This is a genomic window from Salinimicrobium sp. TH3 (genome assembly GCF_026676115.1).
GTDB lineage: Bacteria > Bacteroidota > Bacteroidia > Flavobacteriales > Flavobacteriaceae > Salinimicrobium.
Map to the genome: position 1 here is coordinate 1 of NZ_JAPONB010000008.1, position 57,671 is coordinate 57,671.

Here is a 57,671-nt window from a genome sequence, read left to right on the forward strand (position 1 = left end):
TCCAAGGGAATTAGTGCCTTCAAAAAATTCCACCGAAACCACAGTACCATCAGTATCTGAAGCATCTGCTGTAATTAGAATATCAGCAGGAACTGTAAAGCTTGCGCCTTCCAAAGGTGAAGTTATAGCTACGGATGGTGCTACATTAGCAGGTGTAACTTCAATATTAACTGCTGCTGAAGTGGTACTCTCCTGCTTATCATCGGTCGCTACCGCAGTCAGAGCATAAGTTCCAGCTACTGCACCGGTCCAGGTGAGACTCCAGCCATCATTACCATCGCTGTCTATTCCAAGGGAATTAGTGCCTTCAAAAAATTCCACCGAAACCACAGTACCATCAGTATCTGAAGCATCTGCTGTAATTAGAATATCAGCAGGAGCTGTAAAGGTAGCAGCCTCCAATGGTGCAGTGATCGCAACTATTGGTGCTGTGTTAGCAGGTGTAACTTCAATATTAACTGCTGATGAAGTGGTACTCTCCTGCTTATCATCAGTCGCTACCGCAGTCAGAGCATAAGTTCCAGCTACTGCACCGGTCCAGGTGAGACTCCAGCCATCATTACCATCGCTGTCTATTCCAAGGGAATTAGTGCCTTCAAAAAATTCCACCGAAACCACAGTACCATCAGTATCTGAAGCATCTGCTGTAATTAGAATATCAGCAGGAGCTGTAAAGGTAGCAGCCTCCAATGGTGAAGTGATCGCCACAACGGGTGCCATATTCACTTTATTAAAAACAACATCAACCCAATAATTACTGGAAAGAAAGCTATTGAAAGGGAAAGTCGGTACAGCTGAATATCTATAAACCCCATTTGGTCCATCTTCTCCACTTCCCAGACCACGCAAAGGCCCATTTACAATGGCCTGTTCAAACCCTGAATCACTTACCGTATAATAGCCATCACTACTATGATAAGAAATAATATAGGTAGTTTCTGCAGTAATTTCTACGGGATCGGGAAAGTTCACTTGTTGCCATCCCGAATCACTTTCATTTGAAAAAGTTGCTTGTGCCAATACTACTCCTGCCGGATTATATAGTTGGCCAATGTGAATTCCGGGATCTCCAACTTGTTTATAAAACCTTACACCGGTCACAACTCCGTCAACATTTGACCGAAATTTCATACCCAACTGTATGGGGGTACCATCATTACTTAGGCCTGCTCCCGGTATATCTGTAGCCTGAAATACACTACAAGGACAATTTGAATTGTCACCATTTTTATTCACTGTTACATTTATAATATCAGAAACACCAACCGCCCCATCATTATCTGTAGCCCTGGCTGTTATTGTGTAAATACCTTCCAATATGTCATTCCATGATAATGAAAATGGACTGGTAAGATCTTCTCCAATTTTCACAGAACCATTGAAAAATTCTACCTTGCTGATAGTACCATCAACATCTGAAGCGGTAGCGGATATTAATATATCAGCCGGAGCTGTAAATACAGAAAAATCTGCAGGCTGAGATATGTCTACAACTGGTGAAGCATTGTTGAACGTATCTGATACTGTTAAGTTAATTATAACAGGCAAACTAAGATTTCCGGAATCGTCCAAACCTCTTGCTTGAATAGTCGTAGGACCTTCTACAGTGGGAGTCCAGGTATAGATCCAGTTGTCTTCGCCTTCAGCTACATTCCAGGTCAACCCTTCATCTGTAGATATTTCCACTGCCACCAAAGTATTCTCTTCTACTACTGATCCGGTAACAATTACCTCATTATTATTCGGAATAGTAGCTCCTTCCAAAGGTGCAGTAAAGCTGATTACGGGTGCCTCAAAATCTGAGGAAGGTGTTGTTTTAACAAGTTCAGACTGAATACTTCCAGGCTGAACTCCCATATCTGCAAATAAGTTTACCGTTGCCTGCTGCATATCACGGCTTGGTGCAGCATCACCTCTGTCATGGTTACTATCCAGTCCCCATGACCATTGAACCGTACCGGCCCCAAAAACTAATGCTCCACTGTTATGTTTGTAAAGGGAAATATTATGAATATCACCATCTATACTCGTTCTTGAAAGCAATATCCTTCCGTCAGGATAGAAAGATTTATACTCCTCCTGCTCGGCATTCCATTCATAACCTATTGTTCCATAGGTAAATGAAACCGATTGACCATCATTTAATGAGGCTACACTGGTATTGCGCCAAAAGCGAAGGTCCCGGAAGCTGCTAGAAACTGTCATTGCAGCATCTGATTCAGACCAACTGATTTGACCTGTCAAAGCATTCTCAGGCTGACAGGCATCGGAAGAAAATTCGCAGCCACTACGCCACAACCCTGTCCATTCTGGACTGGGATCACATTTACCACTACATGTATTTTCACCAGTTGAACCTTCCTTATAGCAAACTAAAGTTCTATGTGGAACTCCATTCCCGTCTATGCTGGTCTCCCATCTTGTTTTCCAGTAGACTTCATTTCCGCTAAAAAATGCCAGGTTTGTACCCTGATTTCTTGCAGCTTCAACATTTTGACGATGATTTCCTGACCAGTATTCATCGTGACCAACAGAAAGAAATATTTTATGGTTTTTGATCAAATGTCCCCTGCGGTCGCTATCGACATTTGTAGTATATGTAACATCATAGCCATTGGCCTCTATCCAGCGAATCATAGGATATTCAGCATTGAAAATCCAGTCTTCTTCTGCTCCACCACCGCCGCCGCCATTACGGGTCAAAAATGGTCTATTATAACTTACTTTAACTGCCTTACCTCCTAATCCTGTGTAGAGGCTTCGACCATTATTATTGTCACCATAGATATTATAAGCCTGCCATGTAGCATCTGAAGTCTGAAAAAGCAGATCGGACGTACTGGCATCATCCCTAACCACGAAAAGGACATGACTTGAACCCCCGGTGTCATTTCGGGTTAATTTAGCTAAATAAACACCAGAAACAGCTGCTGCAGGTATATTCCAGGATGCACTTTCTTCCCAATTACCACAGTCCAGTAAACCTGTTTCAGATTCTGTTATACATCTCGGCTGAGATTGCGGCAAATTTGCTGTAACAATCGCATCCCCCTGGAATCTTGCACCATTGCCCTGGTAGTATCCGAGTCGATAAATTTTTATGTCATAGTCCCTGGCATCTGTTTTGATTTTAAACCTTGCTGTTTCACCCTTGTTGTAACTTATATCTGTTGCAAATCCCTGGATTGAGAGATCTCCTGCACCATTAATATCCCATTCACTTTCCGGATTTCCCGGTAAATTATTTTCGTTAACTATTGAGGAAGAGAATGAAGGCTGAGATGTGACTGTGAAGCCCACTTCTGCCGAAGAGGAACCTCCAAGATCATCTGTAGCCTTTGCTGTGACAGTATATATACCGGCAGCTACATCATTCCAGGAGTAATTCCATCCATCCCTCCCATCAACATCCTCTCCTAATTTTAATTGCCCATTAAAAAACTCCATTTTCACAACCTCTCCGTCAGGATCTGATGCTGAAACACTCAGCAATATAGTTGCCGGGGCTTGGAAAAATTCTCCTTGAAGAGGGGAATCAATAGTCACAACCGGAATGCCATTATTAGAAGTTGGTTTCGTGTCGAATACTACATCAACCCAATAATTGGATGCCTGGAAATTTTGTGTAGGAAAAGTAGGTGAATTATTGATCGCATAGATCCCATTTGGTCCATCCTCTCCGTTTGCCAGTCCTTTTAACGGAAGATTATTTTTGGTCTCATTAAAGTAGGTGTCACTCGCAGAATAATATCCTTCACTGCTATGGTAAGATATAATATAAGTTGTATTACTGGATATAGCTACAGAAGAGCTAAAGGATACTTCCTGCCAACCCGATGACGTTTCATTAGAAAAAATAGCCTCAGCCAGTAATTCTCCACTAAGGCTATATAATTGACCTACATGATTTCCGGTATGGCCACTTTGTTTATAAAAACGTACCCCATTCACATAACCATCGACTTCAGATTGAAATTTCATTCCGAGCTGTATACCCTGATTCTCATTAAAAAGACTAACAGCGGATTCAGAAGGTTCAAAAACAGTACACGGACAATTGACATTATTAGGATCATATTGAACATTAATAAAAATACCTTCAGAAATGGAAATTGAACCTTTATTGTCTATAGCTTTCGCAAACAATGTATAACTGCCCTCCTCCAAACCATTCCAGTCAAAAGACCAGCCATCATTACTATCTGTATCTTCACCTAAATGGATGTTTTCATTATAAAATTCTACTCTTGCTATTTCCCCATCCGGATCTGACGCTTCTACCAAAATATTTACATTCTCGGAGGTTAAAAACGTAGAATTTTTGGTTGGGGAAATTATATTAACAACAGGAGGCTCATTAACATCATAAGTTGCATTAAATTGACCGGAGCTGGCGGTAAAAATCGCGTATTCCATCCCTTTTATCTTTTCTATTCTATAACTTATTGGAGCTCCCGAATATGTCAAGCCGGTAAGTCTCTTGTTATTCGTTTCCACAGGCAGCATAGCTTCCAGATTATTAGCAGCACCTGCAACTTCAATAGAAAAACTTATAGCACTCCCATTCCATACTATGTTGTTATAAAAAGAACTATTACGTGCATCCATCCAGTCCAGAAGCTGCTTGGCTGAAATAACCGGTACATTACGGGCCTGTGCAGCTGATATTATAGCATCCGAAGCTTCAGAAAAATCCTCATCTGTGTGAATATTGGCACAAAAAACACCATAATAAGCTTCTGCTCCCAAAGCTTTATCCAATAATTGATCTATTGTAAACGGATAGGTTTGCCCCGATTCGTCGGTCATCTGAGTAGCTAGTTGATAATTATCAATAGTATTGCCGTTCACGTCGGAAAAACGCATGGGAAAGCCAGATCCTGTAAAGAACCCGGGGTTGTTCTGCACCCAAGTATCCGGCCAGTAATAATAATTTGCATCCATTCTAATTCCAAAGGTAGATTCAGCCTTGGGTTGTGTATCCCAATCATTAAAAACAATACAATGTGTCCTGTTTGTTACAGGGTCTGATAAACTTGGGAACTTATTTTGGAACTCAGCCAATTGTGTACTAAGGAAGCCATCAATAGAAATTGCAGTGTAATTTCCACAGTTTGTATTGAGGTGGAGGGCTATTTCAAAACCTAAATCCTGAAAATATTTTGCATCAGTATCTGAAAGAGGGGTATTAGGATAAATATAACTACTGCCTCTTATTGCTTTCCAATCTGCAACTGCCTGGGGGGTATTTTCTTTACTTAGATCCAGATACTGAAAAAAACGAGCCCTTGTACCACCGTTCCCATGATCATCTCCAGTCATAACGACGGCTGCTTTAAGGCCACGGGGTAAATACCAGAACCGGGGCAGAGGCTTTTGGCTACTTTGTAGAATGATATTTGCCAACAGCCGCTGTTGTTCATCTGCCTGTGGTATAGCTATCTTATTTGAGTCCACCCAACTCGGGTAAAACATTTCAAAAGCTCTAATCGGCCCGGGCTGCCCATCCCTTTCCTGTCCCGCCCATTCCGGGTTTCCCTGACGAGTGTAAACAATCGAGCGAGCAAGGTCATAAGTAAAAGCAACTGCTTTACCACCTTTTTCTCCGATATTCCGGCTGGTCACTGCAGGATAGGACGTTGAAGTATTTGCGCTTGAATATAACGTGGCAAGGCTTATTGCACCGTCCAGAGTGTACAGATCTGCCTCGCTATGGAATTGGATTGTTTCACCTACCAGCCCCTCTCCGGGACCTGTTGCAGTGTTAATCAAAAGGTACTTGTCAGCTAATGTCCCACCCACAGCATTTAACCCCAGTAAAGATGCTAACTTAGGGTCGGGTCTAAAGCTTATTAGTGTACCACCGTTATTCACCCAATCACTCAGCATAACAACCTGAGCGTCTGTTAGAGAAATATGCCCCAGAATTATCACCCCGTAATTTGTTAGATCATTTGTGGTTACTCCTGATATATCTGCTGTATTATAACTATTAAGCCCTTCAGCCAGCAAAATTTCGGTCGTGTAACTACTAAAATAATTGGTAGATAATGTAAGCACCAGAATGGCCCCTTCATTATATCTGAAATTCTCAATTTCTGTTCCGAAAAAATTAGAATCCGTCTCCGGTTCAGATGAACCTGCAACTCCCAAAAAGAAAAAGGAAAGAAGGGTCACAAGCAAAGTTTGCCTTAACTGATTTTGTTGAAGTCTTTTCATTGGTTAAAAAGATAAGGATGAAGTCGAAAAATTTTATTGGACAGTAACTGTGTTCGGATGCACCGAACTTTTTTAAAACTGTGGTATACCATTCTATTCCTTTAGCAATTGCTCCTACAAATAGCTAGAAATAAGATTAATGTCAAAATTCATAATGGCACCGGGGAGCTTAAAGTCAAATGATTTTTGACCTTGAAGATGGATCCGCTTTCGAAGACCTGTAGAAAAGTTATTTCTTCACAATAATTTAAAATACAGGGTCTTGGGGGGCAGCTCTTTTGCTTAGGAAGTATCTTTTCTATTTCTTTTGTGTGATTCTCAGTTTAAGCCTCAACTTTTGGAAAACGGAATACTTTGGAAGCAGATGAAACCTGATTTATAATTCTTCTTTTTCTTTTAAGCTCCCTCATTTTTATCTGAACAAGAAACTCGTAATAAGACATATTAATACAGTAAATCAAACCCGGGACACCTTCAAGAAAACCCATATTTATAATATAAGCCTGAAGAAAACGCAGAAGTGGCCAGCCAGGAAGATCGCTTAACCAGGATTTTAAGGCCGGGTTACGCACACTAGTGTTTTTAGAAAAAATATTTTTTATTGGAGGTCTGTTATCAATACGTGCTATGGCTTCTAGCGTTGAATATTTGTTGTGCCTTGAAATCCATTGTGTCCACCCCTTAGAAAAACTGTAATGCAGGTAGGGTTCTTTTATATATCCTATTTTACCCGAAACATGGCCTTCTTTCTGCCCGTGGCCAAAATCGGTAAAGTTAGCTCTGCCTTTCTTGAGTAAGCGAAATTGCCATTTTGGAAAGTTGTCACAATATTTTAACCAGCGCTCCTCCAGCATCATTTTCCAGCAGCAGTAAAAACCGGCTGTTTCTGGTGGAGCCATTAGAACTGACTGTTTTACTTCCTGTTCAAATTGTGGAGTTACCACCTCATCGGCATCTAAAAACAAGATCCAGTCATTTTTGATGTGGAGATTTTCTAATGCAAAATTTCTTTGCTTACCAAAACTCTCAAAAGCATTGAAGCTTACATTAGCTCCAAAATTTTCTGCAATCTTTATTGTTTTATCTGTACTACCCGAATCCAGGACATGTACATCATCTGCCCACACCAGGGACTGGAGGCACTTTTCTAAATCCTTTTCTTCATTTTTGGTAAGGATAATTATAGAGATCATCAACCGTTGATTTAATAAAAGAGATTATAACAAAAAGGATTATTAGGAACTTATGCTTCTTTTCTTGATAAATTTTGCCGGATTACCGCCAACTATTGTCCACGGCTCCACTTCTTTAAAGACAGCTGCCCTTGCACCTACTACACTACCTTCTCCAAGCATTACCCCGGGACCAATAAAAGCATCTGCTGCTATCCAAACCTGATCCCCAATGTAAATTGGATGAAGAACGAGAGGGAAATTGGCAATAGTGTGGTCGTGAGTTGAAGCACACAAATAAGTCTTCTGAGAAATAACAGTATTACTCCCAACAGTTATTCCTCCCTGATTGTAACAGATTACCTGGGGTCCAATACTGGAAAAACTCCCCACCTCCAGGTTCCAGGGCGCCCAGATTTTCACACTTGCACAAATACTTGTTTTCTCCCCTATTCTGGCTCCGAACAGACGAAGTATGAAATTTCTCCAGCCTTTGAAGATATCAAGGTTGAATGGGCGATAAAAGAACCAGTAACAAATGTTCCATAGGAGTCGTCCCAATTTATTCCTGAGGCTGAAACTAAAATCATATTGAGCCAGATCGACATAATCTTTTTTTTGAGAATAAACAGCCATGTTATCAATTTATTAGATTATCTACTTGTTTCAGAGAACGTGTCACTAACCTACCTAGGTTGTGGTGATATCTATAAACCATCATTTCGAGCCTATGATGATAAGCTAGATGCAAGTGGACATTACTTGTATAACTTTTCTTAAAGAACTGACTTCTAAATCGCTTATCTCTTGAAAGTCTTCCTCCAAGCCGTGAATAGACTATCCAGTTGCGGCACTTAAAAAGTTCAAACTCATTCTTTACATCTTCAAAATGACCCGCTTCTTTTAAAATGCTTTCGGTGAGCTCTATAAAGGAATAAACATTTTCAACGAAAATAGTGTCTCGAGAGGAATTAGCACTGTTTTTATGAACTAAATAATTATAAACAGGAGTTTCCTCAACCGCAATCCTTACATCATTTTTCAATATAACAAGAAGGTTAGTTAAAAAATCTTCCTGAAGTAATTTGGTCGCCTCAAAATCTATTGAAGTTAATAGCTCCCGCCGGTATAGTCGCCCCCAAACATAACCTTTTAAGTCATTTTTAAAAAGGCTTTTCAATTGACTGGTCCTGCTTTGATCCTTTTGAATAAAATTAGTCACAGTTCGTTTTTTTCCGTTTTGAAGTTGAAAGTGGTTACCAATTACGAGATTGGCACGATCTTTCAACATTCTTTTAACTAACACCTCAATAGCAAACGGTTCCAAAAAATCATCAGCATCTGCATGAAAGATAGCTTCACCTATGGATCTTTTGACTCCCATTTTACGGGTAAGATAAGTACCACTGTTTTTTTTATTAATGACCTGTACTCTTTCATCCTGCTCAGTAATTTCAATAAGAAGTTGCAAGGTTTCATCTGTACTTCCATCATTAAGCACTATTATCTCAAGATCTTTATAAGTTTGAGCCATTACGCTTTGGATGCACCGACCAATCCATGCCTGCGCATTATAGGCTGGTATTATTACAGATACTTTCATTTTTACCGAATTACAGAGCAGGAATATTTTCTACTGTTTTAATCTGTCGCTCCAGAACCTGCAGCATTTGTTTTGCGGCTTCCTTGATCCTGTATTTTTTCAAAAAGAGGATTTTTGCGTTTTCACCCATTAACATCTTTTCTTCTGGTGCTAATTCATGATATTCTTTTAGTAAGGAAAATGTTTCAGATAAATTGTCATTTTTTATAAGACCTGCTTCTTCAATCTCAATCTCTTTATATATATTCACTTTGTTACTTATGAGTACAGGCTTTCCACACGCTAAAGCCTCGACAACGGCAATTCCAAAATTTTCTTGATGACTGGGCAAAACAAATGCATCTGCGTGCATAAAAGCCCCCCATTTAGCAGATCCATTAAGCATTCCGGGAAAATGGACTGGATAACCTTTTGCCAATTTCAGCAGGTTTTTCCCAAAGGAAGATTCCAGACCCGGCCCTGCAATAACAAGATCGGGAATACTCCCATCCTCATCCTTGAGCTTTACATAAGCCTTAATTAAATTGTCCACTCCTTTTTTTGGGTGTATTCTACTCAAGTATAGCCAAAATGCACTTCCTTTTACCTGGGGACAGGCTTTAAGAAAACCTTCTAAAAATCTGTCTTCTTTAAGAGGCGGTGATTTTATTCCATACCCCACATTAAATTCTGCCTTAGGACAATAAGGCTTAAAAGTATCCCGTGCCAATAAAAGCTCCTTCTGACAAGTAAATAATAACCCATCTGCACCATTTACCACTTTTCTTTCTATAAGCGTCCAAAAGATCCAGTTCCTTACAGCTTTAAACAGTCGTTGTCTGCTCTTTTGGAAATATGGATCCAACATGCCGTGAGGCATTACATAAAGTACAGGCATTTTTTGGCCTTTTATCTTCAGCTTTCGCCATACTCTTAGAGTAGCATAGCTGTTGTACAGCCAAAGTCCATGAATGATCACAACATCATACATTCCCAGATTCTTTTCGAGCCAGACACTCAGACCTGCACAATAAGCATAAGGACCTTTTGCCGGACCAAAAGCATAAATTTTGAAGGGTGCCTCCTTAATATATGCAGCATCAGGATCATCCAGGGAAGCAACCTCATTTAAGGCTCCCATTTGCTCCATAGCAGGAATACTATTCCGAATACCTTCACAAGGTCCTCCTGAAACCGGATCCATACTGGCTATAACACGAAGAATCCGCATAATTATTTTATTTTTAGAATTGCAATAGAATCTTAGAATTCTCATTTCCCCAATCGGCAGACTGGGCGAATTGGTTTTGCCGAATTAACCAATGTCCTAAAACGCTCCAATGCCAGATTCGTGTCCAATGAAGTTTTCCCTCTGTAAATTGGGACATTTGGACTACCGGCTCCTGACTTTTTAAATACTGTGCTACCACATGAATTCCCTCTTCTGCAAAATTTCTCAGGGGGCCATTTAACCATTCCTGCATGGGCAAAACAAAACCTTGTTTCGGGCGATTATATACTTCTGGCACCAGGTCTTTTTTAAATGCTTCCACTAAAAGAGATTTCATTCTCCTTCCCTTTTTATGATTTTCTGGAAGCTTTAGTATATGCTCTACAAGATGATGATCAAGAAAAGGAACACGAATTTCAAGTCCAACCGCCATGCTCATTTGATCACTATCTCGTAGCAGCATTGGGATCATATAACCGTATATTTCGGCCCACGAAATCTTACTCATTTTATCAAAGCTTTTCGGCACCGCAGGAATCTGCGGAACACCGTCATTTAATCCCATGAAGTTCATACGGCTCGCAGAGGTAAATCTTCTACTTGCCACAGTAAGATTGACGACAGAATAGTCTGTTAAACCCTCTAATTTCATTTTAAGGCCATGAGGAAGAAAAAGCAATGAACCCTTTCTTAAAGTATCTGGAAGGTTACCGAACCAATTAACCGATGGAACTTTTTTAAAAGCTGGATATCCACCAAACAATTCATCCCCGCCTAATCCTGAAAGTGCCACCTTTAAACCGGCATCCTTTACCGCTTTTGAAATTATGTAAGTATTAATTGCATCCAGAGAGGGAAGATCTAGACAATTTACTGCCTCCTTTACCCAATTAACACAAGCTTCCTCATCAATATTCAATTCTGTATGATCCGATCCTATTCGATCGGCAACTTTTCGAGCAATATCTCTTTCATCATATTCTGATTGAGGAAATCCTACAGTAAACGTCCGGAGATTTTTTCCTAATTTCTTTCCTGCGACAAGAGCAATAATACTGGAGTCAATCCCGCCACTAAGAAAAGCTCCCACGCCTACATCAGAGATTAGGTGCTCCTCAATTGCCCGAGTGACAAATTGTTTAACTTCTTTAGTATCTTTTTTTTTGAGCTTATTCTCTTGTTTAGAAAAATTTTCCCCAGACCACCACATTTTTTTTTCTAAAGTACCGTCCCGATTGATCTTTATCCAACTTCCTGCAGGCACAGAATAAATGTCATTGACAATTTCACTGTCTTGTGGAAAATGACCAAAACCTATGTACTGACTCAGGCCTTTTTTAGTAAATTTTAATTTGCCCTGTTCCAATAAGGCTCTAATCTCAGAAGAAAAGCTGATCGTATCATGAGAGAATTTTAAATAAAGTGGTTTTATTCCTAATCTGTCTCGTACAATTAACACCGATTGATCTCTGGAGTCATAAAAGGCAAAGGCAAACATTCCCTTTAACAGGTTTAAAGCTTTTAAACCAAGTGCTGCCAACAATTCCACCAGGGTTTCTGTATCAGAATTACCGCGCCAGGAAACATCAGGCAATAATAAACGCAAATCCTGATGATTGTAGATCTCCCCATTAAAAACAAGAGTCCCTAATTTAGAAGCATCAAACATAGGCTGGTGACCTTCCGGAGAGGGCTCCAGAATTGCAAGCCTGGTATGTCCTAAATAAACATTTCCTTCAGAGTTTTTCCATTCCCCTCTTCCGTCGGGGCCCCTATGACCAATTTTATCAAGATCAAGCTTCAAAGCTTCACCAGAGCTAATATTGATTTGTCCAAGAATGCCGCACATTTTAAATGATTTTTGTTAACTGAGTAAAGATCTTGAATGCATAGAGGTTTCTGTAGTTTGACCTTGATTAAGTAGAAATACTACAGGTTTTTACCCATGCATTCTTTGTATACCTCCAGGTACATTTTTGCAATAAGGTCTCCGTCAAACCTTTTCCTGTTGACCTTTCCCAATTCAATTAAATCGCTTCTAAGCTCCTTATTTTGTATTATTTCCCTAATGCCACTCCTTATTTCCATCACATTAAAAGGGTCAACTAGATATGCTCCCCGGCCAGCCACTTCTGGCATTGATGATGTATTAGCAGTTATTACCGGTCTCTCCACCATTTGGGCTTCGACAATGGGCATTCCAAAGCCTTCAAAAGTAGATATGAAGGAGAGTAAATCACATTCTTGATATTTTTCAAGGAGGCGTTCATCTGTAATGTTGAATTCATTACTAAATTCAATCTTGTAGGTATCTAAAGCTTCTAATTGTTCTACAGATAATTTTCCAACAATAGAAAGATGACATTCCAAACCTTCTAAAGCTTGAATAAGCCTCAAAAGATTTTTATTTGGAGTAGTACCTACTTGTAAAATAACGGGCTTTATTTGGTTAAAATCCTTTGCGAAAGGCTGAAAAATTGATGAAACCGGAACCGGAATTACTTTTATCTTATCAGAATCACATTTTGAGTAGTGCAGAATTTCCTTTTTTGTTTCTTCAGATATGGCCGTAATTATTCGGGCTCGTGAAATGGGTAAAGAAAGATAAAACCAATTAACAATTATTTTTTCCAGTCCTTTCTTCCTTTTTATCATACCACAATCCAGAATTGTCAAAACCACTTTTTTTCGATTCATTAGAATATTCAGGAAGTGTAATTCTCCCGTTATATGGTTTATATCATTTCCCTGCTTTAAACCGGCCTCAAGTATGTTAAAAATCTTGGAAAGGTAACCATTGTTATAGCAACTCGAAATAAAAACGGTTGGCTCAATTGATTTCTGTAGCCTTCGGCGAAGATCATCATAGATGAACTCCAAACTAAAATTAAAACCTTTCCTTGGCCGCCTCTGGAAATAATTTACCCTTAGACTTGTCTTCGCTGTTGTTGAGCTCCTCATTTATCAAAACATTTAAAACCTCATAAAAAGTTATTGAATAATCCCAATTCAGAATTTCTTTGGCCTTACTACTATCACCGTAGATGTCAGTGATTTCTGTAGGTCTGTATAACTTTTGGTCTATAATCACCTTATCCAGAGGGATGTCCAAAAATTCAAAAATGTAATTGATTATGCTACGCAGGGAAATAGAGTAGCCCGAACAAATAACGAATTCTTCTGGTTTCTGCTGTTGAAGCATAAGATACATTGCTTCAACGTATTTGGGAGACCATCCAAAATCCCGCTTAACATCAATATTGCCCACCTTTAGCACCTTTGACTCGCCATTTTTTATTTTAATTGCTTCAAGAATAACTTTTTTTACAAAAAAGTCATTACTCCTTAGATAGGATTCATGATTAAATAGTATTCCACAACAGCTATAGATTCCGTAAGCTTCTCTGTAATTTTTGGTGATCAAATGAGCTGCTGCCTTAGAAATTCCATACGGACTTAAAGGCTTGATCATACTTTCTTCGTTTATAGGTAGTACTGTAGCTCCAAATATTTCACTACTTGAAGCCTGGTAGAATTTAACATTAATATTTAAAATCCTTATAGCCTCCAGAATGTTCAGAACGGACAGAATATTAAACTGGATCGTACCAATAGGTTGTTGAAAAGATAAACTTACAGAACTTTGAGCTGCCAAATTATACATCTCATTCGGTGAATATTTTCTAAGTATTGTAATAACCTGTGATAGATCTGTGAGGTCGCAGGCTACTATTCGCACCTGGGTTCTAATCTGAAGATACTCAAGGCCTATGTCCTTTATATTCTGTGTGCTCCTAACAAGGCCAACGACACGATAACCTTTACTAAGTAAAAGTTGGGCTAAATAAGCTCCGTCCTGACCTGTAATACCACTTATTAGAGCTGTTTTCATTATACGAGAAAGGAGTTAAAAAATTATTGGATTTGAACCCTTCATAACTTAGATGGCAGAGATCCCTTAGATTGATTTAGTAAGAGAACCTAAGAAGAAAAATGATTAGTGAACGGTAAATTTGTGACGGTCAATAATTACAATATTCATTTCAGTGGGATATTTCGTGATTTGTAGAGGCAATTATCAGCCCCGCCACCAAAACTACAAAGCCCAGATTAGTAGGTTGAGACCACTGCCCTTGTAAGATGTTCATCAAACCAAAACTAATTAGCATCCATGGCAAAATGTTACTGTAACTCAAATTATCCCAGGCCCTCTTTAAGAGATCCATTGCCAGTCCTACCCTTACAAAAATGACAATTAAACCAAAAATTAAACCCATTTCCCCCATAATTCGCGCCCATTCATCTTCCCCAATTAAATAAACACCTCGACCACCTGCTAATACTTCAGCTCCTACACTTGTTCCCATCCCGAGTCCTCCCCCCCAAAAGGCAAAAGATTCATTAGAAATAGCACTGAACATTCCTCCTAAAAATCTATCGATAAAAACTCCCTCTACCATTCCCCCTTCAGTTGTATTTGCCGTTGTAAAACGTTCTGTTAGAGCTTTGCTGGCAGTTTCAAAAAATGAAAAATTTCCAATGAGTAAGAAAAGCAGGATTCCTATAGAAGCGAAACCAATTATATTTTTCACTTTTCCAGGATTTCTTAGAGTTACTCCCATCATAAAGACCAGGGACAAAGCGATTTGAAAAACAACTGCCCTGCTTATGCTTAAAGGTATCGCAGCCAGTAAGGAAAAGCTTGCAAAAGCCAGTAATAATTTCGAAACATTCTTTTTTCCTTCCGCAATCCAGAAATAAAAAATATATGCTGCTGCCAGTCCATAAAATAGGGATAATCCGTTTGTGAAAGAAAATGTTCCAGGTACACGTAAAAATCCGGCTGCCCCGCTAAACCCAGACCCCGAAAGATCTCCACCTACTCCTCTGTTGACCCAGGCAGATTGAGGACTGTAGAATTGGAACGCCACCAAAATCGTCATCGCTATGGTTATCCATAGCATAACCTTTCCCATTTTAATTACATCATTCTTATTAAAAACGGCTCCTATTATAAATATTACCGGAAAAAGTAAAACAGTAATCCTAAACCCATAAAACGCGACCAGGAAATTGCCATGACCAAAAATAAATGTTACTGCCAGACTTAGTATTGTGACAAACCACATTATAATTACATAGGCTCCGGGAGTCCAAATCCCTTTTTGAATAGCTTTGTATATCATCCAGATGGCTAAAGGATCTCTTACAATTAACAATGGAGTTGCCAGCCCCGGCAATACCCATTTCCTTAAACCGCCTTCAATAATCAGAAGAATAAAAAAAGCCCAGACCCCCATTTTCAGAATTTTTAGATCTTCTGAAACTGAGGCAGCAGAGTCCTGTTGTATCTCATTATCAACATCAACAACTGAAAATGTCTTTGCTGCCCCTTCCTTTAAACTTATTGTTCTGCTCATCATAATAAGTTCATGATCCAATGAAATACTCTAATACGCCAGCTTATAAGTGTTTTTAAGAACACTTACTAATTCTTCACCATATTTTCTCCAGGATCTTTGGGAGGCTGTTTTCATTGCAGCTCTTCCGAACGTTTCAACTTTTGTGGGATTCTGTAGAATATCCTGAATGGCAACTTCTATCGCCAAGGTTGATCCCGCCTCTATAAGCCAGCCATTTTCGTTATGGGTAATAAAATCAGGACCCGCTGTACGATCAGTTGTAATGACTGGGGTACCCTGAGACATTGCTTCAGTTATGACTAACCCAAAACCCTCAAATAATGAAGGAAAAAGCAACACATCCTGCTCTCGCATAATCTTTAGGATTTTCTCATGAGGTAAACTGGGTATCCACCTATGTTTTGCTAAAGATTTGTCAAGAATGGAACAACCTTCAACTGCTTTATAACCAATAATTGTAAGTTCCACATAGTTTTTAAATGTTTCCACTGCTTCAAAAAGATTAGCAATCCCTTTGCGCTGGGATAAACCACCAACAAATAACAATTTCAATTTACCACCATTTAACTTTCTATATTCTTTAGGATTTCCCACACTAGGGAATGCGTAGGGAACCACATCAATTGGTGCTAACTTTCCGGGGTAATTTAAAAGGGTTGTAGCTGTAAATTTACTTGCCACAATGATGTTATCAGCCAATCTTAATTCTTCATCTTTCCTGTTCAATTTTTCGGGGGAATCACTAAAACTGGAGATAGTCTTTGCCCATTCCGGCCTCTTTTGACGTTCTATATCCATTAGCTGCCGTGCTGTACGCCAGTATCCTATGGGAAGGTCGTAGAGACAATGCATATTGAGTTCTTTTGCCCTTGTAAAAGATGATGCCGCTCCATCCTCATAGGCATATATTGCATTCGCCCCATTTTTTTGTGCATTTTTGAGTTGTGATGCCACTTTTTTATCCAGATGTTTATAAACAGCATCAACAGAAAAAAAACCATTTTCGTGAGTCGTTAGACGATTCAAGCCTGCTTTACCGGCCAATAATCGCCAAAGTTCCATCCAGGGCCAAAGATGAGTTTTAGTTCGAAGTGCCGCATCAAATCTTCGTCGATGTATCTCTGAAAAAGGACTTAAAAATCCTATTTTATCCAGGGGAGTTCCGGGAAAAGAGGCAATGGCAGTATGGAACTGAAGCAACATATCAGCCTCTAAAAAACCCTTTGCTGCTGCTCTAACAAAAGCATTGCCGGTTGGATGGGACAAAACTATTTCCATACTGTCGTTTATTTGTGCTTAAAATTTTTAATAAAGATATTTTCAATTTCAACTCTTCCTAGGGAGAAATCTAAACAGCTTTTCTGATTATATCTAGGTAACGCTGACCGACGAACTGAGATTGATGTGATGCAAGATGAGGCCCTGCCTCGTTCCTGCAACGTTCCTCTAATTTAGAATTAGAAGCTAAATGTAGTATACAGTCTACCAGATCATCCAGGTCACCCTTGCGAAAAACAAGACCGGCATGACCAATGGCTTCTGAAAGCCCTCCCCCGCCTGAGACTATGGGAAGGCACCCACAGGCCATACCCTCCAGGGCAACTATTCCAAATGGCTCTTCCCAAACGGAAGGAATCAGCATATATCTATGCTTGTTCAACTCTTCTACCAGTTCTTTTCCACGTAAAACTCCGGCAAATTTCACATCTTTCTGAAGCCCCAGATGGTCCACCAGATTTTCTAATTTTTTTCTTTCCTCTCCGTCACCGATAATGGTAAGTTTTGACTCGATGCTTATTTTATTTTCAGAATTATTTAATTCTCTTAACCTATAAATTGCATTAATAGCTATATCTACACCTTTATCTGATACTAAACGGCCTAAAAAAACGAAATCACTGGAACGGGGAATCTCAGGGATTATCCTAAATAGTTCCTGAGAATATGAATTTTCAACAACAGTGGCTTTAGGCCATATTTCATGTCTAAGAGCATTGCTGGCCGTAATCACTTTTGTTGCCCTACGAAGCCAAAGGAATTTCAACTTTTCAGGAACACCTTTTTTACCATTTGGGTTAACTATCCAGGTATGTATGGCAACCACGGTAGGACGTCTGGTGAACAAGACGGGCCAGGACAGTCTAAGGCTGGGATTATTTTCAAATACAACATCTGCCCAAAAATGCAGCTTTAGAAGCAAAGAAATTCCGGGATTCCGAAATACACAAAAAGGAAAAGCCCTTTCCGTAGGATCTAATGTCCACGTAGCTATTCTTACTTCACTACCCTGTTCCATAAAACTTCTGGCAAGGCTCTCCGAAATTGTCTCTATGCCCCCTAAAAATGGAAAGAAATTGTGGGATAACAGAAGAATTTTCATAGTTAGCAAGAATTTGCTTCGACAAATGAGTCATTGTTACCTTTCAAGGAATTCCATAAAAAGTAGTTTATCAATGCTTTCCTGCTGTTTCCTTTATCTTTAATTTCTTCCAGGTTTCTATAGTAAAAAAAACCAATAGTCCATATCAGAATAAATTCAAGTGCAAGCCTAAAAGAAATGGCGCCGACCAAGACAAAAGCGGGGTCTATTTTTCCAAATTTCTTAAGAAGATACCATCTGTTCTTGTAAAAACGAATAACCCTATCGCTTACTTTCTGAGGAGTGCCGCTCCCTTTATGAAAAGCACGAATTGGCATTACCGCAATTTTCCAACCTTTTCTCGTTGCTCTCATGCATAAATCGTGATCCAGCTCCAACCAGTCAAAATTTTCATCAAAATTTCCAATCTCCTTAATTACTTGTTTTCGCACTACCATTGCACAAGTAAAAACATTTATTCGTCTTGGATTTCTCAATATTTTATTGAGATATAAACGATAAAGTTGTTGCCCCAATAGCAAACTTAAAGCACCGGGTTCTGCTTCATATGAAGCCGAGGCCAGTCCTTTAGAATTTACTGTTTGAAATGTAGCTATACCAACCTCTGGGTTATCATTAAAATAACTTTTGACACCGGAAACATAATCTTCTAGAGGCCAGGCATCTGAATCCAGAATTAGAATCAGATCTGTATGCATGTTTTTCAAACCTCTGTTCAAAGTCTTTATAAGTCCCAGATTGCGGGAATTACGGATAACTTCTACTTCTTTGAAATTAAATGAATAATCTTCCGTTGAACAGTCGTCTATCACTACGAATTGATCTATGGGGGCGTCTGCATACTTTAATGAATGCTCTATACAGCTTGTGGTGAGCGCTGCTGTATTGTAATTGGTTACCAGTAGCCCTAAACTCATCTTTATGAAATTTAATTTAATTGAGAAGTATGAGTAATCGTACGAAGCCTGTAAAAGCCGTAAGTTACGTGTAGCACCAGTATAACAGAGTTGTTAAAAATATTGAATAAAAATACTCCGTACAGTTCAGAAACTTCAAATAAAAAGGCTCCACAGGTAATACCAGCCATACTTACAGGAATGGAAATGACGGGATTAATGACCCAGCCTCTACTGGTACACAAATGAAAAGTTGAAACAGCTATAAAACCAATGCAATTTCCAATTACAAGCAAAACCATCTCTCGCTCCAAACCAGCGTATTCGCTCCCCAGTAACCAAAGCATTTCTGATGCAAAAATCCAGGCTATGATAACAACTCCAATGCAAAGAACAGTAAGTCCCATTTGTACCTGCCCAAATCTTTTTGTCAAATGCTTTTTATCATAAGGAAGGCGTGCAAAACGGGGGGAGACAAGAGTTCCAAAAAGTATTGTAAAGATACTCAGAACCATTGCCAAACGTCCCAAAGCGCCAACCTGTGCGACAGCAGCAGTGTCGCCAAAAAAAGAAATTAACCAAACCGTAATGTGTCCTGAAATAACAAGATAGACAGATTCCGGCATCAGCCGCTTAACCATTTTTAATATTTCTTCTCGTACAGCTATATTGGACTTTCTTGCAGCATCAATGTATGAATTTGCTAAATCACGTAAGCGGATATTTGCCCACAGTTGTGAAAGACCAAAGGCTAGCATAGCCACTATTGTAAAAGGAAAAAAAAATAAAGCGAAGCCCAGAATCCCAAGCCTTATAAAACTTGCCTTTAACCCTATCTTCTGCAGCTCCATAATTTTTTGCTGCAATTGGGGTACAATCTCTAGCAACGAACCGGAAAGGGTAGCGTAATAAGCAGGGATAATAGAAAAGACAATCCCAACAGCCATCCACCAATTGGCACCGTGATGGCGCAGCAAAAACAACATAATGGGACAGGCAATTACAAAACTTCCTGTGGCAAAAATCCGTCTTAGATAAAAACCTGTTGCTAAAACATCTCCAAGTTCGCCTTTTTTCTGCCAAACCTTGCCTCCCTGGGCCATTACACTTGTTTTAATGCCGCTATCGGCAAGAATACCTAAGTTCGCAAACATAACACTCGCCAGAGTGTAAAGTGCATATTCCTGGGTAGGTAGTAGTCGTATTATTAAAATACTGCTCACAAAACTTACTCCCTGAATTACGGCCTGCGCAGAACCTGTAACAGCAATGAACTTTCCCCATTCAAGAGATCTTTCTTTTTTTAAATTAAAAATTAATTCTTGAAGGCTCATCAAAGGTCCAGTTATGATTATAAGATTTCAACCGGGAAGAACTGCTTTAATCATTTTGTTAAGTATGTACAATTGTTTCCGTCAGTTTTCTAAAACCCTCAATAACAAAGGATATTTCTGAATCAATCATAGGCACATAAACAGGAAGCAAAATAGATCTATCCTGAAGATCCTCAGAAATGGGTAGATCTAATCCTTCAATAGATTCTTTGTAAGCCGTTTCTCTATGAGAATTCATGATCCCCCTCCTGGTTGCAATACCCATATCAAGGAGTTTCTGCATTAGAGTGTTTCTGTCCACCGGGCTGCTGTCTTTTAAATAAACACTATAGGATTGATAATTTGAAAAATCCTCTTCTTTTTCCAGCGGCAGGCGAATAAATTCAAGATCCCTAAAAGCAGAATTATATGCTGCAGCCACTTTTCTTCGCTCCTGGACAATCCAGTCTAACTTTTCAAGTTGTTTAATACCAACTGCAGCCTGGATATCCGTTAACCGGTAATTGTACCCTACCTCAACATGATCTTCAAAAATTACTTTTTCTGAAGTATGCCTTACCCGATCGTTCACAGACATTCCGTGCTGTCTTAGTAATTTTAGCCTATCGTAATAATCTTTCCTGTTGGTTGTAATCATTCCTCCATCTCCCGTGGTAATTACTTTTCTGGGGTGGAAAGAAAAGCATACCAGCTCCGAATGGCTACCTATTTTTTCTCCTTTATAAGCAGAGCCTGCTGCACAGGCTGCATCCTCAATTAACTTTAGATCATATTGAGCACACAACTCCTTAAAGGCGTCAATGTCTGCAGGCATACCCATTTGATGAACAAGCAGGACGGCTTTTGTTTTACCGGTAATTTTCTTCTCTACATCAACAACATCCAGATTATAATCTCTTGGGTTAACCTCGGCAAAAACAGGAGTAGCCCCAACATATTTTATTGCATTTGCAGTAGCTATGTAGCTCATAGAGGGACAGATCACCTCGTCCCCGGTTCCTATTCCCGCTACAATCAAGGATAAATGCAAAGCTGTTGTACAGTTCGAAACTGCCACGGCATACTTAGCTCCGGTGAAAGCCGCAAATTTTTCTTCAAATTCCATTACTTTTGGACCCTGGGTAATCCATCCTGTAAGAATAGTATCATAAGCAGCTTGTGCTTCTTCTTTGGATAAAAAAGGTTTTGCTATAGGGATCATATTTCGGTTTTTAAAACAGATTTTTTAGAGAAATACCAATTGCTGAGTTCTTCCAGTCCAGTTTCCAAATCAATGCTAGGTTCATAATTAAGTATTTTTTTTGCTTTGCTGTTGTCTGCTAGTCTCCTACTCACGGGATTCACAGAATTTTCTTCTTTGTGTTCGGGTACGAGTGCAGAATTATTGACTTTGAGTAAAACATCCAGCAGCTGCCTAAGACTGGTTTCGTTACAATTCCCAACGTTGAAGACCTCATCTGTCACATTAGACACTAATGCAGCAATATTAGCCTTTGCTACATCCCGTACATAGACAAAATCCATTGTAGTGCTACCATCTCCATAAATCAACGGTGATTTCCCTTCCCTAATGCAATCGAGCCAACGCACCATAACTTCAGTATATTTGCCGTCTGTGTCCATTCTGGCCCCATAAACATTGAAGTAACGAAGGCCGACGTAATCTAACTGATACATAAATTTATAGCTCCGGAACAATTGTTCGCCCCATAGTTTTGCACCTCCATAAAAAGTCTGATTATTATATGGGTTATCCGTTTCAGGAGTGGGAAAATGCTGGGCCAAACCATAGACTGAGGCACTGGAACTGTAGATCACCTTTTTTACCCGGTACTTTACACAAAATTCGGCAACATCAAAAGTTGATCTTAACATTACCTCAAATCCTTCTGCCGGATTAACTGCACAGGAATTAATCCTAAGAGCTGCCATATGAAAAACATAGTCTACCCTTGAAATACAACTTTCAAGCAAAGCCCTGTCTCTTATATCTCCATGTATAAACTCCACATCTGGATGATCAATAAAAGATTCCATATTTTCAAGACTTCCACGTACCAGGTTATCCAATATGATAATTCTCGCCGGTGAATGCTGCAGTAACTCTTCGACCACATAAGAACCTATAAAGCCAGCTCCTCCTGTGACAAAAATTTTACTGTTTTTTATTTTATTATGCATGAGTTTGATTATTTAAACTAAGAAGAACAATTCCACTAATTATAAGAATAAAACCTACGAAGGAGAGCAGAGACAATTTATCCTGAAAGAGATAATATCCCACCGCAATGGTCAAAATGAAATTTACTCCTGTGGCTATCGGGATGATTATGGAAAAATTATTTGTAGATAATGCTTTAAAGAAAGCAAGAGCCGAAAAAATGATTAATAGAAAAGCTGCAATGAAAGTGATGTTAAGCATTAGCTTAAGCCATTCACTCAAAGTTTCAAGACTCTTCCCTTTTAACTGCCATTTTATCAAAGCAGCCCCTGAAACGTTAAATGCAGCGTAGAGCAAGATATAAAGGATGGTTCTTGTCATTTCGTTTATTTGACTTTAGTAAGGATATCTCGATCTGGCTTCAGCTCTTGTAAATTCGGCAGATTCTGTAAATCCTGTACTTCCTCCAGGATTTCATCTATTATAAATACAGGGCGCTGCCTACTTGCATCCAGTGTACGCCACAGGTACTCTGCTATAATTCCTAGGGAGATGTTTGTTATTCCAAAACCTACCATTAATATGGAAACCAGTGCAGGCCAACCACTTGTAAGATCGTCGAAAAAGATCTTCCGAAGTATTATGTAGCCAGACCATAAAATGCCCAGTAAAAAAAGTAAGACACCAATGAAGGATACAAGTCTAATAGGAGCAAAAGAAAAGGCAACAAAAGAATCGATCAAAAGCTTAATTTTCTTCGGCAGTGTCCATTTTGATTTCCCTAAGATTCTATCCTGTTTGTCATAGAATATATTAGTTTGTTTAAATCCCAGGCTTAATATTTGAATAAAAACAGAGGAATTATTTTCCAAATTTTTATCCAGACACACCTTGATTTTTTGACTAAACATAACGACATCAAATCCTTTCTTTGGAAAATTTGGCACTGCATACTTTCTCATAAGGCTGGCATAAGCAGAAGAAAAAAACTTCTCAGTTTTTGATGCCATTGTTGAATTCCTAAACGCCCAGCATATCTCGACTTTCTTACATTCTAATTCTTCGTAAAGACGACTTATCAGGGATAGGGGATCCTGGAGATCTGCATACATAAATGTAATATAATCACCCTTAGCCTCAAATATTCCAGCCCTAAGAGCCGCGTGGGAACCAAAATTTCTGGAGAAAGAGATTATTTTATATGTATAATGTTGGTGTTTTGATTCCTTAATTTTTTCCAGTGTTTCATCAGTAGACCCATCATTTACAAATATGACTTCAGAGGAAAACCTCTTCTCCTTTTCGAAGTACTGGTTTAGTTGTTGAACCAGATTTTCGATGTTTTCCTTTTCATTATATACCGGTATTACAACAGATACTAACATAACTTTTGTTTAGAAGGATTTTGTCTTGTTCCTAAAACTCAGATCTCTCGCAGGATTTCCGGCCACTACTACTCGCTTTTCAACATTTCGAATTACGTTGCTACCCATACCTACCAGAGAACCATCTCCAATTGAAAGGTCGTTCATAATACTGCTGCCACTACCCACATAACAATTTTTGCCAATGTAAGTACCACCTGCGACCACCACATTACTTCCAACTAATGTATATTCCCCAATAATAGAATCGTGATGTATAACAGAATTGGGAAGAATGCATACGTGATCCTTAATTTGAGCATTGCTGGTGAGAACAACTCCCGCCATAATTAAACAGTTTACACCAATCTTCACATTTTTCCCCACGAAAGCCGTAGGATGCTGAATTGACACAAATCTTTTTGGGTTACTTACAGGTAAACTTGATATTATCTTCTTTCTATTGAGGTAGCTGAGAGAACTACCAGGGACTGCAAGCACCAAAACATCCGTATGCTTTTCAATAAAGTTGCGTCTCAAAATTTTATAGTGAGCAGATCTTTTGGCTAAATCATCATCCACAAATCCTAAAAAGTCAAACTCGGTTTCATCTATACAATCCAAAGCTTCAATCCCATTCCCATTAAAAGGGAATATCACCAGCTTCTTCATAGACTTTAATAGGCGTTTAAAACATTAACCACATATGCTACGTCATCATCTGTTAATTCGGCATACATTGGAAGGGAAAGACAGTGGTTCGATAAGTATTCGGCATTCGGAAAGTCTCCCACTTTGTATCCTAGATGAGTATATGCTTTTTGTAAATGACAGGGTACGGGATAATGTAACCCCGGAATTATTCCTTTTTCGCTCAAATATTCTGTTAGACCAGTTTTGTCTTCAGTAGTTATTACAAATAAATGGTAAACCGATTTTGACCACTCAGGCTGGACCTGCATCTTAATTTTACTATTTTTTATTCCTTCCTGATACTTTCCGGCAATCTCCTGGCGCCTGGAATTCCATTGTGGCAGGTATTTAAGTTTCACATTTAAAGATGCCCCTTCCAAACCTCCCATTCGCATATTAAATCCTACTTCATCATGGAAATAACGCACGGTACATCCATGATTTCTCAAACTCAGTAAATGGGTGTAGTAAGTTTCATTATTTGTAGTAATACCCCCTCCCTCTCCACAGGCTCCGAGGTTTTTGCCAGGATAAAAACTGAAACAGGCCATTTCACCAAAACCTCCAACCGGAGTACCTTTATAGAGGGCTCCGTGCGCCTGCGCTGCATCCTCGATCAGAAAAAGACCATGTTCTTTGCACACTTTAGCCACCGACTCAATATCAAAGGGTTGGCCATACAAATGTACTCCTATAACAGCTTTTGTATTAGCAGTTATTTTATTCTTGATTTGACTTGCGTCTATCTCCCAAGTATCTGAAGTACAATCCACAAAAACTGGTTTCGCACCTGTATAAGAAACTCCCCAGGCAGTGGCAATAAAAGTATTTGCCGGAACAATCACCTCATCCCCTGGACCAATACCTAAAGCTAGCATGGTAAGATGTAAAGCAGAGGTGCCATTATTCACCCCGACTGCATATTTAACTTTGCAGAATTGAGCAAATTCCGTTTCAAATTCCTGAACAAAAGTACCTCCCGAAAAGGAAGTGCTTTCATACACTTTATCAAAAGCTTCAAAAACTTCCGACTTTATTTGCTGATGTTGACCCTTAAGATCAAGACAGGAGATCTTCTCCTTTATGGCTGAATTATACATATCAAACGAGTTGTTGGTTTAGATACTTTATTATCCTTGCAGGGTTTCCTGCTACGACTGCTTCATCAGGAACATCTTTGGTTACTATAGAACCCGCTCCTACTATAGCTTTCTTTCCAATTTTCACCCCACACAAAATTGTTGCACTGGATCCTATAGAAGCTCCTTCTCCCACGAAGGTTTCTATACATTCCCAGTCTTCTTCAGACTGTTGAGAGCCATCCTCATTAGTGGCCCTGGGAAACTTGTCATTAATGAAAGTAACATTATGACCAACAAAAACATTATCTGAAATGGTTACTCCCTGACAAATAAAAGTATGACTGGATATTTTACAATTTTTCCCAATGCTTGCTCCTTTCTGAATTTCGACAAAAGTTCCAATTCGGGAGAAGTCACCCACTGTACAACCATAGGCATTCACAAAGCTGTAAATTTTTACATCCCGACCCAGTAATACATCTTTTAAAACCTGTCTTTCGGTTTCCTTTGATATCATTTTCATCTTGTTCAGATATATAATTAAGATTCTGTTAAAGCAGGCTGATCAACTGTGGAAAGAATAACTTCCTGTCCTTGCCGTTCCAAAGATTTACTAGAGGCTTCGAGAAGCCTTACTACCTCTAATCCCAACTTACTACTGGAAAGAGGTTGCTTTTTCTCCCTAATACAGTTTATAAAATCTTTTGCCATACCTGCAAGGGCTTCTGTTGTATCCAATTTGGGAACATGAATATCTCCGGTCCTGTAATCCACCATTACCTGTTGTCTCTCCATATCACTGGTATGGCTGTATCCCGTATCGTAGACTTTTATTTTTTCTGTAGGTTCCAGATCGTTGTATAATATCATTTTTTTATCTCCTCCTATTAACATCATTCTTACCTTTACCGGGCTGGTCCACGAACAATTAAAATGAGCAATTAGACCCGACAGGAAATTCACAGTGAGATATGCTATATTTTCTATTCCATTCTCCGTATGGGTAACTCCTTTAGCGTTCACACTGTATGGTTCTTCATCCACTAAATAACTTAGAATTGATAGATCGTGAGGGGCAAGGTCCCATAACACATTGATGTCGGATTGGAACAAGCCTAAATTTATTCGTGTAGAGTCTAAATACTTTATACTCCCTAATTCCTGGTTTTCAATCAACTTTTTCATCTTTTGAACTGCTCCTGTATACAGGAAAGTGTGATCAACCATTAGCAAAAGATTCTTCTGCTTTGCCAGATCTATGAGAATCTCTGCTTCCTCCACTGAAGAAGTCATGGGTTTTTCCAGCAGCACATGTTTTCCTTTTTCTAATGCCTTTCGAGCCAGTTTAAAGTGAGTAGAAACCGGGGTAGCAATTACCACAGCATCAATACTGGAATCTTTAAGAATTTCTTCGGCATCTAAAATGCCTTCTATAGAAGGGAAAATTTTTCTTAGTTGCTCCAGGCGTTCATGACGGGAATCTGACACAGATTTCACAATACAACCCGGTGTCCCGAAAAAATTCCTTACCAGGTTAGGCCCCCAATATCCATAACCAATAACTCCGATTTTTACCATTGCCTTTGTTTTTAAAATGAATTATTTGATTTTTTACTTTAGTACGGCCCTGGGATAATCATTGCTGTTTTTTGAACGGCCGTAAAGAACATAAGAACCATAACTTTCTTTACCCCGAAGAAATCCAAGCATAATTTCTTCATTCCTGCTTGTGGGGATTGCTTCATTGATTCCCTTCTCATTATCCAGATTGAACTCATTAACAAACTTCAATCCTGCTGTTGATAATTGCTGTTGTAGAATATAATTTACTGAGCCCTGAGAAAAAACAGCGAAATCCATCTCAGAGAGAAGCTTAGTAAATTCAGGCTGCTTTTCGTAGTCTTTATTTCGAATCCAATTTCCCTCATCATCATTGGAGTATTGAATATATGGTATGTATATCTTCCAGCCCAAAGAGCGACCAACGAAATAAAACTCATATGTATAATCCAGAAAAACCTTGTAATCACCTTTGCCTATAGAGGCTTCAGCAACATTTAAAATTCTGTCCCGTGAGCGATCTGTTTTACCATCAAAACCCATAATAGTTCGTACACCCAGAGATACCCCTATGGACCAAAAGAGCAGTACTATCAAAGATATCCTGTTAAAAGATTTAATCCACTTCTCCTTATTTAAATAAGAAGGTTCGGTGAAAAGTGTACTAATTAGAAGCACAAAGACAGGCAGTAGATATATTGCTCTGAATTCGTATACCAGAGAAGCAAAAATTAGACCCAGCGTAACCGTAAGAGCAAAGATCAAACTCTTATCCCTTCTAATTAAAATTGCCGCAAGAGCAAAAACAGGAAATAAAGGACTAAATGTTTTTACAAAGACTTTACCTAACTTCAACCATAGTTCAAAATCAAAAAGTGCGAAAATCTGTGTCACTAAAGTTCTTGAAGAATCCACGTTCTGTGTCACCATAGAACCCATATCGCTGAAAATCGGCACAATACTATTCCGAATAGGTATGAGTAAAAGAATTGCTATTGTTCCCCCACCAATGCCGAAAAAAAAAAGTTTATTGCTATAATACTTCCACTTGTCATTAATTTTTCTTCCAGGATTTCTATAAAAAAATTCCATGAAAATTAACGGAAAAAGAAATATAGCTGAAGGCCAAATAAAGGCGGCTACTGCAACACTACCACCGGCAGCAAACGTGTAAAATTCGCCCCTTTTAAATATTTTGTTTTCTGCCAAGCGAAGCAACCAGCAAGCTAAAAGGCAGAATGTAAATACCAACGCGTCCATTCTTCCCATTCTCTGTGAAAGAACAAACAAAGGATCAAGTAAGAAAGCTACACTAAGTCCAAAAGCAGCATAGACAGGTACCCTGCGAGAGGACAGCCATCCAAAGATCACAGTGGCTGCCAATACACCTCCCAAAAGTGAGATAATCCTCGGACCTATACCTAAGCCCCCACCCATATTGAAACTAATTTCAGAGATTAGCGGACCGAGATAAGACCATAGGAGAAGTGGTTTAGCTTCCTCTACTATCCAGGTGACAGACCATTCGCTGTTGGGGTCCAGGGCCAATCTACCATAATCTGTAATCTGTGCTTCATCCTGTTGTAGATGAGGTAATACATCAATAGTAAGTAACTGTATGAAGAAAGCCAAAACAACAGTTAAAAACCACCAAAACCAGACGGTCCTGTTTACCGAAAATTTAAAAAAAAATGGCTTTACTGCGGATTCTTTCTCCTGCCTAAGTGCAATATTCATTGATTCCCCCTTCATTGCTTAAATCCTATATTGATTGCTTTGTTATAGCTAAGTTTAGGTAAGGATTGTATTTTCAGAATCATTACAGGCAAGATCAATACGCGTAAGCTCTGTAACAAGTCTTTCAATCCCCTCTCGTAGATCCGTAGAACAATTCCATCCTAAATTCTTTAACTTGGAGGTATCTGTAACCTTTCTTAAGGTGCCGTCACTTTTGGAGGTATTAAAAAAAAGGTCTCCTTTAAAACCTACCACATCTTTTACAAGAAATGCTAAATCTTTTATGGAAATTTCCTTTCCTGTACCAATATTTATATGCGTATTACGTATTTGCTTCTGATCCTCTGGGATCAGCATTAAATCTACTATGTCATCAAACTCCAAATGTTTCATTAGAAAGGTGCAGGCATCTGCCAAATCTTCACTCCACAAAAATTCTCGCAATGGACTGCCTGTTCCCCATATTTCAATTGTTACCATTTTAGGCGTAGATCTGATCCCGTACCTTTCCAGAGCTTCAAGTATTTCATAGCTTTTACTGTTCTCTCCAATCCCCTGAAGAGGTCTTTTACGAAGATCTTCAGAAATGGCCTGCCAGTTATTTTCCTCCAAAGCTTTACCCAGGTACATCTTACGTATTAAAGCGGGTAAGACGTGGGAGGTTTCAAAATCAAAATTATCTTTCGGTCCATATAAATTAGTAGGCATCACACAAATAAAATTTGTTCCATATTGCAAATTATAGCTTTCACACATTTTCATCCCGGCTATTTTTGCTATTGCATAAGCTTCATTTGTGTATTCCAAGGGACCGGTTAAAAGATATTCTTCTTTAATAGGCTGAGGACAATCTTTCGGATATATACAGGTACTCCCCATAAATAGCAATTTCTTCACCTTATGAAGGTACGATTGATGAATTACATTCGTTTGTATCATAAGGTTCTCATACAAAAAATCTGCTCTATAGGTATTATTGGCTACTATCCCTCCAACTTTTGCCGCAGCCAAAAAAACAATTTCCGGTTTTTCTTCTTCAAAAAAATTAGCTACTTCAGAACAATTTGTAAGATCCAGTTCTCTTCGGGTTCTGGTTATAAGATTGGTATATCCTTTGGCCTTTAAATCTGCCAATATTGCACTTCCCACCAGACCTTTATGCCCGGCAATGAATATTTTGGATTTTCTCAACATGATTATCTTTTTAAATTACAGAACTTAAATAGAGAACTTGAAGCTTTTAAGCTGAAATAGAACTTTTTAACACTGAAGATGTCGGAATTTTTTCATTTACCAGAAACTTTGCAAAAGAAAAACTACAGGTAAAAGCCGGAGAAACAGCATTTAGGATATGAAGGGAATGATCATTACTTTCTACTATGAAATCCATTTCTAATTGCATTGTTTCTTTATTGAGTAATTGAGCTCGAATTCCCGGCATCATCCACTCACTAAAATTTCGGGGATCGCAGTTAGAAGATAACTTTAAAGCAAGACTTGAAAAATATTTTTTATTGTATTTCCTAATCTCACTTATTGCAAGCTCCCGAAAATTAAAGGAATTTAAAACCAAAAGTTTTGATTCGTAGTAAGCTATTTCTAAAAATTCGCTTAGTTTAAAATTTCTGAACCCACTGTAATTTTCCCTCCAAAAGGCAGGTGTTGCTGTAGGACCTATTTTAATGGAGTTATTTGAGGTAACTGTATAATGAACTCCTAAAAATGGGTTTTTAAGATTGGGAACTGGATATATATTTGTTCTTACGGGACAATCTTTCCCGGTATATTTAAGGTATCTTCCTTTAAAGGGAATTATTACATACTTTTTCGAAAATCCAAAATTGCGGGCAATTAGATCAGCGTAGAGTCCGGCAGCATTTATTACAAAACCGGCTTCGAATCTTTGATTGTTTGTTGAAACAAGGTTACCTTTATTCTTAAGATAAATTGTATTGAAAAAAAACTCGATCCCCTTTTGAACCAGAATTTGCTTAAGTTTTTGACATACTTCAACGGGATTAACACTTGCCGTTGTAGGCGAAAAAAGGGCTTTTTTAAAAGTTTTAGAATTAGGTTCAATTTGATAAAGCTCCTCTTCGTCAATTAGCCTGACATCTACATTATTTTGTTTACCTCTCTTTTCAAGCTCATATAAACTCTTTAACTCCTCCTCATTGGTTGCTACAACCACTTTTTTGCATTCATTGATATAAATTTCGTTCTCCCTGCAAAATTCTTTCATGAGTCTATTCCCATCCTTTGTGAATTTCGCCTTTAAGGAATCTGAGGTGTAGTAGAACCCTGCATGAAGTACTCCACTATTTCGACCACTGGCATGTCTGGCAACATCTGGCTCCTTTTCAATTATTGCTATAGTACATTCGGGTTGAGTTTTTTTTAATTCATAGGCCGTTGTTAACCCAATTACACCGGCTCCTATAATGAGGAAATCACATTTTAAATTATCAGTAGACTTGTAATTCATAAGTGCTCCAAAAAAAAATCAATTAATAAAAACCCTCTAGCAATAACCCGCAATTGCGGTAGTTAAAAGCACGTCCATTTTACTTATTCTTCTTATTCAAACTGATTCAAAATTTTATAACCGGATTCACGGAGATGATGTTCTTTCTTCATTAAAACAATGTCGCTTTGCACCATCTCCTCCACAAGAGATTTTAAATCATATTCTGGCACCCATCTCAGTTTTTCTCTTGCTTTGGAGGGATCTCCTATTAAAAGATTAACTTCTGTAGGTCTAAAGTAACGCGGATCAACGGCGAGGATTTCTTTTCCAATGAGTAATTGATAATCTGGATTAGTACAATACAGCACATAACCTTTTTCATCGACTCCTGTCCCTTCAAACTTTATTTGAATTCCTACCTCGGCAAAAGCCATTGTTACAAAATCTCTTACTGTTGTGGTTTTACCTGTAGCAATTACCCAATCTTCAGGCTCATCTGCCTGCAGGATCATCCACATCATTCGAACATAATCCTTAGCGTGACCCCAATCCCTTCGAGCATCCAAATTACCCAGATAAAGCTTATCCTGGAGGCCAAGTGCTATCTTGGCAGCAGCTCTCGAAATTTTACGTGTAACAAAGGTCTCACCTCTTATTGGGGATTCATGATTGAACATGATGCCATTACAGGCAAACATTCCATAGGCTTCTCTATAATTAACAGTCATCCAATAGGCATACAATTTAGCTACCGCATAGGGGCTTCTGGGATAAAATGGTGTCTTTTCGCTTTGTGGAACTTCCTGCACCTTTCCAAAAAGTTCTGAGGTTGAAGCCTGATAAATCCTGGTCTTTTTTTCTAAACCCAGAAGTCTAACTGCATCCAAAATTCGTAGAGTTCCAAGTGCATCTGTGTTTCCAGTATATTCGGGGATTTCAAAAGAGACCTGAACATGGCTCATGGCAGCAAGATTATATATTTCATCTGGTTGTATCAACTGTATTAACCGAATAAGATTCGTACTATCTGTCATATCTCCGTAATGCAGAATAAAATTTCTGTTTTCTACATGTGGATCCTGGTATAAATGATCAATACGCTCTGTATTAAACTGTGAAGATCTACGTTTAACGCCATGAACTATATAGTTTTTACTTAAGAGGAATTCACTCAAATAAGCTCCATCCTGGCCCGTAATACCTGTAATTAGTGCTACTTTCATCTGTCTTTTGTGTTATTCAGTACCAATTATTCAATCCTTACCGGAGTAATTCCGGATGATTTTTCTCTAAAAATTGATAGACGGTTTTTACCTCCTGGGATGCTTCTTTTGAGACTACGAGATTGGCATCATGAGTGGATATAAGAATGCAGTTGTTCAGTCCTACGAAAAAGGTAGGCTTTGTATCTCCAATCTGCATGTTCTGATTCACGTCTATACTATGCCCGGAATTTTTAAGATAATTATATACTGATTCAAAGCTGCCCATATCGCTCCACTTAAAATCGGCTTTTACTACTTTAATCCGTTCACTTTTTTCCATTACTGCATAATCAACACTAAGAGAAGGAATCTTCATTGAGGTAAATAATTCCAGTTCACCGTTTTTCGATTTGCCCCACGCTATAAGAGCCTTCTCCATCATCTCAGGGTGATGCTTATGAAGTTCCTCAAGATAAATTCCTGCTTTAAAACAAAACATGCCACTGTTCCAAAGAAAATTTCCTTTTCTCAAAAATCGCTCTGCATTTTCCTTGTTCGGTTTTTCCTGAAAAGAGATGACATCCTCCTCTTGGTGCTCTATGTAACCATAACCTGTTTCAGGCTTATTAGGTTCAATCCCAAATGTTACCAAAAAATTCTTTTCAGCTAATGAGATCGCCTTTTCAACAGCATTGTCATATGCTTCACCTTCTTCTATAATATGATCTGCAGGCGTCACGAGTAATATATCCTCAGGATCGCAGCAAAAAGCGGCAAAAGCAATTGCCGGTGCAGTGTTTTTCGATATAGCTTCAGAAATATTTATAAAGGGAATTGATCTAAGCTTTGAAAGTATATCCTCAGTGAGTTGTTTGTTCCCTTGGTTACCTACTACAATTAAGCCGTGAGAAAAATTTTGGTTTCTTTTAACAGCCAGTTCAAATAAAGAACATCCTGAAAAGATCTCGAGGTATTGTTTGGGTTTGGATTGTCTGGATAGTGGCCATAGCCTACTACCCACGCCACCTGTTAAAAGAATGTGCAAAATTCGTGACATTGATAAATAATTTAATAAGTAAACCCCGAAATTATTTTTGGACAAAAAATAATTATAAAAATACTTGGGACTATCCCACTTTTGCAGTTCTTATTTTAACAACTTTGGCGGATCTTGGTTCTGCACCTATGCTTCTGAAAACAAACCCAAGATTCAGCATTTTTTGTGTATCCAAAAGATTTCTCCCATCAAAAAGAAATGCGGGTTTGATCATACAGTTGTAGATCCTTGCCCAGTCATAGGATTTAAATTCATCCCACTCTGTTAAAATTGCAATTGCATGTGCATCTTTACAGGCTTCATAAGGATCTGAAAAGACTTTCAATTTTGTCCGGTTCTCCAAGTCGGTTCTAGTCTCCAGAGAATCCAAATCGGAATAAATCTTTTCGGTCTCCACCCGGGGATCATATACGGCAATATCTGCCTGTTCATTAATAAGGTAATCGGCTACAGAAATAGCTGCCGATTCCCGGGTATCATTAGTATCTTTCTTAAATGCCCACCCTAAAAGCGTGATCTTTTTTCCTGCCACCGTGTTGTAAAGGGATCGGGTAATATTGGCTGCAAACCTTCTTTTTTGATGGTCATTCATCACTATAACCTGTTCCCAGTAATGTGCTACTTCGTGCAAGCCATAAGATTTGGCAATATAAACAAGGTTGAGGATATCTTTTTGAAAACAGGATCCTCCAAAACCAACAGAAGAATTCAAAAATTTTGATCCAATTCTGGAATCCATGCCTAAAGCATTGGCCACTTCCCCCACATTAGCTCCTGTTTTTTCACAGAGCTCAGATATCGCATTAATACTGGAAACCCGTTGTGCCAAAAAAGCATTGGCTGTAAGCTTTGACAGTTCCGAGGACCAGACATTTGTGGTGAGAATGCGAGTCTCAGGCACCCACTCGCGGTAGATATCTACTAAGGCCTGTATGGCTTCCCGCCCTTCTCTATCTTCCTGATCACCTCCAATCAAAACACGATCAGGACATAGCAGGTCCCGTATAGCTGTTCCTTCAGCCAGGAATTCAGGGTTAGATAATATTTGAAATTTAACTCCATTTCCGGTTGTTGTAAGGATACTTTTGAGGGTGGCCGCTGTGCGTACGGGCAAAGTAGATTTCTCTACTATTATTTTATCTGTATTTGCCACACTGGCTATCTGTCTTGCACATAGCTCTATCCATTTAAGGTCTGCTGCCATTCCTTTTCCAAGTCCATATGTCTTCGTGGGTGTATTAACAGAAATAAATATCATTTCTGCTCGTTGTATGGCTTCATTTACGCTGGTGGAAAAAAACAGGTTCCTATTTCTTACTTCTTTTATAATTTCGGGAAGCCCCGGCTCGTATATAGGAATATTCTCAACATTCTTTTCGTTCCAGGCTGCAATCCGTTTATCATTTATGTCTACAACCGTCACAGTGATTTCCGGACATTTTTGAGCAATAACGGCCATCGTTGGTCCTCCAACATAACCGGCACCTATACAGCAGATACTTTTAATTTTTTTCATGTTATACAGGTTTGAATTGTGTTTTGAAATAATTAATTTAAAAGGTGTTTTATTGATTGGCAGGTTGTAAGACTTCCCTTGTCTTGGCAGTAACGGTGCAACCAAGACTTAAAAGAATTAACTTAATCCTTTTAGTTCCCACCTCCTGAATTATGGCTTCCTGGTTTTTAAAAGCCCCTGAACTGAATGTTACCTTATCACCGGGAGATAAATGGCTTACCGAAACTTCTTCCAGCTCATCCCCATTAAGCCATTTCTCAATAACCTCAATTTCGGCATCTTTCACCAAAGCAGGTCTTCCCAGCCAGTATAGGTATTTTATGACTCCGGGTACTTCAAACACTTTGTGCCTGTCCATTTCCCTAAGCCTAACGAATACATAGGATCTAAAAAGAGGAACAGTCACTTTCTTTTTTCGGTCGGTCCACTGTCTTACCTCTGTAATTGTGGGACAATAAACTTCCACCTGGATTTGCTTTAAGGTCTCTGCAACTTTTAATTCTGCCTTTGGTTTTGTGTATAAAACGTACCACATAATTTTTATGTTTTTTTCGTTTTTCCTTTTCAAAGCTTATTTACAGTTTCTACATATTAACAGATAGTTTTCCATCTGATTTAAATTAAAACCAATAAAATATCCGTTCGATTTTTCAGCAACGATATAATCGCTACTGGTCAAACTTTGAATTTTACAGTAAAAGGTATAGGGGTTTTAAAGTCCTTAGGCCAGGCTGTAGGGTAAGCCAGCCAATCTTTAAATAGAAGTTATTAAGCTTCTGTTTTTGCCATTATTTGATTAAATTTTAAAACCTGTGAAAATAAAATCATTTCATGGCTTCGCCACGTAAATCCCATTTGGTGAATTTATTTGACTTTAGACTTATATGAGGGGGAGTAAAACAAAACAGTTTTAATTCTGTATTAATTGAAAATCATAATTCAATACAGTTTAAAAGTATAATTAAATCTTAATGCCTTCAATATCTGTGAGTTAAAAAAAACTAAAAAAATGAACACATGATTAAGAATTGCATTTACGTAAAAAAAGCAATTGTTGAAATAGACTTTTTTAGTAATCTGACATTAAATATGACTTTTTATTGAAGATTAAATTAATTTATCTTCAATAAAATTCTTTTTATTTTAAATTATCTTTTACAAGATCTAATTAATCTCGACAAAATTCTCATTTAGTCTTCCAAGAACATACAAACTGTATATTAGTATAAAAACAATTTCTAAGAAACCGAAGGTTCAGAAGAACTAAGACTTTGAAAAGTAAACATTCCTGGATTAGTCCTTAATGTGAATTAACGTATACACCTAGTTAAAAGCTCGATATCATTATGTTTTTTTTAATAACTAAAAGAAATTAAATGGATTTTAATAAAATTTTGTTAAATGGAGAATTTTCTTACACTTCTTAAACCCAGGTTAAATCCTTGACAGTTAATTTATGTTTTTCTCAGAAAAAAATTGTAATCTCTGTACGATTTTTCCTGCCTTCCAAAGACTTCAGGTCCGTTAATAAAAATCAGGAAAAAGAAAAAAATGATATTTATCCTCTTAAAATCAAGAAGATCTACTTTAGTTTTATCAGTCAAATTATCTTTAAGCACCACCAGATAAAGCAATTAAAAAGTAAATCTGTCAACCAATAATCCTAAAGCAGGGTGGCAGAGTTATTTAAACCACATCTCTATTTTATCTTATCATAAATCCTTTTTGAGTGTATAGCTATAGGAGAGTAACTTCCGTGGCCAATTTCAGAGCAAGTTCCTGACCATATCCCCATGCATATGAAATGATTTATTTAAATTAGTATTTGGGCAAACTGAGACTGGAGACTCCGCTTTTCAGTTCATGATGAAATATTATAATCTTAGTATCATAAAAATAGACCGGAGCCAGATGATACCTTTTATAAACCGCTGTTATAATTATAAAATTATCACAATACTTGAATAACCCGGGATTATTACAACTTTAAGTTTTCCATCGAAAAACATAACTCTTTTTAGCAATTTCAAAACTTTAACATCCACATCTTTTCTGCAGCCCTGGCCTTTATGTAGAGCGGTGTCTTAAACATATTAGTATTATAAACTTCCACACTGTCATTTATAACTTTTGTGGAAATATCCACAGAAGAGGGAAGAGACAATGGCTTTACAAGAAATTTGGAAGCATTGCTTCCGCATAAAAACAATAGCAGTAAAAATGAAAAACAAGCCAATCCTATAATAAAGCAAATATTTAATGGATTATAAGTATGGCTAAATGAGGAGATGTTACTAAAATCTTGCTATAACTTAATCTCTAAGGAGGTATATTTTTCGCCTGTTTGGAACCTTATTGTATGCCGAAAAATTCCTTAACATTTCACTAACAGCATTTCCTCCATATTTTTGCTCCCTTTGTTATACCTGCTGATAATCAGTTTTGTAAAACAACAAAATGATGTCTACAAATTTACCTCCTGCTCTTATTCTGGGAATTCTTTTGACATTAGGATCTATTGCCGGAATTTTTGCTGAAAAAATTAAATTCCCCCGAGTAGTTGCATACATCCTGGTAGGAGCACTTTTTTCTCCCGATCTATTAGGTGCTACTTTTGATCTTGATACCGACAATTGGTCACCTCTTTTGACTGATATTATGCTGGGAATCATTGCATATATTATAGGATCGGAAATTAATCTTAAGGATCTTAAAAAGGAAGAAAACACTGTTATTTGGGCGGTGCTGGGACAGAGTCTGGGTGTGCTTGCATTTGTTTCCCTCGGCCTGTGGTTGCTTCCTTCGGTCCTAAATATGCACTTTACACCGGGATTATATCAGGCCCTGGTTTTTGGAGCGGTGGCAACTGCCACTGCGCCCGCAGCAATATTAGGGATTATCGAAGAATACAAAGCAAAGGGAGAATTCACCAATACCCTGTTAGGTATTGTTGCTGTTGATGACGGGATAGGAATTATTTTCTTTACCCTCATTTTAGGTATGGGTGGAGAGAGCGGTTTTGGTAGCAGTATCCTGGAAGGACTTCGGGAAGTGGGAGGTGCCCTCCTGCTGGGAGGAAGTTTTGGAGTTGGTCTTGGATATATTGGCAACCGCTTCCAGCAGGAAAATTTAAGGCTGGTAACCATTATAGGATTTATACTTGCCGTATTCAGCTTATCTCAGCTTTTTGGATTTTCTATGTTGCTTAGCTGCATGAGCCTTGGGTTTATTTCGGTATTATTTTATCCTAAAAAGCAGGCTGAATGGTTGATCCCTTTAGAACACATTGAAGAACTCGTATTTGTTTTTTTCTTTACCCTGGCAGGGATTCATTTTAAACTAAATATCTTTCTTTCATCCTTCTCCCTGGTCCTCCTCTATATAATACTCAGAACATCGGGTAAATATACTGGTGCTTTTGCAGGGCTTTCCATAGCCGGTACAGATAAAAAAACCAGAAGATTACTCGGGCTATGTCTTTTCCCCCAGGCCGGGGTAGCAATCGGCCTGGCAATACGAGCCAGCAATCAACCCGGTTTCGAAGAAGTGGGTGCACTACTCCTCAACATCATTTTGGGATCAACTATTTTGTTTGAACTTGTAGCGCCTTTTGTTACCAGATATGCCCTTAAAAAAGCAGGAGAAATAAAACCTTCAGAATGAATATATCCGGCTGAAAAACAAAAATACAGCTGCACTCATTTAAATTCTGCAAAAAGATCATTTATTAAGTCTAATATTTGCAAGCAGAGCATAAACCCAGCTGAGGACTAATGCCTCATCCTCAAATAAGAAAATTCACTGGAAGTGTTATCTTTTGCGGCAACAAAATAATCAAGGAAAAAGGAGTAAAAAAATGTCCTTTTTAACCCTTTAACCTTAGAAGGATCAAGGCTCTGGCTCTTCTGTAAGAAAAACATTGATGAAAGATTTTTAACCTGGTAAAATGTGAATATAATAGAGAAACCCGGCATGGCCGGGTTTCAGATGAAGCTGTAGAAGAAAGAACTTAGTTAACCTCCCGCTCTGTTCAATTCTTCCAGAGTTTGTTGGCGGGCTTGTTTCTGCGACTCACTATTTTTAAAGCTATATCTCAAATTTATGCTTACACCTCTGTTGTAGAAGTACTGGTTCAAATCAAAAGTACTCCCCGGGTATTCAGATTCTACATCCAACTCCATTCCTTTAAATATATCTGTGGCTTTTAAGGTTAGATCGAGACGGTCATTCATAAGTGATTTTTTAAGACCTGCATCCAGGAACCATCTATCTCCAACAGTAGCTACTCCATAAACCACGGGTCCAGTGTAGTTAGCATTCACTTCCAGGTTCATATCCCAGGGAAGACGAATCCTGTGATTTGACTGCAGTGAATAGGAGAAAACCTCATTTTCAACAACTTCTTCCTCATAAGGAGTTTCATAACTGGTATGGCTCAGTACCGCTGTGTTTTCAACGTTCCAAAAAGAGGTAAGCTCCACCGGTACTACAAGTGTAGCGCCGTAAAAAGTTTTGTGATTTGTATTTGCTGAAGTTAAAATGGCCTGTCCTGTTTCCATATTCGTCCTGGGATATTCGGCGATTGCACCTTTTGTTTTAGTGTAATTCAGCATAAGCATATATTTCCCGAAAAGAGTCTGGTTAACTGCGTAAGAAGATGTAACCTCTGCCTCCAGGTCTGGATTTCCGACGATGTAGGTGTATGGATCCAGATAAAAAAGGAACGGGTTAAGCCGGCTGTAATTTGGCCTGTTGATCCTTTTGCTATAGGAGTAATTGATCTGGTAGTTGTCACTCACCTTTTGACTTAGCTGAATATTTGGAAAAAGGTCCAGATAATCCCTTTCGTATACCTCATTCATAGTTGGTGAAATCCCTTTTCCTACGGTCTGCTCGGCCCTAAGGCCCAATTGCAGATTCCAGGTATCACTTAACGTATTGCTGTAGTTGGCATAAGCTGCATAGATCTCTTCCTCGTAAGTAAAGCTATTACTCCTGTTGGTATCCAGCTCTCCTGAAGAATCTGGTCCAATATAAAACCTTAAGTCACTTTCAGAAATCACTTTACTTCCCTTAACCCCTATACTAAACTGCGACCTCTTATTCAAAGGAAGGCTAAGATCGGCCTGGGCAGCGAAGATCTCATAACCTGAATTGCTACGATTGAAGAGTTGTTCTATTGCCGTTTCACCATCGGGTACGAAGAAGTAGTTATTGGTGAAGTAAGAATCCAGATCTCTGGAAATTTTAATATAATCCAGGTTGACAGAGATCTTGGTGCCTACGGTGTCCAGCTTTCCATCATAATGCAAATTGAATCGACCGTTTCTGTAATTTTCTATCGTCCTGTTTTCTGCTGAAATTGTTTGCAGGTGACCGGTTCCAAATTTCCCAAGCTGAGTTTCAGTATCCCAACTTCCATCTTCCTCATAAAAGGAATAGTTTCCAGTAAAACCTATGCTGTGGTTCTTTTTCAATTGGTAATCTGCCCCCGCCTGGAAAGAAGGTATCCACTTTGTCTCTAGTTGGTCACCGGTTTGGTGATAATAATCATAGTCAAAATCATAGGTGTATTCCCGGGTTATCTCATTAGTGCGGGTAAAACCTCGTTTAGATAAGTCAGCACTGAAAAAGGTGTTCCATTTACCTACATTATAATTGAGGTTTATGCCTGCATTGTACCAGTTCTCCCTGTTAAATTCCACACCTCCGTAAACACTTCCGTTAAAGCCCAGGGCTATATTGTCGCGAAGTTCAATATTAATGATCCCCGCTGTACCTTCGGCTTCATATTTCGCCGAAGGATTGTGGATCAACTCGATATTCTTGATGTTTTCTGCAGGCATTGATTCGAGCATAGTTTTCAATTGCTCTGCAGTGAGATAAGTAAAGCGACCATTGATCATAATCCTTACGCCGGTCTTCCCGTTAAGGTTAAAGTTCCCATCCTGATCGGCCGAGATTCCTGGGGACTTAGAGATGATCTCAAAAGCCGAGCTTCCCGCCGCCATGGCAGTACCTTCTATCTTCACTACCATTTTGTCGGCCTCCATTTCAATTCTTGGTCTCCATGCCTGGACCATTACTTCATTGAGCATAGTTACTTCGGCAGGTAAGATCACCTGTCCAAAATCCCGTTGATAACCGGGAGATGTGATCTCGAAAGTATCTGTAAACGTGGATTTATATCCCATTGCACTAAAGCGCAGCAAATAATCTCCCTTTACCGGTGCATCCAATTCGAATATCCCGTCCATATCTGTAGTAGTTCCCGTTACTATTGTTGAATCGGGTAATTTGATTATTGCAACTGTGGCAAATGGAATACTCTCTTCTTTCTGGTCATAAAGACTACCTTTAAGCTGTCCCTCATCCTGTGCCGATAATTTGAGACATCCAAGAAAAATAAAAAATACGATTGATAATTGACTATACAACTTCATCATTTTGTGGTTTTAATTTAAATTCGATTTATTTGGTTAACAGGACAAATATCAATCTGTTAGCCGGCCACAGAAACCGTAAAATGATGAACCGGGATATTTTAGTAATGAATCGGGATATAGGATAGATGAAATAAAAAGGAGTTTTGAAGATTTCCGCTTATTTGCATCTTAAATAATACTAATTCTATGGATGCGCGACGACCATTACTTAAAAAGCTATTAATTCTTTACATTTACCTACACAAAGAAATCCTCCATCTTATCAAGACAGGAAAGTTGCATAGCATTCTCGCTTCAGAAGAAAAATATTCTTCTGATCCTCCCCTTAAGCAATGGCTTCTAAAATTGATGTTGAGAGCTTTAATTTTGAGTTTTCTGGTATTCTTTACAATGGTGTATATACACCAGGGCTCTCTTATCTTTAATGAAGATGGCTCCGCCATTTTCAATCGGATCACAATATTTGAGTTTTCTGCTACTGTTCTTTTTCTTTTCCTGGTATTCCTTGTTCACAGGGGAATTTCAAAATTTATTAATAACTACCGCCTTGCAAATTATGATTCCTTCTATAGGGGATTAATGGAGGCGATACTGGTCATCATAAGCACAGTGATTTTACTTTACTTGTGCCTTTTCGTTCCCTTCAGGTTTATTTTTCCAAATATTGAGATCCCACCGGACAGGATAAGGTTCAATAACGTGGTGATGGCGATAATCACCTTGTTTTTCTATTATTTTGTGGAAAGAGAGAGGAGCAAAAAGCTACTTCAAAAAGAAATGTTACACGCCGCCCGTCTTCAAAAGGAAAATTTTCAGGCCCAGTTACAAAGTTTAAAATCGCAGGTAAGTCCACATTTCTTGTTTAACAGCTTAAATGTTCTTCGTTCCCTAATTCTGCAGGATCCTGAAAAAGCTTCAGACTTTACAGAGCGCCTTTCAGATCTTTACCGGGCATTTCTGGAGAATAGTGACCAACAATTAATTCCGCTGAAAAAGGAACTGGAAGTTGTAAAATCATACATCTTCCTTTTAGAAACCCGTTTTGGAAGTGCGGTTAAATTTGAACTTGACATTTCTGCCGAAGTGGAACAACTACAGCTTCCGCCAGGAGCCCTCCAAATGTTGATCGAAAATGCGATCAAACATAATGGGTCTACAAGGAAAAAGCCTCTAAGGATTAAAATAACGGTTGAAGAGGACTATTTGTGTGTGGAAAATAATCTTCAGCCCCGCCTTGACGAAGTGAGATCGACAAATACAGGGCTGGAGAACATTAGGAGACGCTACGATTACTTTACAGACAGAGAAGTCGAAATCCAAAATTCAAAAGAAAAATTCATAGTAAAACTGCCACTTTTAAAGATCCAGTACAATGAGAACAGTCATAATTGAAGATGAAGCTTTTGCAGCCGACGCTCTCGAAAGTCTTATCCTGCAGCTACGGCCTGAAATGGAGATCCTTAAAAAGCTGGAATCTGTTGAAGAGTCTGTTGAGTGGTTAAAAACACATAAGCAGCCCGATGTATTGTTCTGCGATATTCATCTATCTGATGGCAGCAGTTTTGAGATCTTTAAACAAGTAGACCTGCAAAGTCCGGTAATTTTCACCACCGCTTTTGACGAATATGCCATTGAAGCTTTTAAAGTTAACAGTGTCGACTATTTGCTGAAACCCATCAAAAAAGATGCCCTGGAAAAATCTATTAAAAAGTACGAGAGCCTGCAGCAGGGAAATATGCAACAGGAACTTGAGAACATTAGGAACTTACTACAAAACGGACCATTAAAGCCATCAGTCGCAAAAAAGTCCCGTTTTATGGTCAAAAGTGGACAGAGCATAAAAGTCATTCAGCAGGAAGAAATCGCCTTTTTTCTGGCCGAAGAAGGCATCGTGCTTCTGGTGAACTTTGATAAACAAAGATTTGTCATTGATTATACCCTCGATCAACTGGAAGAGCAGCTTGATTCTGAAAAGTTCTTCAGGGTAAACCGGCAATTGATCGTTAACATTCATGCAGTTGCCAGGGCAGAACCTTATTTTAAAGGTCGTCTTCTTCTACAGACTGATCCTGCCGCGCCGGGAGACCAGGTTATAAGCAGCAACAAGGCATCAGCCTTTAAGAAATGGCTTGATCTCTAAAAAAACTCCAGACTTCTCGCAGGAAATTTTTATAATCCTATTCCTGTATCTTGTTGCAACCCTAAACCCGTTTCTTTAAATAAATCAAAAAGAACATTTTTTTAAGTCTAATATTTGCAAGCAGAGCATAAATCCAGCTAAGGACTAATGCCTCGTCCCTCAAGTAAGAAAATTCCCCGGAAGTGTTATCTTTAGAGGCAAAATATTTTACCTCATGAAAACCCATCTTATAAAAATTTGCCTGATAACTTTTGTGTTCTTCGGATTTTCAGGATTTTCAGGATTTTCTCAAGGTCTAAACCAGAAGCAAATAGACAGCCTTGTCCAAAAAACCATGAAGACCTTTAATGTCCCCGGTATTGCTGTTGCCGTTCTTAAGGATGGGGAGGTAGTCCATATGGAAGGCTACGGCACCCGGTCCCTAAAAGACGGGGGAAAGGTGGACGAAAACACCCTTTTTGGAGTAGCTTCCAATACCAAGGCTATGACCAGTGCCGCCCTGGCAATGCTTGTTGATGAAGGTAAGCTGGAATGGGACACCAAAGTCATTGAAGTACTTCCGGAATTCAAATTATATGATCCTTATGTCACCAGCGAATTCACAGTGCGGGATCTGCTCACCCACCGCAGCGGACTCGGTCTTGGCGCCGGGGACCTTATGGTGTGGCCATCACAAAATACCACTCAAAAAGATGAACTCATTTACAACCTGCGCTATCTCAAGCCGGTTTCCTCTTTTCGTTCCCAGTACGATTACGACAACCTGCTGTACATAGTGGCCGGGGTCATTGTCGAAAGGATCTCGGGTCAGGATTATGAAACTTATATTGAAGAAAACATTTTTGACCCCCTTGGCATGGATCGTTCGGCTGTGAATTATAACCTCATCGAAGACAAATCCAATGTGATCGACGGTCATGCACCTACAGACGGAAAACTGGTACCGGTAGGCCTCAGCTTTACCGATGCCGCTAACCCTGCTGCCGGAGTTTATTCTTCTGTAGCCGATATGAGCAAATGGGTACAGGCGCAGCTTAACGGCGGAAAGTATGGCGAGAACCTGGAAAAAGAACTCTTCAGCGAGCGGCAGCATCGGGAAATGTGGAAGCCGCAAACTCTTACAGGCACCGGAAAAGGAGATTATAATACCCACTTCAAAGCTTACGGACTGGGCTGGTTTTTAAGTGATGTGAACGGCCACCTGGAGGTTACCCATACCGGTGGCTTGCTGGGAATCGTGAGCCAGGTGACCATGATCCCCGAACTGGACCTGGGGATTATCGTGCTTACGAATCAGCAATCCGGGGCAGCATTCAGATCCATTACCAACAGTATCAAGGATGCTTACTTCGGAATTGAGGGAAAAGACCGGATATCCCAATACAACGAAAGCAGGTTAAAGTATGAGAAAAGAGCTGATTCTGTTGTGGCTGAAGTCTGGAAGAATGTAGCTGAAGTTCAGAAGAAAAGTAAAATGAGTGCAGAAGCGCTCTCGAACTATTCCGGAACTTACGAGGATCAATGGTTTGGAAAGGTAAACATCAAAATGCAGGATGGAAAACTACGTTTTGAAGCCGAAAATTCCCCCGATCTCCACGGGGAAATGAGCTTTTACAAAGGAAATTCCTTTGTGGTGAGATGGGATGACCGCAGTCTTAATGGTGATGCTTTTGTAATCTTCTCCCTTGATCGCGAAGGACGGCCCATCGGTTTCACCATGGAACCCGTCTCCCCTTTGACCGACTTTAGTTTTGATTTTCAGGACCTGGATTTTAGTAGGATAAAATAGCCGGCAAAGACCGAAGTAAAAAAAGAGGCTCCGAAAAGCCCGGGAACAGGTCAATTTAAAAATTTTACTTTTGCCAGCTATGATAAGAATTCTCCTTTTAGCTACAGCTTTATTGATTCCGGGGGTAATCTCTGCGCAGTTGGTGAATATTGAATCCAAACGTGTGCAGACCGATTCGATAAGGTTCACCCTCGACGCCGATTTCTCCTTCAACCACACCAACAATGACGGAAGCCAGGTCAATCAGATAGATGCTGCCCTTACCACGCAGCTTAAATCAAAAGACCTCCGAAAGATCTATTTTTTCCTGGGGAATTATAAACTCATAGATTCGGGAGAAGAAAACCTGCAGAATGCCTGGTTTCTTCACGGGAGGTTTAATTACAAGTTTAGTCAGCTTTTAAGATTCGAGACCTTTCTCCAGGGACAGTATAACCAGCTTCTGGTGGTAGAGCAACGAAATTTGATTGGTGCAGGACTTCGGGTTAAGTGGATTGATAAGGAAAGGTTTACCGGTTATGCCGGCAACAGCTATTTGTATGAAATGGAATCCAGTGACCGGGCAGGAACTACTAACTATAATCACCGCAACAGCACCTATCTTACTCTCTCATACAAAGCAAAATCACAAAAGTTTTCCATTACCAATACTGTGTACTATCAGCCGCTTTACAGGGATGTGAAAGACTACAGGATTCTGGAGCAATTTAGACTTGACATTCCCCTTTCCACCTGGCTAAAAGTCTTTACCCTTTACAACTATTATTTTGACAGCAAAACGCCGTTAAATACCGAGGAATACACCTCAAACCTCAATTTGGGTGTGGGGATCAGAATATAACAGTTTAGGTGCTATGTCCTATAAAGCTTTTGCGCCGTTAAAAATTCTCATTAAGAAGAGAAAAATTACCTCCAGGTAAAACCCGGGGCATAAATAAATTCTTTGACCTTTTTCGGATCCAACTTTGGATTGGCTCCTTTCTCCCCTGCTACCAGTGCCCCTAGGGCACAGGCAAAATCGAGGGCATTCTGCGAATTTTCTCCCTGAAAGATTTTAGCCAGCAGTCCGGCCATAAAAGAATCCCCGGCACCTACTGTGTCTTTAACCTCAATTTTGAATCCGCTGTTGTACACCAATTTTCCATCCCGGTACAGAACTGCACCATGTCTTCCTTTGGTAACACAGATAGTCTTTGCTGAAGAATTCTCTGCTATATACATTAGATTTTGTTCGAGAGAATGAAAAGAAGATCCAAGGATTTCCGCAATCTCAAAAAGCTCGTCATCATTGAACTTAATGAAATCGGCTTTATTGATGAGGTCACATAAAAGTTCTCTGGTATAATACGGAGGCCTTAGATTAAAATCCAGGACCTTATATTTTGCTTTTTCAAGCAGTTCAAAAAGGCTGTTTCTGCTTACCTCATCCCGGCACACTAAACTTCCGAAGATGAAAAGATCACATTCTTTTGCAGCTTCCAGGTTTTTGGGAGTTAATTCTATTTTATCCCAGGCGGCCGGGTAGGCGATCTCATAGGTGGCCGATCCGCTTTTGGAAAGGCTCACATTCACCACCCCGGTTGAGTATTGAGGATCCCTGAGAACATTGGAAGTCTCCACTCCCTGCTCTTTCAAAAATGCGATTATTTGCTCCCCTTTTTGATCGGCCCCTATTTTACTTATCATCCGGGTATTAATTCCCAGGCTGCTCAACCGGGCAGCAACATTTAACGGAGCGCCGCCTATTCTCTCCTCATCGGGAAAGACATCGAACAGCACTTCTCCATAACATACGGCTTTTACTACTTTATTCATCTTTAATTACTCTAATGCTGTTCTGCCATCGCTTCTTTTCGTCGGCCAGAGATATTTTCAGAGAGGAATTCCAGCTCCTGGCCTTTGGTTTCGGGCATGTAGAATTTCACCCAAAATAGTTGCAATACCATCATAAATGTAAATATTCCGAAGACTACCGGCGCTCCTATAGTGTCAAACAAAAAAGGAATGAATGAGGGAATTAAGGCTGCCAGCACCCAGTGTACCGAAGAGCCGAATGACTGCCCATTCGCTCTAAGATGGTTAGGGAAAATTTCAGAAATAAAGACCCAGATCACTGCTCCCTGTCCTATTGCGTGAGAAGCAATGAATACAAAGAAGAACACTGGCACGTACATTCCCGGCCAACTTTGTTGAAAGGCCAGGGTTACCAGTCCCAGGGAAATTATATAACCTACGGAACCTATATACATCAATTTCTTTCTTCCCATTTTATCAATGAGAGCTACTCCAATGAGGGTAAAAACCAGGTTTATTACACCTATCCCAACGCTGCTTAGTAGAGCCGATGATTCTTCAAGACCCGACATTTCAAATATTCGGGGCGCATAGTAAAGGAAGGCGTTGATCCCCGAAAACTGGTTGAAAAAAGCGATAAAGAAAGCCAGCATAAGGGGGAAGGAATATTTTGGTTGAAAAATGCTGCTTTTCTGCCGGCTTTCCTTCTCATGATCTCTTACGATTATTGCCAATTCAGTTTCCGCATCTTTATGAGGATAGATCTTCTCAAGTATTTCTTTGGCCTTTGCGGCCTGGTTACGATAAATGATCAACCAGCGTGGACTCTCAGGCACAGTAAAGACCAGAATTGTATAGATTAGGGCAGGGAAGGCTTCCACGCCTATCATCCATCTCCACGCATCTTCTCCCACGTCCTTGAGCAGGTAATTAGATAAATAGGCAATTAGGATCCCGAATACAATATTGAACTGGTAGAGCGCAACAAGACGACCTCTTTTAGCCGCCGGTGCTATTTCGGAAACGTAGGAAGGAGCCGCAATGGTAGAGACTCCAACTCCTATCCCACCCAGAAATCTGAAAAATGCAAATAAGTAGGGATCATTCGCATAGGCAGAACCCACAGCCGAGATAAAATACAGGATCCCGATGCCAATAAGTGTGTTTTTCCTTCCGTATTTGTTAGTAGGGAAAGATCCGAAAATAGCTCCCAATACTGTTCCCCACAAGGCCATGGACATCACCACCATCCCATGAAAAAGATCTGAGGTATCCCAAAGGCTTTGCAACTGTTTATCGGCCCCCGAGATCACTACGGTGTCAAAGCCAAATAGGAACCCGGCAAGAGCAACAACAATTGACCAATAATATAATTTAGATGAATTCATTCAAGACCTAATTTGCGGAAGATTCCATCTCCCAAATTGTTACATTTTCGGCAGTGGCATTACCACCTTCCACGAATAATTCAATATCATCTGCCGAAGGCAGGGTTGGAAAAAACCTTCCGGTAAAGTGGTCTTCTCCATTGATGAATACTTCAAAAACAGAACCATCCACGAATACCCTCACATCAAAGGTTTCCCCTGCAGCGATGTTATAAGCTCCCTTGCGAATATCTTTTCTGGCCCCTTCAGCCAAAGAGGACTGCGACGCATCGATCACCCATTCCTGCGCTTCCACATCGTAATACACCTTCAGCTGTTCTGCACCGTCGTCTGAACGACCAAGTAAAAATCCTATTTTTGAAGCCGAACCTGTGTTAAGTTTTGCGTTGATCTCATAATATCTTCCGCTCTCACTTAGGTAGTCTGAACCTTCGGGAGTTAGTGAAATATTACTATATTCACTCCTTTCCCCGCGGTATTCAGAAACATTTGGATGGGGAGTAATTTTCAATTCGTTATTGGAGTCCAGCTCCCATACCTGTGGCAGACTAAAAAGATGTGCCCACCCCGCCTGTTGCTGGAAACCGGGACTTACCTCATCGGGAATGATTCCTATAGCTGTTGTTATACCCTCTGCATCTACAGTAACAGTGGGAGAAAGGAAGCCGTTAACCACTTCAAAATATTGAGCTTCTTGATGATCAGGAGTAAATTCCTGTCCATTGAAATCTCCAATCCAGTAAAAAGTTCGGGCGGGGCTGGTGTGATCTGGCGTTTTTTGCACCAGGAACAAATATTTTCCATTTGGAAATTTGTGAACAATAGGAACTTCCCAGAATTCACCTTCCCCTTCGGCCATCTGACCCTGAAAGAAAACTCCCTGGTAGCTGTCATCCCAGTTGTAGAGATCATTTGAGGCGTAGAGCACGGTATTTCCACCAACTCCTCCAATTCCTGCCCCCACGATCATATACCACGTATTACCCTCTTTCCAAATAAAAGGGTCTCTGAAGTCCAGATTAACATCTGACGGACGACCTGCGATAACAGGGTTTTGCTCAAATTTCTCAAAAGTCTGCATATCGTCAAAGCTCACTGCCAGAGCAATACTGGCCTTTACTCCGTTTACCCCTGTATAAACAATTACAGGGTTTCCATCATCATCTACCGTAGCATCTCCTGCCCAGGCTCCAAAATTGTCATACGGATTGGAAGTTGGCCATAAGACATTGTTGAGATCTTCCCAGGTCACAAGATCCTGACTCTTCATATGACCCCAGTTTTGCTGCGCAATTCCAAGAAAGACATCGTTTTTCTGATAAAACATGTGATACTCTCCTTTATAGTACATCAATCCATTGGGTTCATTAGTCCATCCGTAATCCGGAATTGGATGATAGATAGGTCGGTTGGTATCTTCGGCTAAAAATCCGAATTCGGTATTAAATTCTACTGTTGCAGGTGGGTTCACTGCTGAAAATAGTGCAGATACATCAGCTACCTCCGGACGGCCTTTAATAATCCTTATCTCGTCCAGCGCTCCGCTGAAGTAATCGATATCAAACTGCCCCATTCTTTCACCAAAAGCATTTTTTCCAATGAAAACCTGGGTAGTTCCTTCGGGCCAGGTTATTAAACCTGTTGCAGTATTGTTCTCTGCAATCCTTTCCTTATTGAGATAAGTAGTTACTACACCTCTTTTGGTGTCAATGGCAACCGCAATATGGCTCCACTGATGTCTCGGAATAGATTTAGTACTGGCTACAGTAGTTTGCAAAGCCCCATTGACGTAAAGCTGAACTACTATCCTTCCAAATTTGTTGATCCCAACTACCGCACCTGTATTGCCGCCCTGGCTCATCAAAGTCACCATTCCGGCTGTGCCTATAGGATAGGATTTTACTGCGGTCCAAAGGGAAATGGTTAGTAATCCCTGTGGCAGGTCCATGGTAGGTAGCTCACCGCTTACCGTAGTGGAAAGTCCGTCAAAGAACAGGGCATTGCCTTCCACACCCTGCATCCTGTTCACTTCATTTCCGGTAGCTGAAATTGAAAATTCTGTTCCTGTCTCTCCTTCTGAAGTTGAAAGTCCGCTCTCCTCATTAAAGCCGAAACTGTACAGCGTTTCAAAACCTCCTTCATTCAAAGTATCCCGTGGCACTTCCAGGTCATCATTGCTGCAATGCACCGATATAAAGGCCATCACAAAAATCGGAATTATAAATCTTAGTTTTTTCATAATCTTAATTTTTCCAAATACTTTTTATGGTGCTTATTTTCACATCCTTAAGGACGCCTCCCTCCTTTGACCTTATGATCATTTGAGAAAGTGGTTTTGAAGGAAAGATCTGGTTTGTCATGGAGTACCTTCCCTGGTCAATAAAAAGTTCAACCGAAGAACGATCCAGGTAGATGTCAAAAGTGGCATTTTCAAGCCCCGTTACATCCATTTGCTGCACGCGGGCATCAAATTTCTCATTAAACTCATTTTTTCCTGCTTCCCTTCTATCAGTGTAGATGGTGCCTCCAGTGGCGTCATATCCAATCAAATATTTTTCTCCGCTGTCATTCTTAAATTCGATTTCAAAGTCGCTTGGCGCTCCTTCAAACTGAAAAGAGACTTTTGCCTGTGAAAAATCAAATTCCTTAGTAAAATTTTCCTGAAGGTTTACTCTTGCTTCTGAAAATTCCTGCTCACTGATTTTTGATAGCTGTTCTACCGGAAAAGAAGCCAGGAAATAACCATTTTCATCCTTTTTCAATTCAAGCTCTCTCGGAAGGGTCATTGCACTGCGCCAGATTCCTGTGGGTGTTTGGGTAGCATAATCCCAGTTACTCATCCAACCTATAAAAATTCTTTTCCCATCGGGGGTATTGTTAAAGGTTACACCGGCATAGTTATCTGTTCCGTAATCTAACCATTGGTTCTCTGTCTGGTCTGTAGTGAAATTCTTTCCATCATAATCTCCAATGAAATATCTGGTGCCCGATCCTCCATTTGGCGCTCCGGGGTTATGGCTTATGATCATTACCCACTTCTCTTCCCCTGTTCCATCCACCTGCAGTGGAAACAGATCGGGACATTCCCAAACTCCCACCGGCTCGTCCACAGGATCTTTAAAATCACTTACTTTATCCCAGCTCTTAAGATCATCTGAGGAAAACAACTGTAGATAATCTCCTGCTGCGATGATCATTTTCCAATTATCTGTGATAGGATCATGAAAGACCTTTGGGTCTCTGAAATCCCGAACGCCCGGGTTTGGCAACACAGGGTTTCCTGAATATTTGGTCCAGGTCTTTCCCTCATCCAGGCTATAGGCGATTCCCTGGTACTGGAAATCCTCACGGCCTTCCTTTTCCATATTAGGATTGTGATAGGTAAAGATGGCCACCATGGCATTCTCCCCAAACCCGGCGGTATTATTTTTATCGATAACCGCACTTCCGGAAAAAATGTATCCAAGGCTATCAGGATATAGCGCTATTGGCTGGTGATCCCACTCTATCAGGTTTTCACTCGTGGCATGGCCCCAGTGCATTGGCCCCCATACAATATCATCTGGATAATATTGATAGAACAAATGGTATTTTCCATTTTGATAAACCAGACCGTTAGGGTCATTCATCCATTTTTCCTTTGGGGTAAAATGGTATTGTGGCCTAAACTTTTCGTCCATAAACTCAGGTTCTGCGGCCGCAATTTCAGTCGCTTCTTTCTTTTCACCACAACCTGCCAGAAACAAGCCGATTAAAATACCTAGAAAACTAATCTTCTTCATTCTTAATAATTTGGGTCTTGTGTGTAAATTCCTCCTGCAAGGTCTATTTGTCTCTGCGGAATTGGGAGATAATTATGTCTCGGCTCAAGAAATTGTGCTCCCGACAAATAACCTCTTTCATCCTGCTCTTCCTGAAAGTACTCGTTAAGAACTTCACCAGATATCCCCCATCTTACAAGATCAAAGAATCTATGACCTTCAAAGGCAAGCTCCAGGCGGCGTTCCATACGTAAAGCTTTCAGCGCGTATTCCTGGTTTGGAAAATTATCATATAAGCCAATATTGTAGTTTGCAGCAGGTTCTCCCTCCTCAGTTAGCACCACATTTGAATTGGCAGCTCTTTGGCGAATCTGGTTGATCAATTCTCTTCCTGTTTCAAGATTTCCAAGCATAATGGCTGCTTCGGCTCTCCACAATAACACATCAGAATATTTAATGATTGGCCAGTTTAGTGCTGAACCTCCCCAGGGCCAGCCATCGGTGGCATGCTCATCGTTTACCGAAAGCAGGTTCTTTTTAATCGCATAAGGGCCATAAATATTAGCTTCCCTTGCCCAACTGGCTTCATACTCTCCCATATCCAGCCATGGAATCCCGGGACGACCTATAGAATGATCCAAACGGGGATCTACAAAGGAGGTTTCATTTACATTCGAGTCATTGAAATTGTCCAGCAGGGGCAAACCATTGGCATCTACTTTAAAAGCATTTACGACATTCTGGCTCGGACGGTGAAAGCCGTCTCCGCCATAAGGCCCCCGGGGTACATTTAGAAGATTTCCCCAATTGATCTGTCCAAAAGCCGAATTATCATCTATAGAGTGTTCTATGGACCAGATCATCTCAGTACCATGTTCATTTTCTACAGAATATTGTTGCTCATAGCTTTCCAGTAAAGAATACCTGGCCATCAGTAGTTCTGTTTCGGCCATTACTTTCTCCCATTCTTGTGTGAAAATATATGTTTTAGCCAGGTAAGCTATGGCTACATCTTTGTCTACCCTTCCTTCCTGCGGCTGACTTTGAGGAAGGTGTTCCTTTGCAAAAAGGAAATCTTCTTCGATCTCTGCCCAAAGCTGGGCTTCAGTAAGGTCATTGGTGATCTCATAGGATTCCTCTACTGTTATAAAAGTATCGATGTAAGGGAAAGTTCGGAAGAGCTTCTTCATCTCGAAATAGAAGTGTCCTCTCAACAGGCGCATCTCTGCAATACGGGTTTGCTTTGCTGGGAACTCCTCTTCAGAAATAAGATCAAGCGCATAGAGGGCTTCATTAGTTCTGCCAATTGCAGCATACATGGCAATCCATTTCCTCTCTAAAAGGCCATTTTCGGGAGTAATATTCCCAGTCTCTATCTGGTGCAGTTCGATAATATCGGCAGTTCCACCACCTCCTTTATAAGTATCATCAGATCGTATATCCCCAAAACCCCAGTTGGTTGGAGAATGCAAAAAGGTAGTATTGCCATAAAGATTTGTACCACCTGTAGCATTGTTGTTGTTAAGGATGGCAAAACTCAGGTCAAGACCAGAGTAAGCCGCCGTAACAAGACCTTCAACCCCATCTGGAGTGATCAACTGTTCATACTCTACAGTACCTTTTGGCTCCACATCTATATAATCTTTCGTACATGCTGTAGCTACCGCAAAAAAGACAAAGAGGCCGGTAATTTTATATATTGACTTCATACTGAACATTTTTTTAGAATTGTAAGTTTAACCCAATAGTAAACACACGTGGAATGGGATAGATCGCCCCGCTAACTCCTTCCAGTTCCGGGTCCAGACCAGAATAATCGGTGATGGTGAATAAATTCTCTCCCTGCAGGTATAACCTAAGGCTTTTCATCCTGATCCTTTCCAGGTAATTAGCATCTAAATTATATCCAAACGTGAGGCTCTGCAACTTTAGGTAAGAAGCATCTTCAATGAAATAACTTGAGGCCCTTAACTCATCATTTGGATTGGTGAGGTTCACCGCTGGAATATTAGAATCAAAATTATCCGGGGACCAGGCGTCAAGTACTGCGGTAGACCAGTTGCCGGTACCATAGGTGAATTCATTCCCTCTAATGCCATTGTAAAGATCTTTTCCATATTCCCCCGAGAAGTTCATCGCCAGATCAAAGTTTTTATACTCTGCATTAAAATTAAAACCATAGGCGAAGTCCGGATAAAAATCTCCTATAAAGGTTCGGTCCTGGGCATTGATCACCCCGTCCTCGTTTATATCGGCATATCTTATTCTTCCCAAACCTGCACCGGGTTGGATGGCGTGCCTGTCAATCTCTTCTTCTGTTCTAAAGAGGCCGTCGGCTACATATCCATAGAATTTGCGATATGGATTGTTTAGCATGCCCCTTACAGGACTGTCAAAGAAGTAGGATTCCCCATTGCCAATTTCGGTAACTTCGTTCACGAAGCCCGAGAACTGGGCATCGAGGGAAAACTGAAATTTCCTGGAAGCATCATTCTGGTAATGAATACTGGCATCCCAGCCTTTAGTTTCAAATGTTCCTGCGTTGGAAAGAGGATCTCCTGCCTCCACATTAGCTGTTCCGGGTAATTTCTGGAACAGTAGAATATTTTCAGTTTCCTTGATAAAGTAATCCGCAGAAATAAGGATCCGGTTATTAAGGAATCCAAGATCAAATCCTGCATTATAGTCGGTCGTGGTTTCCCATGTGATCCCTGTGATCCCGCGTTGCACCAGGTTAAAACCTTGTTCAAGGGTGCCGGAATTTTGGCCACTTAGAGGATAAGGCGAGTAATCTACACGATATCCAAAAAGGTTATAAGAGGGATAAGTGTAACCGGAATTCTGATTTCCGGTTACACCCCAGCTACCGCGTAATCGGGCTCTGCTAAACGTATTTTCTTCGGGAAAGAAATCTTCATTATGAATGTTCCATCCTGCAGAAACTGCCGGAAAAAAATCCCCTTCGTTACCCGGGAACCTTGAAGACTCATCATAACGCAAAGTTCCTGAAAGAAGATATTTATCATCGTAATCATAATCCAGTTTACCAAAGTATGACTGCAACCTCCACTCCAGGCCACCCCCGGCGTTGAATTGCTCTCCCGAGCCTGAAGAAAGATAGGTGTAGTTTGGATCATCAAGAATATACCCTTCCCGGCGGGCATCAAAAAATTCATTCTCATATTTCACCCTTTCCATCCCTGCCAGTAAATTGAAGCCATGGTCCCCGAACTCGTTTTCATAGGTAAGGAAATTATTAAAAGTCTGCTCGATTCCATAATTTGAATATGTGGTAAGGCTACTTTCCTGTTCCACCTCTCCAAAATAACCTTCGGTAATTACAGGAGCATAGTTCCTGCCGTAGTTATTCCCGTAGTCTACAGTGTATCGGGAAGTAAATTTTAGCCCCTCAAAAAGATCTAATTCTGCTATCGCGCTTCCAAAGATCCTCCATCCTTTGTTTTGATTATTTCTGTTTCTATATAGAGTAGCTAAAGGGTTGGTTTGATCTCCCAGCCCATCATACGGACCCGCAAAATCGCCCTGAGAATCATATACCGGGATCAATGGATGCTGGCTTATAGCAGTACCCGCAACATTAGAATTGATCTCTCTTTGGTTTACTACGCTCAGGTTTTCAGAAATTTTCAACCTGTCAAAAAGGGTAAAATCAGAGTTCAATCTCACCGTCAACCTCTGGTAATTCGTGTACTTCATAGTACCCTCAACATCTGTATAGGAAGCACTGGCAAAGATCTGCCCGTCCTCAAAACCTTTAGATAAACCTATATCATAATATTGTTTAATACCTGTCCGATAAATTTCATTCTGCCAGTTTGTGTTTCCTGCAGGAACCAGTCCATCTTCATCAATGAAATCGGGAAATTCGGGTTCTAATCCGTTTCCGTATTGAGGATGGCTCGGTGTGGCCCCATCGTTTCTTTGAGCCTGCCAGTACACCTGGGACCATTGAAAAGCGTCGAGTACATCTATATCGTCTCGCAAAAAACTGAGACTGCTAAAGGTATTAAAGGTAAAATTCAATTGTTCCCCCTTTCCTTTCTTGGTCCTAATCACTATTACACCCCCCGAAGCCCTGGCTCCGTATATGGAAGCCGAAGCCCCGTCTTTTAACACCTGTATCTCGGCAATGTCATTTGGATTTAAAGTATTCAACCCAGATTGCGTAGGAACCCCATCAATTACAAAAAGAGGGGAATCATTAGTTGTATCACTATTGGTAATTCCTCTCAGCCTGATACCGGCACCACCACCAGGGGAACCATCTGTAGCGACTCTTAGACCAGACACCCTTCCTTCAAGCGCCTGAAGGATGTTAGTGTTGGATTGTTTTGCCACCTCATCCATTTCCACCACGCTAACTGCACCGGTATAATTCTCTCGTTGAATTTGCTGATAACCGGTGATGACCACCTCACTCAACATTTCAGTGTCGGCCGTGAGGGAAACATCGATCCGGGAACGTCCTCCAACCGGCTCTTCCCTTGTCTCAAATCCAATATAACTAAAAACAAGGGTTGCACCGGGTTCTACATTTTCCAGTCTATAATTCCCGTCAAAATCTGTTACGGTACCCTTGCTTGTGCCCTGGACAAAAATATTCACCCCGGGAAGAGGCATATTATCTTCGGCCGAGATCACAGTACCACTTACCTCCATTTGCTGTGCCCAGGAAATAAGAGGTAAAAAGAAACACAGTATAAATGCTTTGAATTTCATAAAAGATATTTAAGTTATTCTCTTTTGCTTATTGCTATTTATTCGTCAAAATTTTTTTCTCAAACGTTTTCTGAACATAAAAATCAAAGTGATCTTTGCAGTCGGTTTAACGTTTTGTTATGATGAGCAAATAGTCTCAAAAGCAGGAGCAATTTAAGACTAGCTGCTTGTTTATGCGGGGGTTGTTTTGGTATTTTTGGGGTGACCAATTGGTACTCCCTTTAAAACTTGACATTTAGCGACCGGTTATATTATATCTTTATTAAGATTTGTAAAAATACCTTCATGCAAATAATCAAAAACATAATTTTTCTCTTTTTTGTCTTCATTTTCTCAGGATGTTCTACTTCAGAAAAAGAGGAGATCACAATAGGCTTTTCGCAATGTTTATCTGATGATGCATGGCGGCAGGTAATGAATTCGGAAGTTTTTACCGAAGCCAATTTACTGGATGATAAAAATATCAATATCCTCTATCGCTCTGCCAATGGAAACAACCAAAAACAGGTAGAACAAATTGAAGAACTCATCGCA

41 protein-coding genes (1 of these 41 running past the window's edge) are annotated in these 57,671 nt (G+C 39.8%); 6 read left to right on the forward strand and 35 right to left on the reverse strand.

Annotation, left to right across the window (positions count from 1 at the left end; all coding sequences use genetic code 11):
* The 28 genes from OU683_RS12335 to OU683_RS12470 all read right to left on the reverse strand — a co-directional run.
* Nucleotides 1-6,219: N,N-dimethylformamidase beta subunit family domain-containing protein (locus OU683_RS12335; protein WP_268138730.1), on the reverse strand; the 6,219-nt coding region annotated here is incomplete at its 3' end.
* Between the two features lie 323 nt (nucleotides 6,220-6,542).
* A complete protein-coding gene (locus tag OU683_RS12340; RefSeq protein WP_268138732.1) occupies nucleotides 6,543-7,412 on the reverse strand; it encodes a glycosyltransferase family 2 protein in 870 nt (289 codons plus the stop codon).
* 42 nt (nucleotides 7,413-7,454) lie between these two features.
* Nucleotides 7,455-8,027, reverse strand: a complete 573-nt coding sequence (locus OU683_RS12345; RefSeq protein WP_268138734.1) for an LbetaH domain-containing protein — start codon at nucleotides 8,025-8,027, stop codon at nucleotides 7,455-7,457.
* 4 nt (nucleotides 8,028-8,031) lie between these two features.
* Complete coding sequence (locus OU683_RS12350; protein WP_268138736.1) at nucleotides 8,032-8,994, reverse strand: glycosyltransferase family 2 protein; 963 nt, start codon at nucleotides 8,992-8,994, stop codon at nucleotides 8,032-8,034.
* Nucleotides 8,995-9,004: 10 nt separating this feature from the next.
* Entirely contained in the window at nucleotides 9,005-10,204 is a 1,200-nt protein-coding gene (locus OU683_RS12355; RefSeq protein ID WP_268138738.1) for a glycosyltransferase, read from the reverse strand.
* Between the two features lie 13 nt (nucleotides 10,205-10,217).
* Nucleotides 10,218-12,053, reverse strand: coding sequence for an asparagine synthase (glutamine-hydrolyzing) (gene asnB, locus OU683_RS12360; protein ID WP_268138740.1), 1,836 nt, complete (start codon nucleotides 12,051-12,053; stop codon nucleotides 10,218-10,220).
* 80 nt (nucleotides 12,054-12,133) lie between these two features.
* Nucleotides 12,134-13,165, reverse strand: a complete 1,032-nt coding sequence (locus tag OU683_RS12365; RefSeq protein WP_268138742.1) for a glycosyltransferase family 4 protein — start codon at nucleotides 13,163-13,165, stop codon at nucleotides 12,134-12,136.
* Nucleotides 13,092-14,096, reverse strand: a complete 1,005-nt coding sequence (locus tag OU683_RS12370) for a GDP-mannose 4,6-dehydratase (RefSeq protein WP_268138743.1) — start codon at nucleotides 14,094-14,096, stop codon at nucleotides 13,092-13,094. Before OU683_RS12370 ends, OU683_RS12365 begins: the two co-directional genes overlap by 74 nt.
* Before the next feature lie 151 nt (nucleotides 14,097-14,247).
* Nucleotides 14,248-15,627 (reverse strand): hypothetical protein, encoded by a 1,380-nt coding sequence (locus OU683_RS12375; RefSeq protein WP_268138745.1) that lies wholly within the window; start codon nucleotides 15,625-15,627, stop codon nucleotides 14,248-14,250.
* 27 nt (nucleotides 15,628-15,654) lie between these two features.
* Nucleotides 15,655-16,905: a glycosyltransferase family 4 protein gene (locus OU683_RS12380; RefSeq protein WP_268138747.1), complete on the reverse strand. Its 1,251-nt coding sequence runs from the start codon at nucleotides 16,903-16,905 to the stop codon at nucleotides 15,655-15,657.
* Nucleotides 16,906-16,975: 70 nt separating this feature from the next.
* Nucleotides 16,976-18,007 (reverse strand): glycosyltransferase family 4 protein, encoded by a 1,032-nt coding sequence (locus tag OU683_RS12385; protein ID WP_268138749.1) that lies wholly within the window; start codon nucleotides 18,005-18,007, stop codon nucleotides 16,976-16,978.
* A 2-nt stretch (nucleotides 18,008-18,009) separates the two neighbouring features.
* A complete protein-coding gene (locus OU683_RS12390; protein ID WP_268138751.1) occupies nucleotides 18,010-18,924 on the reverse strand; it encodes a glycosyltransferase family 2 protein in 915 nt (304 codons plus the stop codon).
* An 11-nt stretch (nucleotides 18,925-18,935) separates the two neighbouring features.
* Nucleotides 18,936-20,237: a lipopolysaccharide biosynthesis protein gene (locus OU683_RS12395; protein ID WP_268138753.1), complete on the reverse strand. Its 1,302-nt coding sequence runs from the start codon at nucleotides 20,235-20,237 to the stop codon at nucleotides 18,936-18,938.
* 58 nt (nucleotides 20,238-20,295) lie between these two features.
* A complete protein-coding gene (locus OU683_RS12400) occupies nucleotides 20,296-21,438 on the reverse strand; it encodes a DegT/DnrJ/EryC1/StrS family aminotransferase (protein WP_268138755.1) in 1,143 nt (380 codons plus the stop codon).
* Entirely contained in the window at nucleotides 21,435-22,418 is a 984-nt protein-coding gene (locus tag OU683_RS12405; RefSeq protein WP_268138757.1) for an NAD-dependent epimerase/dehydratase family protein, read from the reverse strand. Before OU683_RS12405 ends, OU683_RS12400 begins: the two co-directional genes overlap by 4 nt.
* Nucleotides 22,411-22,779 (reverse strand): hypothetical protein, encoded by a 369-nt coding sequence (locus tag OU683_RS12410; protein ID WP_268138759.1) that lies wholly within the window; start codon nucleotides 22,777-22,779, stop codon nucleotides 22,411-22,413. Before OU683_RS12410 ends, OU683_RS12405 begins: the two co-directional genes overlap by 8 nt.
* 5 nt (nucleotides 22,780-22,784) lie before the next feature.
* A complete protein-coding gene (locus OU683_RS12415) occupies nucleotides 22,785-23,783 on the reverse strand; it encodes a glycosyltransferase (RefSeq protein WP_268138761.1) in 999 nt (332 codons plus the stop codon).
* A gap of 9 nt (nucleotides 23,784-23,792) precedes the next feature.
* Nucleotides 23,793-24,434 (reverse strand): DapH/DapD/GlmU-related protein, encoded by a 642-nt coding sequence (locus tag OU683_RS12420; RefSeq protein ID WP_268138763.1) that lies wholly within the window; start codon nucleotides 24,432-24,434, stop codon nucleotides 23,793-23,795.
* Between the two features lie 5 nt (nucleotides 24,435-24,439).
* Complete coding sequence (locus OU683_RS12425) at nucleotides 24,440-25,555, reverse strand: DegT/DnrJ/EryC1/StrS family aminotransferase (protein ID WP_268138765.1); 1,116 nt, start codon at nucleotides 25,553-25,555, stop codon at nucleotides 24,440-24,442.
* A 1-nt stretch (nucleotide 25,556) separates the two neighbouring features.
* A complete protein-coding gene (locus tag OU683_RS12430) occupies nucleotides 25,557-26,054 on the reverse strand; it encodes an acyltransferase (RefSeq protein ID WP_268138767.1) in 498 nt (165 codons plus the stop codon).
* Between the two features lie 23 nt (nucleotides 26,055-26,077).
* The gene (locus tag OU683_RS12435) at nucleotides 26,078-27,115 is read right to left on the reverse strand and encodes a Gfo/Idh/MocA family protein (RefSeq protein WP_268138769.1); all 1,038 of its coding nucleotides are present in this window, start codon (nucleotides 27,113-27,115) and stop codon (nucleotides 26,078-26,080) included.
* Nucleotides 27,116-27,148: 33 nt separating this feature from the next.
* Nucleotides 27,149-28,849 (reverse strand): glycosyltransferase family protein, encoded by a 1,701-nt coding sequence (locus OU683_RS12440; RefSeq protein ID WP_268138771.1) that lies wholly within the window; start codon nucleotides 28,847-28,849, stop codon nucleotides 27,149-27,151.
* Between the two features lie 39 nt (nucleotides 28,850-28,888).
* Nucleotides 28,889-30,028 carry a GDP-L-fucose synthase family protein gene (locus OU683_RS12445; RefSeq protein WP_268138773.1) on the reverse strand — a complete coding sequence of 380 codons (1,140 nt, stop codon included), beginning with the start codon at nucleotides 30,026-30,028 and terminating at the stop codon, nucleotides 28,889-28,891.
* A 46-nt stretch (nucleotides 30,029-30,074) separates the two neighbouring features.
* A complete protein-coding gene (lhgO, locus tag OU683_RS12450; protein ID WP_268138775.1) occupies nucleotides 30,075-31,319 on the reverse strand; it encodes an L-2-hydroxyglutarate oxidase in 1,245 nt (414 codons plus the stop codon).
* 92 nt (nucleotides 31,320-31,411) lie between these two features.
* Entirely contained in the window at nucleotides 31,412-32,524 is a 1,113-nt protein-coding gene (gene gmd / locus OU683_RS12455; protein WP_268138777.1) for a GDP-mannose 4,6-dehydratase, read from the reverse strand.
* Nucleotides 32,525-32,561: 37 nt separating this feature from the next.
* Nucleotides 32,562-33,563: a mannose-1-phosphate guanylyltransferase gene (locus tag OU683_RS12460; RefSeq protein ID WP_268138779.1), complete on the reverse strand. Its 1,002-nt coding sequence runs from the start codon at nucleotides 33,561-33,563 to the stop codon at nucleotides 32,562-32,564.
* Nucleotides 33,564-33,633: 70 nt separating this feature from the next.
* Nucleotides 33,634-35,079 carry a nucleotide sugar dehydrogenase gene (locus OU683_RS12465; RefSeq protein ID WP_268138781.1) on the reverse strand — a complete coding sequence of 482 codons (1,446 nt, stop codon included), beginning with the start codon at nucleotides 35,077-35,079 and terminating at the stop codon, nucleotides 33,634-33,636.
* Between the two features lie 49 nt (nucleotides 35,080-35,128).
* Nucleotides 35,129-35,614 (reverse strand): UpxY family transcription antiterminator, encoded by a 486-nt coding sequence (locus OU683_RS12470; protein WP_326493555.1) that lies wholly within the window; start codon nucleotides 35,612-35,614, stop codon nucleotides 35,129-35,131.
* A gap of 1,922 nt (nucleotides 35,615-37,536) precedes the next feature.
* On the opposite strand from OU683_RS12470, the gene OU683_RS12475 reads away from it, so the two are divergent.
* The gene (locus OU683_RS12475; protein ID WP_268138783.1) at nucleotides 37,537-38,742 is read left to right on the forward strand and encodes a cation:proton antiporter; all 1,206 of its coding nucleotides are present in this window, start codon (nucleotides 37,537-37,539) and stop codon (nucleotides 38,740-38,742) included.
* A gap of 350 nt (nucleotides 38,743-39,092) precedes the next feature.
* On the opposite strand, the gene OU683_RS12480 is transcribed toward OU683_RS12475, so the two are convergent.
* Nucleotides 39,093-41,525: a TonB-dependent receptor gene (locus OU683_RS12480; protein ID WP_268138785.1), complete on the reverse strand. Its 2,433-nt coding sequence runs from the start codon at nucleotides 41,523-41,525 to the stop codon at nucleotides 39,093-39,095.
* Nucleotides 41,526-41,711: 186 nt separating this feature from the next.
* Here OU683_RS12480 and OU683_RS12485 point away from each other — a divergent pair, with 186 nt between their 5' ends.
* The 4 genes from OU683_RS12485 to OU683_RS12500 all read left to right on the forward strand — a co-directional run bounded on the left by OU683_RS12485 (nucleotide 41,712) and on the right by OU683_RS12500 (nucleotide 46,295).
* On the forward strand, nucleotides 41,712-42,917 hold the full coding sequence (locus OU683_RS12485; RefSeq protein WP_268138787.1) for a sensor histidine kinase: 1,206 nt from the start codon (nucleotides 41,712-41,714) through the stop codon (nucleotides 42,915-42,917).
* A complete protein-coding gene (locus OU683_RS12490; RefSeq protein ID WP_268138789.1) occupies nucleotides 42,898-43,665 on the forward strand; it encodes a LytR/AlgR family response regulator transcription factor in 768 nt (255 codons plus the stop codon). The genes OU683_RS12485 and OU683_RS12490 overlap by 20 nt, the downstream gene beginning before the upstream one ends.
* Nucleotides 43,666-43,879: 214 nt before the next feature.
* A complete protein-coding gene (locus OU683_RS12495; RefSeq protein WP_268138791.1) occupies nucleotides 43,880-45,454 on the forward strand; it encodes a serine hydrolase in 1,575 nt (524 codons plus the stop codon).
* 79 nt (nucleotides 45,455-45,533) lie between these two features.
* A complete protein-coding gene (locus OU683_RS12500; RefSeq protein ID WP_268138793.1) occupies nucleotides 45,534-46,295 on the forward strand; it encodes a DUF481 domain-containing protein in 762 nt (253 codons plus the stop codon).
* A 65-nt stretch (nucleotides 46,296-46,360) separates the two neighbouring features.
* Here OU683_RS12500 and OU683_RS12505 read toward each other — a convergent pair whose 3' ends face one another.
* Genes OU683_RS12505 through OU683_RS12530 form a run of 6 tightly spaced genes read right to left on the reverse strand, consistent with a single transcriptional unit; the run spans nucleotide 46,361 to nucleotide 57,137 of the window.
* Complete coding sequence (locus OU683_RS12505; protein WP_268138795.1) at nucleotides 46,361-47,269, reverse strand: carbohydrate kinase family protein; 909 nt, start codon at nucleotides 47,267-47,269, stop codon at nucleotides 46,361-46,363.
* Nucleotides 47,270-47,280: 11 nt separating this feature from the next.
* The gene (locus tag OU683_RS12510) at nucleotides 47,281-48,636 is read right to left on the reverse strand and encodes a sugar porter family MFS transporter (protein WP_268138797.1); all 1,356 of its coding nucleotides are present in this window, start codon (nucleotides 48,634-48,636) and stop codon (nucleotides 47,281-47,283) included.
* Between the two features lie 7 nt (nucleotides 48,637-48,643).
* The gene (locus tag OU683_RS12515) at nucleotides 48,644-50,875 is read right to left on the reverse strand and encodes a glycoside hydrolase family 32 protein (RefSeq protein WP_268138799.1); all 2,232 of its coding nucleotides are present in this window, start codon (nucleotides 50,873-50,875) and stop codon (nucleotides 48,644-48,646) included.
* A gap of 4 nt (nucleotides 50,876-50,879) precedes the next feature.
* Nucleotides 50,880-52,418 carry a glycoside hydrolase family 32 protein gene (locus OU683_RS12520; RefSeq protein WP_268138801.1) on the reverse strand — a complete coding sequence of 513 codons (1,539 nt, stop codon included), beginning with the start codon at nucleotides 52,416-52,418 and terminating at the stop codon, nucleotides 50,880-50,882.
* Between the two features lie 2 nt (nucleotides 52,419-52,420).
* Nucleotides 52,421-54,106, reverse strand: coding sequence for a RagB/SusD family nutrient uptake outer membrane protein (locus OU683_RS12525; RefSeq protein WP_268138803.1), 1,686 nt, complete (start codon nucleotides 54,104-54,106; stop codon nucleotides 52,421-52,423).
* A 13-nt stretch (nucleotides 54,107-54,119) separates the two neighbouring features.
* Nucleotides 54,120-57,137, reverse strand: a complete 3,018-nt coding sequence (locus OU683_RS12530) for a SusC/RagA family TonB-linked outer membrane protein (protein ID WP_268138805.1) — start codon at nucleotides 57,135-57,137, stop codon at nucleotides 54,120-54,122.
* 285 nt (nucleotides 57,138-57,422) lie between these two features.
* On the opposite strand from OU683_RS12530, the gene OU683_RS12535 reads away from it, so the two are divergent.
* Nucleotides 57,423-57,671, forward strand: partial view of a substrate-binding domain-containing protein gene (locus OU683_RS12535; protein ID WP_268138807.1) — the start only. Its footprint extends 2,412 nt past the window's final position; only the first 249 of its 2,661 coding nucleotides appear in the window; its start codon is at nucleotides 57,423-57,425; the stop codon falls past the right edge of the window.

What these genes read in the sequence shown, in the direction of transcription:
- OU683_RS12340 (WP_268138732.1), bottom strand. Translation starts at nt 7,412, where the DNA reads ATGATCTCTATAATTATCCTTACCAAAAATGAAGAAAAGGATTTAGAA.
- OU683_RS12345 (WP_268138734.1), bottom strand. Translation starts at nt 8,027, where the DNA reads ATGGCTGTTTATTCTCAAAAAAAAGATTATGTCGATCTGGCTCAATAT.
- OU683_RS12350 (WP_268138736.1), bottom strand. Translation starts at nt 8,994, where the DNA reads ATGAAAGTATCTGTAATAATACCAGCCTATAATGCGCAGGCATGGATT.
- OU683_RS12355 (WP_268138738.1), bottom strand. Translation starts at nt 10,204, where the DNA reads ATGCGGATTCTTCGTGTTATAGCCAGTATGGATCCGGTTTCAGGAGGA.
- asnB (WP_268138740.1), bottom strand. Translation starts at nt 12,053, where the DNA reads ATGTGCGGCATTCTTGGACAAATCAATATTAGCTCTGGTGAAGCTTTG.
- OU683_RS12365 (WP_268138742.1), bottom strand. Translation starts at nt 13,165, where the DNA reads ATGAGGAGCTCAACAACAGCGAAGACAAGTCTAAGGGTAAATTATTTC.
- OU683_RS12370 (WP_268138743.1), bottom strand. Translation starts at nt 14,096, where the DNA reads ATGAAAACAGCTCTAATAAGTGGTATTACAGGTCAGGACGGAGCTTAT.
- OU683_RS12375 (WP_268138745.1), bottom strand. Translation starts at nt 15,627, where the DNA reads ATGATGAGCAGAACAATAAGTTTAAAGGAAGGGGCAGCAAAGACATTT.
- OU683_RS12380 (WP_268138747.1), bottom strand. Translation starts at nt 16,905, where the DNA reads ATGGAAATAGTTTTGTCCCATCCAACCGGCAATGCTTTTGTTAGAGCA.
- OU683_RS12385 (WP_268138749.1), bottom strand. Translation starts at nt 18,007, where the DNA reads ATGAAAATTCTTCTGTTATCCCACAATTTCTTTCCATTTTTAGGGGGC.
- OU683_RS12390 (WP_268138751.1), bottom strand. Translation starts at nt 18,924, where the DNA reads ATGAGTTTAGGGCTACTGGTAACCAATTACAATACAGCAGCGCTCACC.
- OU683_RS12395 (WP_268138753.1), bottom strand. Translation starts at nt 20,237, where the DNA reads ATGAGCCTTCAAGAATTAATTTTTAATTTAAAAAAAGAAAGATCTCTT.
- OU683_RS12400 (WP_268138755.1), bottom strand. Translation starts at nt 21,438, where the DNA reads ATGATCCCTATAGCAAAACCTTTTTTATCCAAAGAAGAAGCACAAGCT.
- OU683_RS12405 (WP_268138757.1), bottom strand. Translation starts at nt 22,418, where the DNA reads ATGCATAATAAAATAAAAAACAGTAAAATTTTTGTCACAGGAGGAGCT.
- OU683_RS12410 (WP_268138759.1), bottom strand. Translation starts at nt 22,779, where the DNA reads ATGACAAGAACCATCCTTTATATCTTGCTCTACGCTGCATTTAACGTT.
- OU683_RS12415 (WP_268138761.1), bottom strand. Translation starts at nt 23,783, where the DNA reads ATGTTAGTATCTGTTGTAATACCGGTATATAATGAAAAGGAAAACATC.
- OU683_RS12420 (WP_268138763.1), bottom strand. Translation starts at nt 24,434, where the DNA reads ATGAAGAAGCTGGTGATATTCCCTTTTAATGGGAATGGGATTGAAGCT.
- OU683_RS12425 (WP_268138765.1), bottom strand. Translation starts at nt 25,555, where the DNA reads ATGTATAATTCAGCCATAAAGGAGAAGATCTCCTGTCTTGATCTTAAG.
- OU683_RS12430 (WP_268138767.1), bottom strand. Translation starts at nt 26,054, where the DNA reads ATGATATCAAAGGAAACCGAAAGACAGGTTTTAAAAGATGTATTACTG.
- OU683_RS12435 (WP_268138769.1), bottom strand. Translation starts at nt 27,115, where the DNA reads ATGGTAAAAATCGGAGTTATTGGTTATGGATATTGGGGGCCTAACCTG.
- OU683_RS12440 (WP_268138771.1), bottom strand. Translation starts at nt 28,849, where the DNA reads ATGAAGGGGGAATCAATGAATATTGCACTTAGGCAGGAGAAAGAATCC.
- OU683_RS12445 (WP_268138773.1), bottom strand. Translation starts at nt 30,028, where the DNA reads ATGTTGAGAAAATCCAAAATATTCATTGCCGGGCATAAAGGTCTGGTG.
- lhgO (WP_268138775.1), bottom strand. Translation starts at nt 31,319, where the DNA reads ATGAATTACAAGTCTACTGATAATTTAAAATGTGATTTCCTCATTATA.
- gmd (WP_268138777.1), bottom strand. Translation starts at nt 32,524, where the DNA reads ATGAAAGTAGCACTAATTACAGGTATTACGGGCCAGGATGGAGCTTAT.
- OU683_RS12460 (WP_268138779.1), bottom strand. Translation starts at nt 33,563, where the DNA reads ATGTCACGAATTTTGCACATTCTTTTAACAGGTGGCGTGGGTAGTAGG.
- OU683_RS12465 (WP_268138781.1), bottom strand. Translation starts at nt 35,079, where the DNA reads ATGAAAAAAATTAAAAGTATCTGCTGTATAGGTGCCGGTTATGTTGGA.
- OU683_RS12470 (WP_326493555.1), bottom strand. Translation starts at nt 35,614, where the DNA reads ATGTGGTACGTTTTATACACAAAACCAAAGGCAGAATTAAAAGTTGCA.
- OU683_RS12475 (WP_268138783.1), top strand. Translation starts at nt 37,537, where the DNA reads ATGATGTCTACAAATTTACCTCCTGCTCTTATTCTGGGAATTCTTTTG.
- OU683_RS12480 (WP_268138785.1), bottom strand. Translation starts at nt 41,525, where the DNA reads ATGATGAAGTTGTATAGTCAATTATCAATCGTATTTTTTATTTTTCTT.
- OU683_RS12485 (WP_268138787.1), top strand. Translation starts at nt 41,712, where the DNA reads ATGGATGCGCGACGACCATTACTTAAAAAGCTATTAATTCTTTACATT.
- OU683_RS12490 (WP_268138789.1), top strand. Translation starts at nt 42,898, where the DNA reads ATGAGAACAGTCATAATTGAAGATGAAGCTTTTGCAGCCGACGCTCTC.
- OU683_RS12495 (WP_268138791.1), top strand. Translation starts at nt 43,880, where the DNA reads ATGAAAACCCATCTTATAAAAATTTGCCTGATAACTTTTGTGTTCTTC.
- OU683_RS12500 (WP_268138793.1), top strand. Translation starts at nt 45,534, where the DNA reads ATGATAAGAATTCTCCTTTTAGCTACAGCTTTATTGATTCCGGGGGTA.
- OU683_RS12505 (WP_268138795.1), bottom strand. Translation starts at nt 47,269, where the DNA reads ATGAATAAAGTAGTAAAAGCCGTATGTTATGGAGAAGTGCTGTTCGAT.
- OU683_RS12510 (WP_268138797.1), bottom strand. Translation starts at nt 48,636, where the DNA reads ATGAATTCATCTAAATTATATTATTGGTCAATTGTTGTTGCTCTTGCC.
- OU683_RS12515 (WP_268138799.1), bottom strand. Translation starts at nt 50,875, where the DNA reads ATGAAAAAACTAAGATTTATAATTCCGATTTTTGTGATGGCCTTTATA.
- OU683_RS12520 (WP_268138801.1), bottom strand. Translation starts at nt 52,418, where the DNA reads ATGAAGAAGATTAGTTTTCTAGGTATTTTAATCGGCTTGTTTCTGGCA.
- OU683_RS12525 (WP_268138803.1), bottom strand. Translation starts at nt 54,106, where the DNA reads ATGAAGTCAATATATAAAATTACCGGCCTCTTTGTCTTTTTTGCGGTA.
- OU683_RS12530 (WP_268138805.1), bottom strand. Translation starts at nt 57,137, where the DNA reads ATGAAATTCAAAGCATTTATACTGTGTTTCTTTTTACCTCTTATTTCC.